This window comes from Brachybacterium sp. (assembly GCF_052095815.1).
Lineage (GTDB): Bacteria > Actinomycetota > Actinomycetes > Actinomycetales > Dermabacteraceae > Brachybacterium.
This window is the reverse complement of sequence record NZ_JBQDLF010000005.1, coordinates 57,672-106,067: the sequence shown is the minus strand read 5'-3', so window position 1 is coordinate 106,067 and position 48,396 is coordinate 57,672. Positions and strand designations below refer to the sequence as shown.

Annotated in this window: 43 protein-coding genes (1 of these 43 cut by a window edge); 38 read left to right on the top strand and 5 right to left on the bottom strand. The window is 69.6% G+C overall.

Going from position 1 to position 48,396, the window contains the following annotated elements:
- Positions 1 to 149: 149 nt before the first annotated feature.
- The 11 genes from pyrH (at position 150) to ACTH43_RS03660 (ending at position 10,503) form a co-directional block, all read left to right on the top strand.
- The gene (gene pyrH, locus ACTH43_RS03710; protein ID WP_441443582.1) at positions 150 to 902 is read left to right on the top strand and encodes a UMP kinase; all 753 of its coding nucleotides are present in this window, start codon (positions 150 to 152) and stop codon (positions 900 to 902) included.
- 133 nt (positions 903 to 1,035) lie between these two features.
- A complete protein-coding gene (gene frr, locus ACTH43_RS03705; RefSeq protein ID WP_441443581.1) occupies positions 1,036 to 1,602 on the top strand; it encodes a ribosome recycling factor in 567 nt (188 codons plus the stop codon).
- A gap of 38 nt (positions 1,603 to 1,640) precedes the next feature.
- Positions 1,641 to 2,540, top strand: coding sequence for a phosphatidate cytidylyltransferase (locus ACTH43_RS03700; protein WP_441443580.1), 900 nt, complete (start codon positions 1,641 to 1,643; stop codon positions 2,538 to 2,540).
- Positions 2,537 to 3,853: a 23S rRNA (adenine(2503)-C(2))-methyltransferase RlmN gene (gene rlmN / locus ACTH43_RS03695; protein WP_441443579.1), complete on the top strand. Its 1,317-nt coding sequence runs from the start codon at positions 2,537 to 2,539 to the stop codon at positions 3,851 to 3,853. Before ACTH43_RS03700 ends, rlmN begins: the two co-directional genes overlap by 4 nt.
- An 18-nt stretch (positions 3,854 to 3,871) precedes the next feature.
- Positions 3,872 to 4,315, top strand: coding sequence for a DivIVA domain-containing protein (locus ACTH43_RS03690; RefSeq protein ID WP_441443578.1), 444 nt, complete (start codon positions 3,872 to 3,874; stop codon positions 4,313 to 4,315).
- Between the two features lie 97 nt (positions 4,316 to 4,412).
- Entirely contained in the window at positions 4,413 to 4,961 is a 549-nt protein-coding gene (locus ACTH43_RS03685; protein WP_441443577.1) for a DivIVA domain-containing protein, read from the top strand.
- Positions 4,958 to 6,163: a 1-deoxy-D-xylulose-5-phosphate reductoisomerase gene (gene dxr / locus ACTH43_RS03680; protein ID WP_441443576.1), complete on the top strand. Its 1,206-nt coding sequence runs from the start codon at positions 4,958 to 4,960 to the stop codon at positions 6,161 to 6,163. Before ACTH43_RS03685 ends, dxr begins: the two co-directional genes overlap by 4 nt.
- 2 nt (positions 6,164 to 6,165) lie before the next feature.
- On the top strand, positions 6,166 to 7,509 hold the full coding sequence (locus ACTH43_RS03675) for a M50 family metallopeptidase (RefSeq protein ID WP_441443575.1): 1,344 nt from the start codon (positions 6,166 to 6,168) through the stop codon (positions 7,507 to 7,509).
- A gap of 116 nt (positions 7,510 to 7,625) precedes the next feature.
- Positions 7,626 to 8,786, top strand: coding sequence for a flavodoxin-dependent (E)-4-hydroxy-3-methylbut-2-enyl-diphosphate synthase (gene ispG / locus ACTH43_RS03670; protein WP_441443574.1), 1,161 nt, complete (start codon positions 7,626 to 7,628; stop codon positions 8,784 to 8,786).
- Between the two features lie 3 nt (positions 8,787 to 8,789).
- Positions 8,790 to 9,641, top strand: coding sequence for a GNAT family N-acetyltransferase (locus tag ACTH43_RS03665; RefSeq protein ID WP_441443573.1), 852 nt, complete (start codon positions 8,790 to 8,792; stop codon positions 9,639 to 9,641).
- 130 nt (positions 9,642 to 9,771) lie between these two features.
- On the top strand, positions 9,772 to 10,503 hold the full coding sequence (locus ACTH43_RS03660) for an AAA family ATPase (RefSeq protein WP_441443572.1): 732 nt from the start codon (positions 9,772 to 9,774) through the stop codon (positions 10,501 to 10,503).
- 87 nt (positions 10,504 to 10,590) lie between these two features.
- Here the strand turns inward: ACTH43_RS03660 and ACTH43_RS03655 are convergent, their stop codons facing one another.
- Positions 10,591 to 12,042, bottom strand: coding sequence for a hypothetical protein (locus ACTH43_RS03655; RefSeq protein WP_441443571.1), 1,452 nt, complete (start codon positions 12,040 to 12,042; stop codon positions 10,591 to 10,593).
- Positions 12,043 to 12,192: 150 nt separating this feature from the next.
- Between ACTH43_RS03655 and ACTH43_RS03650 the strand changes: the two genes are divergently transcribed.
- Positions 12,193 to 13,977, top strand: coding sequence for a proline--tRNA ligase (locus ACTH43_RS03650; protein WP_441443570.1), 1,785 nt, complete (start codon positions 12,193 to 12,195; stop codon positions 13,975 to 13,977).
- A 24-nt stretch (positions 13,978 to 14,001) separates the two neighbouring features.
- Here the strand turns inward: ACTH43_RS03650 and ACTH43_RS03645 are convergent, their stop codons facing one another.
- Positions 14,002 to 15,084, bottom strand: coding sequence for a DUF4439 domain-containing protein (locus ACTH43_RS03645; protein ID WP_441443569.1), 1,083 nt, complete (start codon positions 15,082 to 15,084; stop codon positions 14,002 to 14,004).
- Positions 15,085 to 15,209: 125 nt separating this feature from the next.
- On the opposite strand from ACTH43_RS03645, the gene rimP reads away from it, so the two are divergent.
- From rimP to truB, 7 genes are all read left to right on the top strand, one after another.
- Entirely contained in the window at positions 15,210 to 15,836 is a 627-nt protein-coding gene (gene rimP, locus ACTH43_RS03640) for a ribosome maturation factor RimP (RefSeq protein WP_441443568.1), read from the top strand.
- Position 15,837: 1 nt separating this feature from the next.
- Entirely contained in the window at positions 15,838 to 16,824 is a 987-nt protein-coding gene (gene nusA, locus ACTH43_RS03635; RefSeq protein ID WP_441443567.1) for a transcription termination factor NusA, read from the top strand.
- Positions 16,825 to 16,895: 71 nt separating this feature from the next.
- A complete protein-coding gene (locus ACTH43_RS03630) occupies positions 16,896 to 17,270 on the top strand; it encodes a YlxR family protein (protein ID WP_441443566.1) in 375 nt (124 codons plus the stop codon).
- 95 nt (positions 17,271 to 17,365) lie between these two features.
- On the top strand, positions 17,366 to 20,260 hold the full coding sequence (infB, locus tag ACTH43_RS03625) for a translation initiation factor IF-2 (RefSeq protein WP_441443565.1): 2,895 nt from the start codon (positions 17,366 to 17,368) through the stop codon (positions 20,258 to 20,260).
- 61 nt (positions 20,261 to 20,321) lie between these two features.
- Entirely contained in the window at positions 20,322 to 20,492 is a 171-nt protein-coding gene (locus tag ACTH43_RS03620) for a hypothetical protein (RefSeq protein WP_441443564.1), read from the top strand.
- Positions 20,489 to 21,004, top strand: coding sequence for a 30S ribosome-binding factor RbfA (gene rbfA, locus ACTH43_RS03615; protein WP_441443563.1), 516 nt, complete (start codon positions 20,489 to 20,491; stop codon positions 21,002 to 21,004). The genes ACTH43_RS03620 and rbfA overlap by 4 nt, the downstream gene beginning before the upstream one ends.
- Positions 21,001 to 21,954, top strand: a complete 954-nt coding sequence (gene truB / locus ACTH43_RS03610; protein WP_441443562.1) for a tRNA pseudouridine(55) synthase TruB — start codon at positions 21,001 to 21,003, stop codon at positions 21,952 to 21,954. The genes rbfA and truB overlap by 4 nt, the downstream gene beginning before the upstream one ends.
- Positions 21,955 to 22,067: 113 nt before the next feature.
- On the opposite strand, the gene ACTH43_RS03605 is transcribed toward truB, so the two are convergent.
- Entirely contained in the window at positions 22,068 to 23,603 is a 1,536-nt protein-coding gene (locus tag ACTH43_RS03605) for a L,D-transpeptidase (RefSeq protein ID WP_441443561.1), read from the bottom strand.
- Positions 23,604 to 23,996: 393 nt separating this feature from the next.
- Between ACTH43_RS03605 and ACTH43_RS03600 the strand changes: the two genes are divergently transcribed.
- The 7 genes from ACTH43_RS03600 (at position 23,997) to ACTH43_RS03570 (ending at position 32,969) form a co-directional block, all read left to right on the top strand.
- Positions 23,997 to 25,013, top strand: coding sequence for a bifunctional riboflavin kinase/FAD synthetase (locus ACTH43_RS03600; RefSeq protein WP_441443560.1), 1,017 nt, complete (start codon positions 23,997 to 23,999; stop codon positions 25,011 to 25,013).
- Positions 25,014 to 25,166: 153 nt separating this feature from the next.
- Entirely contained in the window at positions 25,167 to 25,436 is a 270-nt protein-coding gene (gene rpsO, locus ACTH43_RS03595; RefSeq protein ID WP_441443559.1) for a 30S ribosomal protein S15, read from the top strand.
- Positions 25,437 to 25,649: 213 nt separating this feature from the next.
- Positions 25,650 to 27,905 carry a polyribonucleotide nucleotidyltransferase gene (locus ACTH43_RS03590; protein ID WP_441443558.1) on the top strand — a complete coding sequence of 752 codons (2,256 nt, stop codon included), beginning with the start codon at positions 25,650 to 25,652 and terminating at the stop codon, positions 27,903 to 27,905.
- Between the two features lie 356 nt (positions 27,906 to 28,261).
- A complete protein-coding gene (locus tag ACTH43_RS03585) occupies positions 28,262 to 30,211 on the top strand; it encodes a serine/threonine protein kinase (RefSeq protein ID WP_441443557.1) in 1,950 nt (649 codons plus the stop codon).
- A 59-nt stretch (positions 30,212 to 30,270) separates the two neighbouring features.
- Positions 30,271 to 31,605 (top strand): M16 family metallopeptidase, encoded by a 1,335-nt coding sequence (locus ACTH43_RS03580; RefSeq protein WP_441443556.1) that lies wholly within the window; start codon positions 30,271 to 30,273, stop codon positions 31,603 to 31,605.
- Positions 31,606 to 31,741: 136 nt separating this feature from the next.
- Positions 31,742 to 32,527 (top strand): 4-hydroxy-tetrahydrodipicolinate reductase, encoded by a 786-nt coding sequence (gene dapB, locus ACTH43_RS03575; RefSeq protein WP_441443555.1) that lies wholly within the window; start codon positions 31,742 to 31,744, stop codon positions 32,525 to 32,527.
- Positions 32,528 to 32,540: 13 nt separating this feature from the next.
- A complete protein-coding gene (locus ACTH43_RS03570) occupies positions 32,541 to 32,969 on the top strand; it encodes a hypothetical protein (protein WP_441443554.1) in 429 nt (142 codons plus the stop codon).
- Between the two features lie 109 nt (positions 32,970 to 33,078).
- On the opposite strand, the gene ACTH43_RS03565 is transcribed toward ACTH43_RS03570, so the two are convergent.
- Together ACTH43_RS03565 and ACTH43_RS03560 are read right to left on the bottom strand one after the other, a co-directional pair.
- On the bottom strand, positions 33,079 to 33,393 hold the full coding sequence (locus ACTH43_RS03565) for an AzlD domain-containing protein (protein WP_441443553.1): 315 nt from the start codon (positions 33,391 to 33,393) through the stop codon (positions 33,079 to 33,081).
- On the bottom strand, positions 33,390 to 34,241 hold the full coding sequence (locus ACTH43_RS03560; protein WP_441443552.1) for an AzlC family ABC transporter permease: 852 nt from the start codon (positions 34,239 to 34,241) through the stop codon (positions 33,390 to 33,392). Before ACTH43_RS03560 ends, ACTH43_RS03565 begins: the two co-directional genes overlap by 4 nt.
- Positions 34,242 to 34,315: 74 nt before the next feature.
- On the opposite strand from ACTH43_RS03560, the gene ACTH43_RS03555 reads away from it, so the two are divergent.
- The 12 genes from ACTH43_RS03555 to miaB all read left to right on the top strand — a co-directional run.
- Complete coding sequence (locus ACTH43_RS03555; RefSeq protein ID WP_441443551.1) at positions 34,316 to 35,047, top strand: HAD-IA family hydrolase; 732 nt, start codon at positions 34,316 to 34,318, stop codon at positions 35,045 to 35,047.
- Positions 35,048 to 35,219: 172 nt separating this feature from the next.
- Complete coding sequence (asnB, locus tag ACTH43_RS03550) at positions 35,220 to 37,988, top strand: asparagine synthase (glutamine-hydrolyzing) (protein ID WP_441443550.1); 2,769 nt, start codon at positions 35,220 to 35,222, stop codon at positions 37,986 to 37,988.
- Positions 37,989 to 38,043: 55 nt separating this feature from the next.
- The gene (dapA, locus tag ACTH43_RS03545; protein ID WP_441443549.1) at positions 38,044 to 38,952 is read left to right on the top strand and encodes a 4-hydroxy-tetrahydrodipicolinate synthase; all 909 of its coding nucleotides are present in this window, start codon (positions 38,044 to 38,046) and stop codon (positions 38,950 to 38,952) included.
- A 35-nt stretch (positions 38,953 to 38,987) separates the two neighbouring features.
- A complete protein-coding gene (locus ACTH43_RS03540; protein WP_441443548.1) occupies positions 38,988 to 40,682 on the top strand; it encodes a ribonuclease J in 1,695 nt (564 codons plus the stop codon).
- 101 nt (positions 40,683 to 40,783) lie between these two features.
- Positions 40,784 to 43,684, top strand: coding sequence for a DNA translocase FtsK 4TM domain-containing protein (locus tag ACTH43_RS03535; protein WP_441443547.1), 2,901 nt, complete (start codon positions 40,784 to 40,786; stop codon positions 43,682 to 43,684).
- 159 nt (positions 43,685 to 43,843) lie between these two features.
- Positions 43,844 to 44,434: a CDP-diacylglycerol--glycerol-3-phosphate 3-phosphatidyltransferase gene (gene pgsA, locus ACTH43_RS03530; protein ID WP_441443546.1), complete on the top strand. Its 591-nt coding sequence runs from the start codon at positions 43,844 to 43,846 to the stop codon at positions 44,432 to 44,434.
- Positions 44,431 to 45,057, top strand: coding sequence for a CinA family protein (locus ACTH43_RS03525; RefSeq protein ID WP_441443545.1), 627 nt, complete (start codon positions 44,431 to 44,433; stop codon positions 45,055 to 45,057). The genes pgsA and ACTH43_RS03525 overlap by 4 nt, the downstream gene beginning before the upstream one ends.
- 180 nt (positions 45,058 to 45,237) lie before the next feature.
- Positions 45,238 to 45,543, top strand: coding sequence for a helix-turn-helix domain-containing protein (locus tag ACTH43_RS03520; protein ID WP_441443544.1), 306 nt, complete (start codon positions 45,238 to 45,240; stop codon positions 45,541 to 45,543).
- A 1-nt stretch (position 45,544) separates the two neighbouring features.
- The gene (locus ACTH43_RS03515; RefSeq protein ID WP_441443543.1) at positions 45,545 to 45,769 is read left to right on the top strand and encodes a DUF3046 domain-containing protein; all 225 of its coding nucleotides are present in this window, start codon (positions 45,545 to 45,547) and stop codon (positions 45,767 to 45,769) included.
- A gap of 257 nt (positions 45,770 to 46,026) precedes the next feature.
- Positions 46,027 to 47,145, top strand: a complete 1,119-nt coding sequence (gene recA / locus ACTH43_RS03510) for a recombinase RecA (protein WP_441443542.1) — start codon at positions 46,027 to 46,029, stop codon at positions 47,143 to 47,145.
- Between the two features lie 3 nt (positions 47,146 to 47,148).
- A complete protein-coding gene (locus ACTH43_RS03505) occupies positions 47,149 to 47,847 on the top strand; it encodes a regulatory protein RecX (RefSeq protein ID WP_441443541.1) in 699 nt (232 codons plus the stop codon).
- A gap of 189 nt (positions 47,848 to 48,036) precedes the next feature.
- Positions 48,037 to 48,396, top strand: partial view of a tRNA (N6-isopentenyl adenosine(37)-C2)-methylthiotransferase MiaB gene (miaB, locus tag ACTH43_RS03500; RefSeq protein ID WP_441443540.1) — the beginning only. It continues 1,251 nt past the right edge of the window; only the first 360 of its 1,611 coding nucleotides appear in the window; its start codon is at positions 48,037 to 48,039; its stop codon lies off the right edge, out of view.

The window sequence follows — 48,396 nt, the reverse complement described above, 5'->3', positions numbered from 1 at the left end:
TGGGGTCCCCACCCCCCCGCGGGGCCGTTTCCGTGTTGGTACCGCCCGGGGGGGCCTGGGTGTGGGGGCCCCCCCCCCCCGCCCCCCCCCCCGTGGGGGGGGGCCCCGCGCCGGTATCATCACCGAGGACCCAGCGCGGAAGGACCGACATGACCCAGACGTTCACGTCACCGATACCCGTTCTCCCGAAGAGAGAGGATGGGCGTCGCGTCCTCCTGAAGCTCTCCGGAGAAGCATTCGGCGGAGGAGCCGTCGGCGTCGATCCCGACGTCGTCGCCCGAGTCGCGGGCGAGATCGCCGAGGGCGTCGCCCAGGGCATCGAGTGCGCCATCGTCGTCGGAGGCGGCAACTTCTTCCGCGGTGCGGAGCTCTCCCAGCGCGGCATGGACCGGCGTCGTGCCGACTACATGGGCATGCTCGGCACCGTGATGAACTGCCTCGCCCTGCAGGACTTCCTGGAGCAGCGAGGAGTCTCCACCCGGGTGCAGACCGCGATCGAGATGGGCCAGGTCGCCGAGCCGTACATCCCGCTGCGCGCAGTCCGCCACCTCCAGAAGGGCCGCGTCGTCATCTTCGGCGCTGGTGCCGGGATGCCGTACTTCTCCACCGACACGGTCGCCGTCCAGCGGGCGCTGGAGATCGGCTGCGAAGAGGTGCTGATGGCGAAGAACGGCGTCGACGGGGTGTACGACTCCGACCCCCGCACGAACCCCGACGCGAAGAAGCTCGATCACGTCACCTACAACGATGCTCTCCAGCGCGGGTTGAAGGTCGTGGACTCCACCGCGTTCAGCCTGTGCATGGACAACGGTCAGCAGATGATGGTCTTCGGACTGGACACGCCCGGGAACATCACCCGTGCAATGCGCGGCGACCGGATCGGCACGGTCGTCACCAAGTGACATCGGCCCGGCGCGACCCGGTGCTTCGAGGCACCGACACGCCGGGAGCTCCGCACCCCGCGGGCCTCGCCCAGGCCCTTGACGGTGCGGGACAATGGACAAGGCAAACCCACTCAGAACTGAGGAGCACCCCGTGAGCGACGACACCCCGAGCATCCTGAAGGACGCCGAGGCCAAGATGAAGAAGTCCGTGGAGGTCACCAAGGACGAGTTCACCGCGATCCGCACCGGTCGGGCGAACGCCGCGATGTTCCAGGGGATCACCGCCGATTACTACGGCGCGCCGACCCCGTTGAACCAGCTGGCCTCGCTCCAGTTCCCGGAAGCCCGCACCGTCATCGTCACCCCGTTCGACAAGACCGCCACGACCGCCATCGAGTCGGCGCTGCGCGAGTCGGACCTCGGCGTGAACCCCACCAACAACGGCGACAACCTGCGCGTGGTCCTGCCGGCCCTCACCGAGGAGCGTCGCAAGGACTACGTCAAGCTCGCCCGGAACAAGGCCGAGGACGGCAAGGTCTCGGTGCGCGGATCCCGCGGGAACGCCAAGAAGGCGATCGAGAAGCTGGTCAAGGACAAGGAGATCGGCGAGGACGAGGGCAGCCGCGCTGAGAAGGAGCTCGAGTCGCTCACCAAGAAGTACATCGAACTGATCGATGAGGCGCTCAGCCTCAAGGAGACCGAGCTCGAGACCGTCTGAGTCGCGTCTCGCGATCTCAGAACTGGTGAATGCAGCCCGTGAGCACTGAACCTGCGCCAGCCCCGGCGATGACCGCCTCGTCCCCGGACGAGGCGGTCATCGCCGTACCTTCCGAGGAGCACGCGAAACGGCGCGGGCCGGGACGCAACCTCCCCGCAGCGATCGCGGTCGGGGTGGGTCTGGGAGCGATCCTGATCGTGGCGGTGTTCGTGCTGCCCCAGGCTTTCCCGGTGGTCGCCGCAGTGGCGATGGTCCTCGCCGTTCTCGAGCTCACCCGTGCCCTCGCCGAGGGCGGGCTGCGGCTCCCACCGACCCCGCTCCTGGTGGGCGTGATCGGGATGGTGGTCTCCACCGTGGTGTTCGGTGCCGAGGGGCTGCTGGTGGCGACCGCTGCCGCGGTCTGCGTGCTGATCCTGTGGCGGGTCAGCGAGTCGATGGGCCTGAGTGCATTGCGCGACGTGGCCGGCGGCGTCTTCGCCCTGGCCTGGGTTCCCTTCCTGGGCTGCTTCCTGCTGCTGCTCTTCGCCCGTGAGCAGGGTCCGATGCTGGTGCTCCTCGCAGTGCTCGGACCGGTCGGCAACGACGTGGGCGGCTATATCGCCGGGGTGCTGTTCGGAAAGCATCCGATGGCACCGAGGATCAGCCCGAAGAAGAGCTGGGAGGGATTCGTCGGATCCCTTCTGCTGGGCACCGCCGCGGTCACCGCCGTCGGGACCCTCGCCCTGGATCTCCCCGTGGAGGTCGGACTCATCATCGGCGCCGTGCTGGTGGTCGTCTCCACCTGCGGAGATCTTGCCCAGTCGCTTCTGAAGCGCGACCTGGGCATCAAGGACATGGGCCATCTGCTGCCCGGCCACGGGGGAGTGCTGGACCGGGTCGACTCGATCCTGCTCGCCGCCCCCACCACCTACGTCATGCTGGAGGTACTGCTGCCATGAAGAACACCGAGAATTCGCCGGAGAAAACCACCGAGAACGGTGCTGGAGGGAAGCCCGCCCCGGAGCCGGTTGCGCTGTCCCGCAATCCCGACCTCTCCCGTGAGGCGATCCCCGGGCAGAAGATCGCTCTGGCTCCTGGCCAGCTGCAGATGAAGCCCGCCCGCCGGGGCAAGCCGCCGGTGCACCTCGCCGACCTCACGCTCGCCGAGCGCGTCGAGGCAGTCAAGGCGATGGGCCTGCCCGGCTTCCGGGCCAAGCAGCTCTCCGTGCACTACTTCGAGCACTTCACCACCGATCCGGAGGACCTCACGGATCTGCCCAAGGAGGGGCGCCAGGAGCTTGTCGACCACTTCTTCCCCCCGCTGCTGACGCAGGTCTCCCGGCAGTCCGCCGACCACGGCGCGACCCAGAAGTTCCTCTGGCAGCTGTTCGACGGGCCCATGGTCGAATCGGTGCTGATGCGCTACAGCGATCGGAACACGCTGTGCATCTCCTCGGAGGCAGGCTGCGGCATGAACTGCCCCTTCTGCGCCACCGGCCAGATGGGCCTGACGCGCAACCTCTCGACCGCCGAGATCCTCGAGCAGGTGCGCATCGCCAACCGGATGCTGGCCCGCGGCGAGCTGCCCGGCGGGACCGGCCGCGTGAACAACATCGTGTTCATGGGGATGGGGGAGCCGCTGGCGAACTACCGCCCCGTGGCGACCGTCTGCCGGCGTCTGAACTCTCCCGCCCCGGAGGGCTTCGGCATGGGAGCTCGCCACATCACCGTCTCCACGGTGGGTCTGGCTCCCGCGGTCCGCAAGCTCACCGCGGAGAAGCTCCCGGTCACGCTCGCGGTGTCCCTCCACGCGCCGGACGATGCGCTGCGCAATGAGCTGGTGCCGATCAACACCCGTTTCGATATCGACGAGATCCTCGACGCCGCCTGGGAGTACTTCGAGACCACCGGACGCCGGGTCAGCATCGAGTACGCCCTGATTCGCGACATCAACGACCAGGCGCACCGGGCGCAGCTGCTCGCCGATCGGCTGATCGCCAAGGGCGGCGCCCACTGGGTGCACGTCAACCCGATCCCGTTGAACCCGGTCAAGGGCTCGAAGTGGACAGCGTCGGACCCGCTGGTGGAGAAGCGCTTCGTGGAGATCCTGCGGGACAACGGCATCTCCGCCACCATCCGAGACACCCGCGGTTCCGACATCGATGGTGCCTGCGGCCAGCTGGCGGCCGAAGTGATCGAGTCCGACACCCGCCGCGAGGATCGTGAGGCGCGGGTCGCCCGCGTCGAGGCCATCGCGGCCGCCACCGACTGATTCCCAGGAGCACAGCTGATGGACGTCCGCTTCACCCCGACCCGATTCCGTGATGGCTACGACATGGCCGAGGTCGATGACTTCCTCGATCGCTGCGAGCAGGCGCTCAAGACCGGCGACGGCTCGGTCAACGCAGAGAGCGTGCTGGACATGCGCTTCACCCCGACCCGGTTCTGTGAGGCCTACGAGATGGCCGAGGTCGACGCCTTCCTCGACGATGTGCTCGCACCGCGCTTCGTTGCGCTCGCTGCCGACGGCGCCGCAGCGCAGGCCGCGCCTGCACAGGACGCCATGCCCGCGGGGAACCCCGCACTAAGGGACCCTGCACAGTCCGGGCTCGCGCAGTCTGTTCCGGCACAGTCTGCTCCCGCTCAGTCCGGGCCCGCGCGGGGAGCGGGACACCCCGTCCCGCATCCCGCCGAGAAGAGGGGCTTCCTCTCCCGCCTCCTGCGCGGCCGCTGAGCGCGGCGCAGCGGCAACTGCCCCGCACGCCTCCCCGACCCATCCCTCCCACGCCGTTACAGTGGGACCCCGTCAGCACCGAGGAAGGACCTACCTGGTGAGCACATCGTTCGAGCGTGTCTCGCGCTTCAGCGTCGGATACGACATGCGCGAGGTCGACGAGTTCCTCTCCCGCGCGCGCACCGCCTATGAGGGTCGTGACCCCTCGTTCAGCGGGGGCGACATCACCGCGGCCAGCTTCGGCACCGAGCGGGGCGGCTACGACATGCGCGTGGTGGACGAGGCCCTGGACCGGCTCTCGGATGCCTTCGCGCTGCAGGCCCGCGATGACGCGATCACCCAGCATGGCGAGGACTCCTGGGTCGCACAGCTCACCGAGCGGGCCGAGGTGCTCAAGGAGCGCCTCGAACGCCCTGCAGGGGATCGCTTCGCTCCGGCCGCACAGGGGGAGGCCGCCTATGACAAGGCAGATGTCGACGCCCTGTGCGACCAGCTCGTCGCCTATTTCACCGACGGCCATCCGATGAGCGTCGATGACGTGCGGCGCGCCGCCTTCGGTCGTCGTCGGGGTCCCGACGGCTATCGCGAGGCCGTGGTGGACGTCTACCTCGACCATGTCGCGGACGTGATGGCTTCCGTTCCGTGACCAGCACCCCCGTGCGGAGGCTGGTCCTGCTGGGGTCCACCGGATCCATCGGCACCCAGGCGCTCGACGTGCTGCACCGCTTCCCGGACATCGCACATGTCCACGGCCTCGCCGTCGGTGGCACCCGTCCAGAGCTGGTGGCCGAGCAGGTCCTCGCCCACCGGCCAGAGCATCTGGTGGTCTCCGACCCTGCCCACGCCGCTCAGGTCGACAGTGCTGTGCAACGCGCCTGCCGCGACGCTGGCCTCCCCGCGCCGCGGATCGCAGCCGGGCAGGACGCCGTCATCGACCTCGCGGGATCCCTCGGTGACGGGGACGTGGTGCTCAACGCCATCACCGGCTCCGTCGGTCTGCTGCCCACCCTCGCCGTGCTCGCCTCCGGTGCCCGGCTCGCTCTGGCCAACAAGGAATCGCTCGTCGTGGGCGGTCACCTGGTGACCGAGGCCGTGGCGCCCGGACAGATCCTTCCCGTCGATTCCGAACACACCGCGATCGCGCAGGCCCTGGCCGGGGTGCGCCATGACCAGATCGACCATCTGGTGGTCACCGCCTCCGGAGGCCCGTTCCGCGGGTGGACTCGCGAGCAGCTCGCCGGCGTCACCCCGGAGCAGGCACTGAACCACCCCACCTGGTCGATGGGCCGCGTGATCACGACCAACTCCGCCACCCTGGTCAACAAGGCGCTCGAGGTGATCGAGGCCTGCTTCCAGTTCGACCTGCCGGAGGATCGGGTGCAGGTGGTCGTCCACCCGCAGTCGATCGTGCACTCGATGGTCACGCTCATCGACGGAGCGACGATCGCTCAGGCCAGCCCGCCGGACATGCGCCACGCCATCGGCTGGGCGCTCGCGCACCCGGAGAAGCTCCCCGGCCTCGCCACGGCGCTGGACTTCTCCGCAGCCCAGTCCTGGACCTTCGAACCGGTCGACGAGGACACCTTCGACGCGATCGCTCTGGCCCGCGCTGCGCACCGGGAGGGCGGTGGCGCGATGGCCGTCTACAACGCCGTCAACGAAGAGGCGGTGGACGCCTTCTTCGAGGGGCACCTCGATTTCCTCGGCATCACCGCGCTGATCCGCGAGGTGCTCGAGCGCCCGGAGCGTCCGCGTGCCGCGCACGCCGACGGGGTCGCAGGACTGCTGGCCGTCGAGTCCTGGGCACGTGGGACCGCCCAGACGCTGATCTCCTCGCAGGAGCGCTGAGCGTGCTGCTGTTCCTGCTCGGCATCCTGGTGATCGCCGCCGGGCTCGCCCTCTCCATCGCCCTGCACGAGGTCGGGCACCTGGTTCCCGCCAAGCTGTTCGGCGTCCGAGTCACCCAGTACATGATCGGGTTCGGGCCCACCGTGTTCTCCCGCACCCGCGGGGAGACCGAATACGGTCTCAAGGCGATCCCGCTGGGCGGCTACATCCGCATGATCGGGATGTACCCGCCGCACAAGGGGGAGCCCGAGGGCACCATCCGCGAGGACTCCACCGGACTGCTCCAGCAGATCACCGAGCTGTCCGAGGAGGCGAAGCAGTACGAGTCCTCGCAGTACGGCCCGGAGGACGCCCATCGCACCTTCGTCGCCCTCTCGGTGCCGAAGAAGCTGGTGGTGATGCTCGGCGGTCCCACGATGAACCTGCTGATCTCCGTCGCGCTGATGGTCGTGCTGGTCAGTGGGATCGGACTGCCGGCGGTGACCCCGACGGTCCAGTCCGTCTCCGAATGCGTGGTCCCCGCCGACGCTCCGGCCGACGTCTCCTGCGAGGGCCGGGAGCCGGCCCCCGCGCTGGCGGCCGGGATCCGTCCCGGCGACACCCTGCAGGTGATCGACGGGCACGAGATCACGCGTTGGTCCGATGTCACCACCGCAGTGAGGGGCGCGCAGGACCGCACCGTCGACGTCGTCGTCGAGCGCGACGGCGAAGCCCTGCACCTCGAGGCGACGATGATCGTGGACGCCCGCCCGGTGCTGGACGAGGACGGCGCCGTGGTCCTGGATGCCGACGGCGGCCTGGTCACCGAGCAGGTCGGATTCCTCGGTGTCTCCGGCACCCCGGACCTGGTGCCGCAGTCCCCGGCAGCGGTGCCCGAGATGGCCTGGTCCGCCTTCACCCAGACCGGGAAGCTGGTCATCACCCTGCCGGTGCGACTGTGGGAGGTGGGCCAGGCGGCCTTCGGCAGCGCCGAGCGCGACCCCAACGGCCCCCTCGGTGTGGTGGGCGTCTCCCGTCTTGCCGGCGAGGTCGCCTCCGCCGATCAGCCCGGCTTCGAGCTGCGCGAGAAGACCGGCACCATGATCTCGATGCTCGCCTCGCTGAACATGGCTCTGTTCGTGTTCAACCTGATCCCGCTGCTGCCGCTCGACGGCGGTCACGTGGCCGGGGCGCTGATCGAGGGGGCGCGGCGGCTGCTGGCCCGGCTGCGGGGGCTCCCCGATCCGGGGCCGGTGGACATGTCCCGCATGCTCCCGCTGACCAACGCGGTGGCGATCGTCTTCATCCTGATGACGGTGCTGCTGCTGTATGCGGACATCGTCAAGCCCATCACGCTGTTCCCGTAAAGGGGCACTGCGGAGCCGGGGGCGGGGTGTGCGCCGTGCCACGGCGGGAGTGCAGGAGCGGTGGAGGTGTCGCACCTCGCCTCGCGCGGCCGTGCTGACGAGTCCATAATGGAGGGGTGACTTCTGTGAGCCTCGGTATCCCGTCCGTCAAGCAGCCGCCGCCGGTGCTCGCCCCCCGGCGGAAGACCCGCAAGGTCAAGCTCGGCAGCCTCTATGTGGGTGGCGACGCACCGATCACGGTGCAGTCGATGACCACCACCCCGACCCATGACATCAACGCGACCCTCCAGCAGATCGCCGAGCTCACCGCGGCGGGCTGCGACATCGTGCGTGTGGCATGTCCCCGCCAGGAGGACGCCGACGCGCTGGTCGCGATCGCTGCGAAGTCCCCGATCCCAGTGATCGCCGATATCCACTTCCAGCCCAAGTACGTCTTCGCCGCGATCGAGGCCGGCTGCGCCGGGGTGCGCGTGAACCCGGGCAACATCCGCCGGTTCGACGACCAGATCAAGGACATCGCGAAGGCGGCGAACGATCACGGCACCGCGTTGCGCATCGGCGTGAACGCCGGCAGCATCGACCAGCGCATGATGAAGGGCGACCGGGTCACGCCCGAGGCGCTGGTGGCCTCCGCGAAGTGGGAGGCCTCCCTGTTCGAGGAGCACGACTTCCACGACTTCGGGATCTCCGTGAAGCACAACGACCCCGTGATCATGGTCGACGCCTACCGTCAGCTCTCCGAAGAGGGTGACTGGCCGCTGCACCTCGGCGTCACCGAGGCGGGGCCCGCCTTCCAGGGCACCATCAAGTCCTCCGTCGCCTTCGGCATCCTGCTGGGCGAGGGCATCGGCGACACCATCCGCGTCTCGCTCTCCGCACCTCCGGTCGAGGAGGTCAAGGTCGGCATCCAGATCCTGCAGTCGCTGAACCTCAAGGCGCGCAAGCTGGATATCGTCTCCTGCCCCTCCTGTGGCCGCGCCCAGGTGGACGTCTACAAGCTCGCGGACGAGGTCACCGAGGGGCTCAAGCACCTCGAGGTCCCGCTGCGCGTCGCGGTGATGGGCTGCGTCGTGAACGGTCCGGGGGAGGCCCGTGAGGCCGATCTCGGTGTCGCCTCCGGCAACGGCAAGGGCCAGATCTTCGTCAAGGGCAAGGTCATCAAGACCGTCCCCGAGGCGGACATCGTGCCGACCCTGCTCGCCGAGGCCAACCGGATCGCCGCCGAGATGGAAGAGGACGAATCCTCCACCGGCGCCCCGTCCATCTCCGTGGGCTGACCCGTGTTCTGGCGCGGCGGACGGGTCCGCGCGGTCCGTTCCGGCAGCTTCGACGCCGCGCTCGCGCTCGCGCTCACCGAGCCCGTCATCAACGCGCTCGCGGGTGCGCGGCTGCAGGAATCCGCACGTTCCGCTGCACTGTCCCAGGAGTTCTCCCTGGCCGGGGAGGAACAGCAGCCCGAAGGACTGCTGTGGCACGGCGTGAATCTCTCGCCGTTGTCCGCGACCGACCGCGCCTTGGACGACTTCGGACGGCATATGGCCGCGCGGGCGAGACGGGCGAGCTCCGTGGTCGGAGACCGGGCGGCGGTCCAGCGTCTCTGGGAGCCGCTCGCTCCGACCTGGGGGGCCGACGTCCGCGAATACCGCTGGAGCCAGCCGCTGCTGCTCGCCGGCGATCCGGTCGACGCACCGCAGCTCGCGCCGGTCGGCCTGCGTCCCGCAGTCCCCGGCGAGGAGCAGATCGTGTTCCCCGCCGCGGTCGCGATGTTCCGCGAGGAAGTGGGGGTGGATCCGCTCGCCGGTGACGGCGGCCGCTCCTACCGGGCCCGGATCGGGGAGCTGATCCGCAATCGCCGCACCTATGTCGTCATCGAGGACGGCGAGGTGCTGTTCAAAGCGGACGTCGGCTCGCTGTTCGGCCCGACCGCCCAGATCCACGGGGTGTGGGTGCGGCGTGACCAGCGGGGCAGAGGCCTCGGACGGGCTGGGATGGCGGAGCTGGTGCGCCAGGTGCGCCGTGACCACGCCCCGCAGGTCTCGCTCTATGTCAACGACTTCAACGAGCCCGCCCGGCGTGCCTACGCCGCCTCCGGCTTCCACCAGGTCGGCGAGCTCACCACCATCCTGTTCTGACCGCCTGACCGCCTGACCGCCTGACCGCCTGACCGCCTGCGCTGCCGCCCGCGCCCGCGCTCCGCTTGCGCGCGCCCGGGCCGTCGTGCGCTGGTGACAGATGCGGGGTATCGCGGCGTACGATTTTTCGATGAGCACCGCACCCGGCCCCAGCGCAGACTCTGCACCTGCACCTGCACCTGCACCTGCACCTGCACCTGCACCTGCACCTGCACCTGCATCTGCACCTGCGAGCGGCAATGACGACGGTCCGGAGGCCCCGGCGCCACGGCTGTTCCTGCTTGTCGGCCCACCGGCCGTCGGCAAGCTGACCCTCGCCCGTGAGCTCGAGCGCCGCAGCGGGGCGATTGTCGTGGACAACCACCTGGTGAACAACGCGGTCTTCGTCCCGATGGGGATGCACCGCGAGGCTGGGGTGGAGCTCGCCCAGACCGACGCCTTGCGCGAGCGGGTATGGGAGGTCGTCCTCGATGCCACCGAGGCGGCTCCCGCCCAGCTCAGCCACGTGTTCACCGTCTGGCTGCTCGACAATGAGGAGGGCGCGGCGCATGTGGAGCGGTTGCGGAGCCTTGCTGAGCGACGTGGGGCGAGGTTCGTCCCGGTCTGGATGGCCGCGTCCCCCGAGGTGCTTCAGTCACGTGTCGATGCCCCGGGACGCGCCGAGCGGCACAAACTCACCGACTGGCAGATTCTCAGCGGGCTGCTCGAGCTGCCGATGCTGCCCCCGCCTGCGGACGCGCTGTGCCTGGAGCTCTCCACCGCAGCTCCCGCAGACGCAGCGGGGCAGATTCTCGACAGCCTGAGCTCTCACAGCCTGGGCTCGATGGCAGAGCGGCCCGAGAGAGGGGACACCTCCAGCTGAGATCGGCTAGCCGGCACGCGGGGGCCGGTGTCCGTCGATCACATGCCCTCGGCCGGCCCCCGCCGTCCAAGACCTGTTGTCCAGGCCTCAGCGCAGAGCGAGCGCATCCAGCGTGAGCAGCACGTTCGCCGCAGTCCAGGCCAGTGGCGCCACCTCCGCGGGGCGTCCGTCGAAGAGCACCTTCTCCGGCAGCGACCCGGCTGCGGTGCGATGCTCAGCGAGCCAGCGGAGGATCTCGATCGCCGTGTCGGGCTCCCCGGCGCGGGCGAGGGCGAGGGCCAGCAGGCTCGTCGAGGGCGTCCAGCTCACGCCGTCCTCGCGCCACGACGCCCCCGGCGCGATTCCACCACCGGGGCGGGAGAGCTCGCTCCGCAACCCCAGCAGGTGCACCCGGGATGCGACGTCGTGGACGCCGGTCGCATCGAGGAAGGCCAGCGCCGAATCAGCGCCGCCGCCCAGGCGATAGCGCTGATAGCCACTGCGGCCGAAGGTCTCCTCCAGCAGGAGGGTGAAGGTCTCGGCGGCGCGGTGAGCTCCCGGTTCGTCGGTGAGGCGGGCCCCCGCCTGCAGGCCGGTCAAGGTCGCCGTCATGATGCCGAGCGTCACCGACCGCTCGCGCCGCTCCCAGTAGTCGGGGGAGACCGGTGGCAGCCCGGTGCCCTCGCGAGTGGCCGAGCGCAGCGCACTGAGGGACCGGACGATCATCGGGGACAGCCGCTCGAGCAACGCATCGCGACGGGACTCGTCAGCGGCATCAGTGGCGTCAGCGGCGTCTGCGGCGTCGGCGACCTCGGCGGTCGCCCACAGCAGCAGCCCGGTGCCATCGAACTGCCGCCGTCGGCCATCCGGTGCCCGCCCGGTGCCCGGCTCGTACCGGGCCTCGAACCAGCCATCGGTCGCCTGCAGGGACTGCAGGTGAGCCAGTACATCCTCCGCCCGGTCGAGCTGGCCGATCCGTGCCAGCGCCACCGCGCAGAAGGCAGCATCCCGTGGCCAGATGAAGCGCCACGACCGGCTCCATCCCGCGACCGGCGCCGGCAGGGCATCGCTGAGGATCCAGAGATCCTGCAGCGACGTCGTGGCAAGGTCGAGCAGGAGCGGCTGCGCGCCGAGGCGCTCTGCGAGACCGGCACGCCAGCCGGCGGTGCCGACCTCGAACGCCATCGCCCGTTCCCGTATCGGGGAGGAACCTGGCAGGTTCGCGGCGAGCCGTGTGCCCGGGGCCATGTCGAGCCTCAGGCCGCGCCCTCCCACCAGCATCCGCCGGGCATCGCTGTCATAGGCGACGGTCTCGGACCACAGCGGGATCACCGTGCGGGGATCGGCGTCGGCGCGTGCCTGACGCAGCACTGCGAGGGACCCGGCGCCGACAGCACCGACAGCGGCCACCGCGCCGAGCGCGGCCGCTGCGCCTGTCCCGCGCAGGAGCTGCCGACGGGAGGAACGGGGCCCGAGGGCAAGAGTCTCCGCGTCCGCATTCCTGGGCTCTGTGCCCGGGGTCCCGGGGGCGCCCGGGACCCGCTGTCCTCGCCGGTGCATCCCGTCAGGGTACCGAGCGTCCCTGGAGCCGGCGGCACGGACCACCGTGACCAGCACGAGGCGTCGGACGGCCCGTCCCGCCCAGTACGATGGGCGCGCGTGAGCCCTTGGTGGCCCCGCCCCGAACCGCCCTGTGTGAAAGGCCTGCCCATGATCCGTCTGTCCTCGTCCTTCGTCCGCACCCTGCGGGAGGACCCGGCCGACGCCGAGGTCGCGAGCCACAAGCTCCTGGTGCGCGCGGGCTACATCCGTCGTGGCGCGGCGGGGGTGTACACCTGGCTCCCGCTCGGACTGAAGGTGCTGCGCAAGGTCGAGCAGATCGTGCGCGAGGAGCAGGACGCGATCGGCGGGCAGGAGGTGCTGTTCTCGGCACTGCAGGCCCGTGAGCCCTATGAGCGCAGCGGACGGTGGGACGAATACGGCCCCACCCTGTTCCGACTCCAGGATCGCAAGCAGGACGACTACCTCCTCGCACCCACGCACGAGGAGATGTTCACCCTCACGGTGAAGGACCTGTACTCCTCGTACAAGGACCTGCCCACGATGCTCTATCAGATCCAGACGAAGTTCCGTGACGAGGCCCGGCCCCGCGCCGGGCTGCTGCGCACCCGCGAGTTCATCATGAAGGACGCCTACTCCTTCGACATCGACGATGCGGGCCTGGACGCTTCCTACGAGAAGCAGCGCGGTGCCTACCAGCGCACCTTCGAGCGGCTGGGCCTGCCGACGGTGATCTGCAAGGCCGACGCCGGCGCCATGGGCGGCTCCCGCTCCGAGGAGTTCCTCCACCCCACGCCCGTCGGTGAGGACACCTTCGTCGTCTCCGAGGGCGGCTACGCCGCGAACGTCGAGGCGGTCACCACCGTGGCACCACCCGCCCTGGACGACGCCGCGATCGCCGCGCTGCCGGCGATGCACATCGAGGACACCCCTGGAGCGAGCACCATCGCCGCGCTCACCGAGTACTCCAACCAGGCCTTCCCCGGGAAGGGCCCGATTGCGGAGTCGGGGGAGTGGACCCGCTACGAGATGCTCAAGCACCTCGTCTACCTGCTGACTTTCCCCGACGGGACCACCGAGCCGCTCGTGATCGCCCTGCCCGGTGACCGCGAGGTCGACCCCAAGCGGCTCGAGACCGCGGTCGCACCCGCGCTCGCCGCACCCTTCACCGAGGCCGATTTCGAGAAGCACCCCGTCCTGAAGAAGGGCTACATCGGCCCTGAGGGCCTGGGCCTCGAGTCCGAGTCCGGGATCCGCTACCTGGTCGACCCGCGCGTGGTGCCCGGCACCTCGTGGGTCGCCGGCGCCGGCGAGAAGGACAAGCACGTCTACGACCTCGTCTTCGGCCGTGACTTCACCGCCGACGGCACCATCGAGGTCGCCGAGGTGCGCGACGGGGACCCGGCACCCGACGGCTCCGGCCCGCTGCGACTGACCCGTGGCATGGAGATGGGGCACATCTTCCAGCTCGGCCGCAAGTACGCGGAGGCGCTGGACCTGACCGTGCTCAACGAGAACGGCAAGACCGTCGTGGTGACGATGGGCTCCTACGGCATCGGGGTCACCCGCGCCGTCGCTGCTGTGGCCGAGCTGTTCCACGATGAGAAGGGCCTGGTCTGGCCCCGGCAGCTCGCCCCGGCGGATGTGCACATCGTCGCCACCGGCAAGGGCCAGGAGATCTTCGAGGAGGCGGAGCGCATCGCCTCGGAGCTCGAGGCCCGCGGCCTCGAGGTCCTCTACGACGACCGTCCCAAGGTGTCCCCGGGCGTGAAGTTCAAGGATGCCGAGCTGCTGGGCGTGCCCACCTCCGTGGTGGTCGGCAGGAGCCTGGCCAACGGAGTGGTCGAAGTGCGTGATCGCGCGAGCGGCGAGATCCGCGAGGTCTCCCCGCAGGAGGTCGTCGGCGCCGTGGTCGCCGAGGTGCGCGGAGCGTGAGGGAACGTCGGTCGGCGCCTGGGCTCAGTCGCTGACCGGCTGGTCCTCGACCGTCAGGCTCGGCAGCGGTTCCATCCGGTCCACCAGCGCGGCTAATCGCCCTGCCTCGGTGAGGGCGGCCGCGATGGGCAGCGGCCGGCGCTCGAAGGGCGCCGCCCCGACCAGCGCGATGTAATTGAGCAGCAGGCCTTCCGAGAGCAGTGTCGGCAGCTCACCGGTGAGCTCTGCATCGAGCGTCCCTCCGGGGATCGCGTAGACCGCCTGCCGTGCCACCACCGGGGCGCCGTCCTCCTCCGCGATGCGCCCCAGCTCCTCGGCGCGGGTGCGATGGAGCTCGGCCTGGTCGAGGTGCTGCTGCCGGGCCTCGTCCTCGACCCGTGCGGCCAGCACCTCGTGGAGGTAGCCCGCGAACCACTCCTCCTGCTGGGTCTGCTCGATCACGGCGTGGTAGTCGGCTTGTGCACCGACGGACGGCGGGTCCGTGGAGGGCACCTCGCGGCTCGGCGTGAGTTCCTCCGCAGTCGGGGCGGGGGTCGCCTCTCCGGTGCCCGTGGCGGCGCGCAGCCGCAGGGTGATCCAGACCGTGTGCGCCGCGATCGCGACCACCGGGCGGGCCAGCGAGCCCGAGACCTGTCGGGCTGCGGCTGCGGCCAGGTCCCGGAGCTCCTCCAGCGCGGCCAGCAGACCGGCGACGTCGGTGGGAGCGTCCGCGGGCGGGGGAGGAGCTGTCTGCCCCGGCGCAGGATCCTCCTGAGCCTCGCGCTCGCGCTCGAGCTGAGCGCCGGTGAGCAGGGCGGTGCGCTGGATGGGAAGGGCGGCGCTGAGCGTGGTGAGCGCCGCAGACAGCGCCGGCTCCCCGGGCTCGGTCTCGAACGCCTGCACGACGTGATCGGTGCCAGCCATCACCCGGTCCAGGAGCGTCAGCAGATCGATGCGGTAGAGGTCGTCGATCCCCGGCGGGGGCGGGGTGTACTCCTGGGGACCGCCGAGCGTGACCCGGCCGCAGCTCGCCAGGGGCAGCATCGCCAGCGCACCGACCGCGGCCCGCAGCACCGTGCGGCGCGCGGGAGAGGGGGCGGCGGAGCGGGAACGAGCGATGAGCGACACAGGAGGATTCTCGCATCGCAGCGGCTGAGGTGGGCGCGGGCGATGCGCGGCCACTATCCTGGTGCCAACGCTCCGGGCATCGTCCCGGGCACCACAGACACCCATAGCAGGAGGAGGCGAGGGCCATGAGCGCACTCGACGACCAGACCATCCTGCGGAAGACCGCCACCCGGGTGCTGGACACCCACGGGCTCGTGCTCGAGGACGTCGAGATCCGCGGGGGCGGTGCGATGCCGCAGGTGCGGCTGATCGTGGACCTCCCCGAGGACCAGCTCGGCAGCGTCGACCTCGAGACCGTCGCCGAGGCCTCCCGCGAGCTGTCCGAGCTGGTGGATGCCGACGATGCACTGCTGGGCAGCGCCCCCGTCCTGCTCGAGGTCACCACCCCGGGCGTGGAACGCGTCCTCTCCGCGCCACGGCACTTCCGCCGTTCGCGCGGACGCATCGTGTCCCTGTCCACTGCCGACGGGACGACCTACCGTGCGCGGATGCTGGCGCTCGAGGGGGACCTGCTGCTCCTGCGGCAGGAGCCCGGCCGCGACGACCGCGGAAGGCCCCTGAAGCTGCCCGAGGGCACCGTCGAGAGATTGCGCATCCCGCTCTCCGAGGTCACCACCGCGAAGGTGGAGATCGAGTTCGACCCGCCCGCAGACCTCGCGCAGCTGATCGCCGACGCCGAGACCGCTGCCACGGATACCGCTGCCGCAGACACCGCTGCCACGGACCACACTGCCGAAATGAAGGAGAGCTGAGATGGACATCGACATGGGTGCCCTGAGGGCCCTTGAGCGCGAGCGCGAGATCCGCCTGCCGGTGCTGCTGGACGCGATCCGTTCCGCGCTCCACGCGGCATATCTCCACACCGACCACCCGGTGCGGGACTCGGAGGTGCAGATCGATGAGAGCACCGGTGAGGTCGCAGTCATCGCCCGGGAGCGGGACGCCGAGGGGAACGTGGTCGAGCAGTGGGACGACACTCCCGAGAACTTCGGGCGCGTCGCGGCCTCCACGGCCCGCCAGGTGATCTTCCAGCGCATCCGCGATCTCGAGGACGAGGCGGTGCTCGGCGAGTACGCCGACCGCGCCGATGACATCGTCTCCGGCATCATTCAGCAGGGACGTGACCCGCGGATGGTGCTGGTGGACCTCGGTGAGGTCGAGGCCGTGCTGCCTCCGCATGAGCGCGTGCCGGGGGAGGACTACTCCCACGGTCGGCGCCTGCGTGCCTACGTCACCGAGGCCCGTCGCGGTCCCAAGGGCCCTCAGATCACCCTCTCGCGCTCCCATCCGAACCTGGTGCGGCGGCTGTTCGCGCTCGAGGTCCCGGAGGTCGCCGACGGCTCGGTCGAGATCGCCGGCCTGGCCCGCGAGGCCGGGCACCGCACCAAGATGGCGGTCTATGCGACGGCACCGGACATCAACGCCAAGGGCGCCTGCATCGGCCCGATGGGCGCTCGCGTACGCGCGGTGATGAACGAGCTCGGCGGCGAGAAGATCGACATCGTCGACTTCAACGAGGACCCCGCCCGCTATGTCGCCAACGCGCTCTCGCCGGCGCGGGTCACCAGCGTGACCGTGATCGATGAGGTGGGCCGGGCCGCCCGTGCGGTGGTCCCCGAGACGCAGCTCTCCCTCGCGATCGGCAAGGATGGGCAGAACGCCCGCCTGGCCGCGAAGCTCACCGGCTGGAAGATCGACATCCGCCCGGAGAACGCGCCCGAACCGCCGCCTGCGGCCTGAGGTGTGTCCCACGCCTCCCCACTGACGATGAGTCGGACCTGTTCCGCTACACTGGGGAGGCTGTTCGCCGAGTGGTGCCGCAGATCGTCCGACGATCGAGCATCCGCCCGAGCGGACGTGCTCGGAACTCAGGAGGTGGAGTGATCAGTCGCTCTGCCGCTCACGTCCCCGAGCGCACGTGTGTCGGCTGCCGTCAGGTGGCCCCGCGCGAGCAGCTGGTGCGTCTGGTCCGGGAGTCCTCTCCCGACGGCGTCACCCCACGCGTCCGCGTCGATCCTCCCGGATCGGCTTCGGGCCGCGGGTCGTGGCTCCACCCCGATGCAGCATGTCTCGACCTCGCCCTGCGGCGAGGCGGCTTCGCCCGGTCCTTCCGCGGCGCTGTCGACACCGGGCACCTAGCCCGGGACCTCGAGACCTTCGATCCCAACCGCACGTGGAACAGGTAGAAGAACCATGGACATCCGATGAGTACTCGCAAATGAGCACCCTCAGGAATTAATGGTCCGCGCCCTCTTGTCGGCCGGACCGAGACAGGAGAAATGTGGCTAAGGTCCGCGTCCACGAGCTCGCTAAAGAGCTCGGACACCCGAGCAAGGTCGTTCTGCAGAAGCTGCAGGACATGGGCGAATTCGTTCGTTCCGCCTCCTCCACCATCGAAGCGCCGGTAGCACGCCGTCTGCGTGAGGAGCTCCCCGTCCAGAACGGGGCAGACGCCTCCGCGACGAAGAGCGACTCCGGTGCATCCCCCAAGCCCTCCGGCGCTCCCAAGCCCGGTGCTGCACCCAAGCCCGGCGCCAAGCCCGCTCCGCAGAAGCCTGCCGAGCCTGAGCCCGCGCCGGCACCTTCTGCACCTGCCGCGCCGGCAGAGGCAGCTGCGCCGACGCCGGTTGCCGAGGCCCCTGCTGCGCAGCCCGCTCCGGAGACCCCTGCCGCAGAAGAGCAGGCTCCGACGCCGGCTGCGGACGCCCCCAAGCCCGGTGCTGCGAAGCCCGCTGCTGCCGCTCCCAAGCCCGGTGGAGAGCGTCCCGCTCCTCGTCCCGGCAACGGACGTCCCGGCAACAATCCCTTCGCCAGCTCGCAGGGCATGCCGCGTCCGGGTGCTCGCAAGCCGAGCCCCGGCGGCGCTCGTCCGCCCCGTGAGGGAGGCGGCCGTCCCGGCGCGCCCCGTCCCGGGAACAATCCCTTCGCCAGCTCGCAGGGCATGCCCCGCCCGGGCCAGCGCCCGCCGCGCCCCGGCGCGGACCAGGCAGGCCAGGCCGGTGCACGTCCGCCGCGTGAGGGAGGCGCTCCCCGTACCGCTGGCGCACCGCGTCCGGCGAGCCGTCCCGGGATGCCCACCCCGGGGATCATGCGTCAGCACTCCTCCGGCGGTCTCGCCGATGCCAACCAGGGCGGCGCCCCCGGCCGCGGCCGTGGTGGCCGTCCCGGTCCCGGCGGCGCTCCTGCCGGTGGCGGTCCCGCACGTCCCGGCGGCGGTCCTCGCGGTCGCGGAGGTCGCGGCAGCACCCAGGGTGCCTTCGGACGCGGCGGCAAGCCTGCCCGCTCCCGCAAGTCGAAGCGTGCGAAGCGCGCAGAATTCGAGCAGATGTCGGCGCCCGCACCGGGCGGCGTCTCGATCCCGCGCGGTGATGGCAGCACGCCGATCCGCCTGCGTCGCGGTGCCTCGCTCTCCGACTTCGCCGACCTCATCGACGTCAATCCCGCATCGCTGATCACGGTGCTCTTCGCGATGGGCGAGATGGCCACCGCCACCCAGTCCCTCGACGAGGAGACCTTCGACCTGCTCGGCACCGAGCTGGGGTACAAGATCGAGATCGTCTCCCCGGAGGACGAGGAGCGCGAGCTGCTCGGACAGTTCGACATCGACCTCGATGCCGAGCTCGCTGGCGAGGACTCCGAGGATCGCCTCCCGCGTCCGCCGGTGGTCACCGTCATGGGTCACGTCGACCACGGCAAGACCCGCCTGCTCGACACGATCCGCAAGGCGACGGTCGGCGCGGGCGAGGCCGGCGGCATCACCCAGCACATCGGTGCCTACCAGGTGGAGGTCGAGCACGACGGCGCAGAGCGCGCCATCACGTTCATCGACACCCCGGGCCACGAGGCGTTCACCGCCATGCGTGCCCGTGGCGCGGACGTCACCGACATCGCGATCCTGGTGGTCGCTGCGGATGACGGCGTGATGCCCCAGACCATCGAGGCGCTCAACCACGCCCAGGCGGCGAACGTCCCGATCGTGGTCGCGGTCAACAAGGTCGACAAGCCCGAGGCCAACCCGGAGAAGATCCGTCAGCAGCTGACGGAGTTCAACCTGATCGCAGAGGAGTACGGCGGCGACACCATGTTCGTCGACGTCTCCGCCCGCGAGAACCTCAACATCGAGGCGCTGCTGGAGGCGGTCCTGCTCACGGCGGAGGCCGCTCTCGAGCTCACCGCGATCGCCGATAAGGACGCGCGCGGCGTGTCCATCGAGGCGAACCTCGACAAGGGCCGCGGTCCGGTCGCCACGGTGCTGGTCCAGCAGGGCACCCTGCGGGTCGGCGACGCGATCGTCTGCGGTTCCGGCCACGGCCGTGTCCGCGCGATGATCGACGAGAACGGCGAGACCGTCACCGAGGCGGGCCCGTCCCGTCCGGTCCAGGTGCTCGGCCTGACCTCGGTGCCCGGCGCCGGTGACTCCTTCCTGGTCGCCCAGGACGAGCGCACCGCCCGCCAGATCGCCGAGAAGCGCGAGGCCGCCAAGCGTGCCGCATCGCTCTCGAAGGTGCGCAAGCGCATCAGCCTCGAGGACATCAACCAGCACATGGCTGATGGCAAGGTCGAGACCCTCAACCTCATCCTCAAGGGTGACGCGGCGGGTGCCGTCGAGGCCCTCGAGGAGTCGCTGCTGGGCATCGAGATCGGTGACGGCGTGGACTTGCGCATCATCGACCGCGGCGTCGGCGCGATCACGATGAACAACATCAACCTCGCGGTGGCCTCCAACGCGGTCATCATCGGCTACAACGTGCGGGCCGAGGGCCTGAACGCTGACTACGCCGATCGTGAGGGCGTGGAGATCAAGTACTACAGCGTGATCTACAACGCCATCGACGAGGTCGAAGCTGCTCTCAAGGGCATGCTCAAGCCGGAGTACGAGGAGGTCGAGCTCGGCTCGGCGGAGATCCGCGAGATCTTCCGCTCCTCCAAGTTCGGCAACATCGCCGGTTCGATCGTGCGCAGCGGCATCATCAAGCGCGGTGCGAAGGCTCGCATCACCCGCAAGGGTGTGGTCATCTCCGAGAACATCGAAGTGGCCGGCCTGCGTCGGTTCAAGGATGATGTCACCGAGGTCCGCGACGGGTATGAGTGCGGTATCAACCTGGGCTCGTACAACGACCTCCAGCTCGAGGACCTCATCACCACCTATGAGATGCAGGAGAAGCCCCGCATCTGATGCCGGGACGGTCGGGCGCCCAAGCGGTGCCCGACCGTGACCCGCGAGGGAGGAGACCACGATGTCCGAGGTGTCCTTCCTGCTGTGCGCCCCGTCGGCCTCCTGCATCTCTGCGCAGGCCGCGGGGCGTCTCGCCGTCCACGGGGTGGATCTGTGCCCGGCCCCCTACGACAGCCCCCACCTCGAGGACCTCGCAGCCCTCGCCCCAGACCAGGAGAACGACATCCCATGACAGACCACCCCCGCGCCCTCAAGCTCGCTGATCGCATCAAGGTCATCGTGGCCACCATGCTCGACAACCGGGTCAAGGACCCGCGCCTCGGCTTCGTGACGATCACCGACGTGCGCGTGACCGGCGACCTCCAGCACGCCACCCTCTTCTACACCGTCTTCGGCACTGACGAGGAGCGCGAGGGCACCGCCGCCGCACTGGTCAGCGCCACTGGCATGCTGCGCCGCGAGGTCGGTCGCCAGACCGGCGTGCGGCTCACCCCGACCCTCGAGTTCATCGCCGATGCGATCCCCGAGAACGCACGCGTCATCGAGGACCTGCTCAGCGAGGCGCGCGGCCGTGATGCCGAGCTCGAGAAGACCAAGGTCGGAGCGAGCTACGCCGGGGAAGAGGACCCCTACCGCAAGCCTCGCGAGGACGAGGATGCGGACGATCTCGACAGTGCCGACCAGGACGACCTGCCGGGCACCGACGACGAGACTGCCGACGAGACCAGCCGCGAGCAGGCGTGACCCCCGGCCCGCAAGGGATTCTGGTCGTCGACAAGGCGCCGGAGCGGACCAGCCACGACGTGGTCGCCCGAGTGCGCTGGCTGCTGGGCACCAAGAAGGTCGGCCACGCCGGCACCCTGGACCCGATGGCCACCGGACTGCTGGTGCTCGGCGTCGGCCAGGGCACCCGGCTGCTGACCTACCTCGTGGGCCTCGGCAAGACCTATGAGGCGACGCTGAGGCTGGGCCGTGCCACCACGACGGATGACCGGGAGGGCGAGCTGCTCGGCAAGCAGCTCGACGCCTCCGCACTGCCGCAGCCGCTCATCGAGGAGTACCTGGGCCCGCTGCGCGGCGACATCGCGCAGGTGCCCTCCACCGTCAGCGCCATCAAGATCGATGGCAAGCGCGCCTATGCCCGCGCGCGAGCGGGAGAGGATGTGCAGCTCGCGGCCCGGCCGGTGAGGGTCTCCCGCTTCGAGGTGACCGCGCGTCGAGCGGTGGGGGAGCACCTCGACCTGGACGCTGTGATCGACTGCTCCTCGGGCACCTATGTGCGGGCGCTGGCCCGCGATCTCGGCGCTGCGCTCGAGGTCGGCGGGCATCTGACCGCACTCCGCCGCACCGCCGTCGGGCCGTTCAACGTGACGGACGCGGTGAGGGTGCCGGCGCGAGGCGAGGGCGATGACGTCGCGCTCCCGCTGCTCGGGCTCGGAGAGATCGCGTCCCTGGTGCTGGGCACGCTGCCCGTCGACGCGGAGCAGGCCGCCGCACTCGGCACCGGGAAGCGGATCACCACGACGACGGTGCCCACGGCTCCGCTCTGGCGGCAGCCCGGGGCACCGGCAGCTGCGGGGGAGGAGCGGCCGGTCGCAGCGCTCGACGGCTCCGGGCGCCTGGTCGCGATCCTCGAACGCGAGCAGGAGCGCTGGCGACCGATCCTGGTGGTGCCGGACGACGCTCGCTGCTGAGGCTCTGAGGTTGCTGAGCGACACGAAGAGCGACGAAGAAGGGCCCTTCCCGATCTTCTCGGGAAGGGCCCTTCTTCGCTGCGCGCGGCGGCAGGCGGGTCAGTGCAGACGGGTCAGTAGTGGACCACGGTCTTGGTGCCGATGCTCGCCCAGTCGTACAGCCACTTGGCATCCGAGACCGGCATGTTGATGCAGCCGTGGGAGCCGGAGTACCCGAAGGACGAGCGCCACGGCGCACCGTGGAAGCCGAACCCGCGGTGGAAGTACTGCACCCAGGGGACGTCAGGCGTGAGGTAGTACTTCTCGTGCCCCTCGGGGTAGTAGGCGGCGTTGGTCATGTCCTGACGGTCGTAGCGCAGGTAGATCTCGAAGGTGCCGGTGACGGTCTCATTGCCTTCCTTGCCGTCCACCATCGACCGCGGTCCCCACACCGCGGTGTCACCCACGTAGGCGGTGACCGTCTTGTTGCTGAGGTCGACGTCGATCCACTTCTCGCCGGTGGGATTGGCGGGAGTGGCGGCCTCGTCATCGGTGCCGTCCTTCTTCTCCTCGTCCTTCTCCGGCTTCGGGGCATCGACCTGCTCGACCTCGGACTCGATCTTCTTGGTCTCGAAGGCCGCCTCGAGCGGCGTGGTGCCCCGCAGCGCGGTGACCAGCTCCCCGACCACCGCGTCGGTGTTGGTGATCTCGAGACCGTCCTTCTTCTCGGAGATGACCTTGACGACCTCGCCTTCCTCGTCGATCTGCTCGATGCCGTTCTCCGGCTTCACCGCATCCTTGTCGGCGCGGGCGACGACCCACTCACGCACAGCCTCTTCGTCGACCGCGATCGTCAGTGCCTGGCCGGACTCGTCGGGGACCACGGAGATCCAGCCGTTGCGGCGCTCCGCGGAGACCTCATGGACCTTGTCATCGGCACCGGTGATCGACATCGGCTGCTCGAGCAGAGTCGCGATCGTGCCGACGACTTCCTCGGCCTCCTCGGTGGTGATCGCCGGGGCGATCTCCTCGATCGGCTGCTCGACGGTGAAGTCCTTCAGAGCGGGAGCGTTCTGGGTGACCGCGTCCACGAGGGTCTGAGGATCCAGGCCCTGGCCGTTGCGGCCGGGGACAGCGTTCCAGGTCTGCTGGTCCTCATCGAAGCTCACCTGGGCATCGACCGGGGTGGTCATGTCCGCGGGCACCAGGGTGTTCGCGAACTCCTCGACCTTCGCCCCGTCTACGGTGACGACGGGCTCCACGGCGTGCTCGCCCGACCAGGTCGAGGAGATCACGCCGGTGAAGGAATCGTCGCGGGAGACGGCGGCCTTGGCCGTTGCGGCGGCGTCCACGGTCACCCCGAGATCGGCCAGCGGCACGTCGAGCTGCTGCTCGCCTGCGGTCACTGCGACGGAGACGGATTCTCCGCGCTCGGTCACCAGTGCGGCGATCTCCTCCGGAGTCTTCCCCGCGACATCCTGGCCGAGCACCGTGGTGCCGGGCAGAGCGCGGCCGTCGAACTGCTTGGCGTAGGCGAGCGCACCGCCGGTGAGCACCACGGCTAGGGTGGCGATGATGGCCACCAGGATGAGGGTGACCCGCCGACGGCCCTGGCGGCCAGTGGGTCGGGACGGGCCGCCCAGCGCGGCCGTCTCGGTCACGTTCATCATGGATCCAGATCCGATCTCGGCGGCCGTCGTGACTGCTTCCGCGCGCGAGCCCGGAAAAGCACAGGGGTCCGTCCCCGGCGCCGCCTCGTTCCTCAGGGTAACGGAGGGTGCGCCTCTGCGCGCGAGGGGGCGAGGCTGAGGTTCGTCACAGCTCGGCATCTTTGTGTGCCAGTCACAGGCAGTTTCGTGACGCTTTCGGAATGGCTGTCGGAAAATGGGTGTCGGTGGCACTCTGTCGTGCGCTGGCTCGTGCGCTGGGTCGCGCACTCGGCGGCGGGCCGGTGCTCGGGCGCTACAGTGTGCACCGGCGTTCTTCGCCGCAGCGCCGATCCCCGGCGCCCCCTGCCCCAGGGTGCGACAGCGCACCCGGCCCTGGAAGGACATGACCGCGCCGTGACCCGCGTCCCCATCTGGCACTCCGTCGAGGAGGTGCCGGCCGCTCTCGGCGCGACAGCAGTGTCGATCGGCAACTACGACGGCGTCCATCGCGGTCATCGCTTCGTGCTGGACCAGCTCCGCAGGCATGCTGAGGCGCGTTCGCTCGCCCCCGTCGCCGTCACCTTCTGGCCCCATCCCCGGCATGTCATGGGGGACCCTGCGCAGACCCCGCTCCTCACCGGCCACGAGGACCGCGACCGGCTGCTGCTGCTGGCGGGCATGCACGGGGTCCTCGACCTCGAGTTCACGCTCCCGTTCGCGCAGCATTCCCCTGAGGACTTCGTGCGGCGCTTCCTCGTCGAGGGGCTGGGAGCGAAATGCGTCGTCCTGGGAGAGGACGCGCTCTTCGGACGTGCCAACGCAGGCGATATCAGCACCATGCGCGAGCTCGGCGAGCGGTACGGCTTCGAGGTCGTGACCGTCGAAGACCTCGGGCCGCAGGGGGCGGGCAGCGGACGCATCTCCTCCTCGGCGGTCAGGCGCGATCTGCTCGAGGGAGAGGTGCGGGCCGCGAACCTCGCGCTGGGCAGGCTGCACACCGTCACCGACGTGGTCCACCACGGATTCCAGCGCGGTCGGGAGCTGGGATTCCCCACGGCCAATCTCGGGCCGGCGCCCGCGGGCCTGATCCCCGCGGATGGCGTCTACGCCGGGTATCTCACCGTTACCGAGCAGGACCCCTCGCATCTGGGCGTCGAGCCGCTCGCCGGAGCCCCCGCCACGATCTCCATCGGCACCAACCCCACCTTCGAGCCTGACGGTGTTCCGCAGCGGGCGGTCGAGGCGTACGTTCACGGAGCCCATGACTTGGATCTCTACGGGGACACCGTGCGGTTCGAGTTCGTCGACTTCCAGCGCCCGACGCTCAAGTTCGACTCCGCGGAGGCGCTGGTCGAGCAGATGGCGAAGGATGTCGAGGTGACCCGCCACACTCTCGCCGCGGAGCGCCCCCATCCCGCCGTCGACGACTGATATCCTGCTCGGGCCGTGAATTCGGCCGCGGAGAGCGATCCGCCCCCACTGCGCACCACCCGTTCTGCGGGCAGCTGCGACCGGGGGACGCTCGTCCAGAGAGCCTGGGACAGACGGTCCCAAGGCGCCGCGCAGCGACCAGAGGAGAACCATATGGCCTTCGATACCGCCACCAAGCAGGCGATCATCACGGAGTACGCGACCGGCGAGGGCGACACCGGTTCGCCCGAGGTCCAGGCCGCGCTCCTGACGCACCGCATCAAGTACCTGACCGAGCACCTGAAGACCCACAAGCACGATCACCACACGCGTCGTGGTCTGATGCTGATGGTCGGTCAGCGCAAGCGCCTGCTGAAGTACCTGCAGGCCACTGACATCACGCGGTACCGTGCGCTGATCCAGCGCCTCGGCATCCGCCGCTGATCATCTCCGCCGCTCGCCCACAGGGCGGGCGGCGGTTTCATCTGCCCGCACTTGCGGGCACCCTGAGAACCCCGCCCCGACCAGGTTCGGTCCTCGGCAGTGGCCTGCGGACCGCTGGAGCACGGCTCTGAGGAGCCCCACCAGCGCACCGCGCGTGACTGACGAAGGCCGCACCGGCAGGGCAACCCCCTACCAGAGGAGATCCACATGGCCATGGAAGGCCCTGAAATCACCGCAACCACCGCAGTCATCGACAACGGCTCCTACGGGCGCCGCGAGATCCGTTTCGAGACCGGCCGTCTCGCCCAGCAGGCAGCCGGCGCCGTCGCCGTCTACCTCGACGACGACACCATGGTGTTCTCGGCGACCTCCGTGTCGAACAAGCCGAAGGATCACTTCGACTTCTTCCCGCTCACCATCGACGTCGAGGAGCGGATGTACGCCGCGGGTCGCATCCCCGGCTCGTTCTTCCGTCGTGAAGGCCGTCCCGGCACCGACGCGATCCTCGCCTGCCGCCTCACCGACCGCCCGCTGCGTCCGGCTTTCGTCAAGGGCCTGCGCAACGAGGTCCAGGTCGTCCTCACCGTGATGTCCAACGGTCCCGACGACGCCTATGACGTCGTCGGCATCAACGGCGCCTCTGCCTCCACCCAGATCTCCGGTCTGCCCTTCAACGGTCCGATCGGCGCCGCGCGCATCGCGCTCATGCCGAACGCCCAGGGCGGCGGCCAGTGGGTCGCCTTCCCGACCTTCTCGCAGCTGGACGAGGCCGTGTTCTCCATGGTCGTCGCCGGCCGCATGGTCGAGGACGATGTCGCGATCATGATGGTCGAGGCCGAGGCCACCGACAACGCCTGGACGCTCATCAAGGAGCAGGGCGCGATCGCTCCCACCGAGGCCGTCGTGGCCGAGGGCATCGAGGCCTCCAAGGTCTTCATCCGCAGCCTCTGCATCGCCCAGCAGGAGCTGGCCGCCACCGCCGCCAAGCCGGTGCGCGAGTTCCCGCTCTTCCTGGACTTCCAGGACGACGCCTACGACATCGTCGAGGCCGCTGCCACCGGGCGTCTCGCGGAGATCATGTCGATCGCTGCGAAGACCGAGCGCGAGGAGCGCACCGAGCAGCTGCTCGATGAGGTCGTCGCAGAGCTCGCCGGCGAGGGCCAGCAGCTCGAAGGCCGCGAGAAGGAGGTCAGCGGTGCGTACCGTGCGCTGACCAAGCAGGTCGTGCGCAAGAAGGTCCTCACCGACGGCGTCCGCATCGACGGCCGCGGCCTGCGCGACATCCGTGCGCTCTCCGCTGAGGTCGAGGTCCTCCCGCGGGTCCACGGCTCTGCCCTGTTCCAGCGCGGCGAGACCCAGATCATGGGTGTCTCCACGCTGAACATGCTCAAGATGGAGCAGCAGATCGACTCCCTCGGGCCGGTCACGCGCAAGCGCTACGTGCACCACTACAACTTCCCGCCGTACTCCACCGGCGAGACCGGCCGCGTCGGCTCCCCGAAGCGTCGCGAGATCGGTCACGGCATGCTCGCCGAGCGCGCCCTGGTGCCGGTGCTGCCCACACGCGAGGAGTTCCCCTACGCGATCCGTCAGGTGTCCGAGGCTCTCGGCTCCAACGGCTCCACCTCTATGGGCTCGGTCTGCGCCTCGACCCTGTCGCTGCTGAACGCCGGTGTGCCGCTGCGCGCCGCCGTCGCCGGCATCGCCATGGGCCTGATCTCGGACACCGTGGAGGGAGAGACCCGCTACGCGGCGCTCACCGACATCCTCGGTGCAGAGGACGCCTTCGGCGACATGGACTTCAAGGTCGCAGGGACCAGCGAGTTCATCACCGCCATCCAGCTCGACACCAAGCTCGACGGTCTTCCGACCTCCGTGCTGACCGGTGCGCTCTCGCAGGCCCATGAGGCTCGCTTGGCGATCCTCGGTGTCCTGAACGAGGCGATCGATGCTCCCGACGAGATGAGCCCGTACGCCCCGCGCGTCCTCGCGGTCACCATCCCCGTCGACAAGATCGGCGCGGTCATCGGCCCGAAGGGCGCGATGATCAACCAGATCCAGGACGACACCGGCGCGGACATCACCATCGAGGACGACGGCACCGTCTACATCGGCGCCACCGATGGCCCCTCCGCTGAGGCCGCGCGCTCCGCGGTCAACGCGATCGCCAACCCGATGGTTCCCGAGATCGGCGAGCGCTATCTCGGCACCGTCGTGCGCGTCGTCGACTTCGGCGCGTTCGTCTCGCTCACCCCGGGCAAGGACGGACTGCTTCACGTCACCCAGCTGCGCAAGCTGAACGGCGGCAAGCGGGTCGACAACGTCGAGGACGTCGCCAAGGTCGGTCAGAAGATCGAAGTGGAGATCCGCGAGATCGACTCCCGCGGCAAGATCTCCCTCGGTGTGATCGAGGACGAGGCGGAGTCCACCGACTCCGCCCCGGCCGCTGAGGAGAACACCGCGGAGTGATCCGCCCGTCGGCCTCGGCTGACGGCACCGGGAGGGGAGGCATCCAACTGGATGCCTCCCCTCCTTCTTTCTGTGGCGGGGCCGCACCTCTACTCCGGGACGGCGTCGCCCCTCTTCCCTGCGACAGGGTCGCGCGGCCTGGCAGGCTCTCCCTCTCCTTCTCCCTCTCCGGCAGGGCGTCCGGCTCTCGTGGAGTTCACTTCGACACCGGGAGGCGGCGGCCCGTTGCTCGGTATACTGCCGATGTTCGCGGGTGCATGTCTCAGGGGGCGTCGTCCAATGGCGGCGGCGATGCGCAGGCCGGCCCGCGGCGAACTTTCCGAACTGCCGGGCCACCCGTGTGAGGACTCCATTCCATGACCGATATGCCGCTGGGCAGCCGTTACACGCTCGGTGAGCGCCTGGGATCCGGGGGGATGGGCGAGGTCTTCCGGGCCCGGACCCGTGAGGGCGACGAGGTCGCCGTCAAGATCCTCCGGGCGCAGCTGGCGGGTGAGCCGGAGATCCTCAGCCGCTTCATCCAGGAGCGCTCGGTGATGCTCCAGGTGCGCAGCCCGCATGTCGTGGCGGTGCGGGACATGGTGGTCGAGGGGGAGACGCTCGCGATCGTCATGGATCTCGTGCGCGGCCGCGATCTCGCGGTCGTGAAGCGTGAGCTGGGGACCTTCCGACCTGCCGAGGTGGCTCGTCTCGGGGCTGCGATCGCCGAGGGCATGCGAGAGGTGCATGCGAAGGGGATCGTGCATCGGGATCTCAAGCCCGCGAACATCCTGCTCGACGAGATGCAGAGCCCGCCAGCACCGAAGGTCGCCGACTTCGGGGTGGCCCGCATCTGCGAGGACGGGGAGGACAACTCCGTCACCGTGCAGGCGGGGACCGGCGCCTACATGTCGCCGGAGCAGATCCGTGCCCGGGACCTCGAGCCCAGCTCCGACGTCTACTCCCTCGGCGTGCTGCTCTACGAGCTGCTGTGCGGGGTCACCCCGTTCCGCGGCAGCCTGATGGAGGTCTTCCGCCTGCACCAGGAGGCGCTGCCGGGCCGCCCCGAGGGGATCCCGGATGCACTGTGGGACCTGGTGATGCGGATGATGTTGAAGGAGGCTGCGCGACGCCCGGCCATGGCGCAGGTGAGCGAGGAGCTCACCAGCCTCCAGCCCCACCTCGAGCAGCTTCCGGCAGCTCCGCGCGTCAGTGCGCCCCCAGCCCCGATCGCCCTGCCGCCTACCGGGGTCATCGATGACGCCACCCGTGTGAACCCGCAGTCCGGCCCCTCTGCGCAGCAGGCACCGGCGGCCTACGCGGCCTCACCGGGGCCGGGGCCGGGGTCCCCGGGCTACGGGCCCGCGGGCTACGGCTCGCCGAGCTACAGCTCGCCCAGCTACAGCTCGCCGGTCACCGCGCCGACCATCCCGCAGGCCGCGGCCGAACAGCCGCCACGACGCAAGCGACGCTGGGTGCTCCCCGCGCTGGTCGCCGTGGTGCTGGTGGCGCTGGTGCTCGGCATCGGCGGCGTCGGCGTCTATCGGATGCTCGACGGCGGCGCAGAAGCGGAAGCAGGCGCGGCCACCACCGAGGCGGAGCCGTCGGCCGCGTCGGAGAGCACCCCGCAGGAGCTGCCCACCGAGGACGAGGACACCGAGGAGCCGGTGGAATCGGCCTCGCCGACCACCGAAGCGCCCACGATGCCGGATGTGATCGGGGAGACGTCCCAGGCGGCCGAGCGGGGCCTTCCGGAGGATGTCGAGGTCACCATCGAGGAGGTGGAGGTCGAGGATCCCGGTCAGGACGGATACGTCATCGCCACCACCCCCGAGCCCGGGAAGCCTGTCGGAGATTCGGTGACGCTGCAGGTGGGGCGCGCGGCGTCCTCAATCCCGCTCACCCAGATCTCCTTCATCGGGGAGGAGGGGGTCTCCACCGAGTCCGGTCCGGTGCCGATGGATGGACCCGTGCACCCGAACTCGATCACAGCCCAGGTCAACAGCTGGGAGGACGTCCACCGCAGCTCCTACAACCTGGGCCGGAAGTTCGACCGGCTCACGTTCACCCTCGGGCTGTCGGACACCGACAAGTATCCCGACGCCTCGCGCACCGTGGAGATCTACCTCGACCAGGTCAAGGTGTGGTCAGGCTCGGTCACCTTCAAGGAGTACCTTGAGGTCGACCTCCCGGTGAAGGACAAGCTGCGGCTGGACATCGTGTACACCGTGCAGGATGACGACCATCCGGTGTATCTCGCCACCCCCACCCTGTACGGCACCGAGGAGAACATCGATGCCGCTCGCCAGGAGGCTGAGGAGGGCTGAGGCGGCGGCCGGGGGACCGCTGGGTCCACCGACCCCTCCGAGCGTGGAACAATCGATCGATGCCTGTTGACCTCGCTTATGACGATCCCTCCTCCGATGTGCTGCTCGATCCCGCCACCGGCGTGCGGCGCAGCATCCTGCCCGGAGGAGTCCGGCTGCTGACCCAGACGGATCGGAGCGTGCGCAGCGCGACTATCGGTCTGTGGCTGCCGGTGGGCTCCCGTGATGAGACCCCTGCCCACGCCGGGTCGACCCACGTGCTCGAGCATCTGCTGTTCAAGGGCACCCGTCGGCGCAGCGCGATGGACATCGCGGCCGCCTTCGACGAGGTGGGCGGAGACTCCAACGCGGTCACCGCGAAGGAGCACACCCTCTACTACGGACGGGTCCGCTCCTCCGACGTGCCGATGGCCGTGGACGTCCTCACCGACATGATCACCGCGAGCACGCTCGAGGAGGATGCGCTCGTGACCGAGCGCGAGGTCATTCTCGAGGAGCTCGCGATGGCCGAGGACGACCCGAACGACGTCGGGTACGAGACGTTCCTCGCCGACGTGCTGGGACCGGACACAGCCCTCGGCCGCCCCGTCGGCGGGACCGTGGACACCGTCTCCGCGCTCGGCATCGAGGATGTGCGCGCCCACTTCCGTGAGCACTACCGGCCGGACAACCTGGTGGTCACCGCCGTCGGCGACATCGAGCACGAGGAGCTGGCCGGTCTCCTGCAGGCCGGGCTGCGACGCGGCGGCTGGAACCTCGAGGAGGGCGTGGCGCCGACGTGGCGCAGCCGCCCTGAATACTCGGTCGAGAGCGATCCGGGCATTCTCACTGATGTCTCCGCCCTGCAGCCCCACCGCCTGCACCGCCCCACCGAGCAGAACCACATCTACCTCGGGGGACACGGCCTCACCGCCCTCAGCGAGGACCGCCATGCGCTCTCGGTGCTGATGTCGATCCTCGGCGGAGGGATGTCCTCCCGCCTGTTCCAGAACGTTCGCGAGCGTCACGGACTCGCGTACTCGGTGTACTCCTTCAGCGCCGGGTACCGGGACGCCGGACTGTTCGGGTTGTACGCCGCCTGCCGGCCTTCGCGCACCACCCAGGTGGTCGAGCTGCTCGCGGAGGAGCTGGCCCGGATGGGGAGCGCGGGCATCGACGAGCAGGAGCTCGCTCGGGCGAAGGGGCAGATCACCGGGTCCTTCGCCCTCGGCCTCGAGGACACCAGCTCGAGGATGGGACGCCTGGGCACCATTGAGCTGGTCCATGGCCGCTACACCGGCGTCGACGAGACGCTCGAGCGGATCGGCCGGGTCGGGGTGGAGGATGTCCGTGCCCTCGCCGCCCGGTTCTCCGACTCCTTCAGCACCCGCGTCGAGGTCGGTCCCGAGAGCTGAGCGCCGGCACAGCCCCGTACCCCGCAGCCCGGTCCTCGAACGCCCGGACCGTTCCGTCCCTCGCCGCCCGTTCCGTCCTACGTCGCCCGTCGCCACCTTCGCCGCCCGTTCCGCCGCTTACTCAGGAGAGAACCCCATGACTGCCTCCCCGTCCCCTGCTTCGTCCTCGCAGCGTCCCACTCGGGTCGCCGTGCTGGGAGCCTCCGGCCGGATGGGTGCCGCCGCCTGTCAGGCCGTCGAGGACGCCTCCGATCTCGAGCTGGTGGCGCGCATCGGCCGTGGCGATGACCTCGCAGCGATCAGCGAGGCGAAGGCAGAGGTCGCGATCGACCTGACCGTCCCGTCGGTCACCGCGGAGAACGTGCGCTGGCTGGTGGACCACGGCATCCACGCGGTGGTCGGCACCACTGGCTGGACCGAGCAGTCGCTCGCTGCGCTGCGGGACCAGCTCGCCGAGCACTCCGAGGTCGGGGTGCTGATCGCCCCGAACTTCGCGATCGGTGCCGTGCTCGCCATGCGCTTCGCGGAGGTCGCCGCGCGCTACTACGACAGCGCCGAGATCATCGAGATGCATCACGAGAACAAGCTCGACGCCCCATCGGGCACCGCCCGTCACACTGCGGCCGCGATCGCCCGGGGCCGCGCCGCCGCCGGCCTGGGCGCGGTGCCGGATGCCACCGAGAAGGATCCGGACGGCGCACGCGGCGCGGTGATCGATGGGATCCACGTGCACGCCGTGCGCCAGCGCGGCCTGGTCGCCCACGAGGTAGTGCAGTTCGGTGGGGTGGGAGAGCAGTTCGTGCTGCGTCACGATTCCTTCGACCGCGTCAGCTTCATGCCCGGGGTGCTGCTGGGCGTGCGCGAGGTCGCCGCACATCCGGGGCTCACCGTGGGCCTGGACGGCTACATGGATCTCGGCTGAGCAGGCCCCGCCGATGAGAGAGAAGATCTTCGTCGCCGTGCTGGTGCTGATCACCGCGGCCTATGCCTGGGGTCTGGGCTGGATCGCCTGGGGCTTCGTGCGCGCCGGGAGCGCCGTGGGCTACGGCCTGGCCCTCGGCATCGGCATCCTGCTGCTGCTCACCATCTGGGTGACCTGGCGGGAGATGCTGTTCGGGATGGGCGCCGGGCGCCTGGCCCGGAGCTACGAGCCGCCGGCGGAGGCCGACGGCGACGACCCGCGTGCCGAGTTCGAGGCCGCCCGCACCGCGCTCCAGGACGGTGACGAGCAGGACTGGCGCGCCTGGTTCCGCCTCGCGCTGGCCTATGACGCGATGCGGGACCGCAAGGGTGCCCGGATGGCCACCCGTCGCGCCATCGACGAGCACCGACGCCGACCGCAGAGCACTATCGCTGATCGCTGATCGCTGATCGCTGATCGCTGATCGCTGATCGCTGACCGCTGACCGCTGAGCAACGACGCTGTCTGGGGTCGTGAGCACCGCGGCTGGCCGGGGCTCGAGCGATCGAGGTCTAGCCCCAGCCGAGCGCCCGCAGACCGGCCGCGACCGCCGCAGCCCCGACCACGACCACCAGGAACGGTGCTCGCAGGCACAGCAGCACCACCGCCGCGCCGAGGCCCGCCAGTCGCGCATCGAGCACGATGTCGCTGCCGCTGGTCGCGGTCTGCGTGGCGACCAGAGCCCCCAGCAGCGCGATCGGCAGCAGCGTCGTGATCCGGGAGACCTGCGGGCGCTCGAGCACGTCCGGGGGAGCCTGATAGCCCACCCATTTCTGTGCGAACGAGAGCACCGAGGCGGCGATCACCGCGATCCACAGCATGCTCATCGTGATCCACCTTCCGATCGTTCCTCGTCGCTCGCAGGCTCCTCAGCGGGCTCAGCGGGCTCAGCGGGCTCAGCGGGCTCAGTGTGTTCTGCGGGCTCAGCATCCGGCGCGGTGTCGACCTCGATCTCGTGGTGCACCAGGCGCCGACGCGAGGGCAGCAGCCCCGCGACCACCGCCACCAGCGCCGCGGCCAGCACAGGCAGCCCGGAGGGGAGCGCGGGGGTGGTCACCAGCGCCACGAAGGCCGCGGCCACGGCGACTGCGACCGCCTCGCCACTGCGCAGGCGCGGCCACAGCAGCGCGATGAACGCTCCCGCTGCGGCTGCATCCAGCCCCCACGCCCCCGGATCCGCGACATGCTGTCCGGCCAGTGCACCCACCAGCGAGAACAGATTCCAGAAGACGTACACCCACACACCTGCGGCCCAGAACCCGGCCCGCTTCTCCGTGGTCGTGGTGCCGCCTGCCGCCAGTGCGGCGGACTCGTCGATCGTCAGGTGCGCCCGGGCGAGGCCTCGGAAGCCGCCCTGGGGCAGGGACGGAGCCAGGATCAGTCCGTACAGGGTGTTGCGGATCCCGAGCAGCACGGCGGCCAGCGCCGCCCCGATCGCCGAGCCCCCACCGCCCACCACCCCGATGAAGGCGAACTGGCTGCCGCCGGTGAACATCACCGCCGAGAGCACCATCGCCTGCCAGACATCCAATCCGGATGCGGTGGCCAGGGCTCCGAAGGAGATGCCGTACAGGCCGGTGGCCACCCCGATCGACAGCCCGGTCCGGCGGATGGTGCGCAGACGCTCGGCGATGGCGGGGCCGGGGCTCATCGAGGTCGGTGAAGCGGTGGTCATGATGCTCGACACTCTACGGTCACCTGCGCGGATGCTGCCGTCCTGTCCCGTGATCGGTATGAGATTCTGGAGGCATGACGTCTTCTTCTGTCCCCTCCCATGCTGTCCCTTCGGAAGGGCAGGCACTGCCGATGCGCACCTCTGCGCTGCTGCTGGACATGGATGGGACCCTCATCGATTCGGGCCCGTCGGTCGAACGCTCCTGGAACCAGCTGCTGCGCGAGCTCGGCACAGATCTCACCTTCGGCGCGGAGCAGCATGGCAAGCCAGCCCGTCAGGTCCTCGGCGAGCTGCTGCCGGAGCTCGATGAGGCGGCGCTGGACGCCGCTCACCGCCGGATCGAAGAGCTCGAGATCGCCGATGTCGCGGAGATCGTCGTGCTGCCGGGCACCGAAAGGCTGCTGCGCGAGCTCGATGAGGCCGCGGCACAGATCGGTCGCGCCACCTGGACCATCGTCACCTCCTGCACCAGGCCGCTGTTCGAGGCGCGCTGGGCCCGCACCGGCCTGCCGGTCCCCGCGGGTCTCGTCACCGCCGACCAGGTCAGCAAGGGCAAGCCGGATCCCGAGCCTTACCTGCTGGGTGCTGAGCGGCTCGGCATCGATCCCGCCGACACCACCGTGATCGAGGACTCGATCGGAGGCCTGCACTCCGGTGCTGCGGCCGGATCCCGCACCATCGCGGTGACCAGCACCACGCCGGCCAGCGACCTCGCTCCGCTGGCAGATGCGCTGGTCACGTCGTTGGACGACCTCGAGCTCCGGGTCGATGGGGCCGAGCTGGTCCTCTCACGCCGCGGCAGCTGAATTTCACGTCGCGCCTGCCTCGGCGGGTCTTGACCCGTTGATAAGCTCGGGCGGCCGAACCCGGTCCGTCCGCGCGCCTGGAGTCCTCGGGTGCGTCCCTGATGCCCCTCCCTCTCTGTGCCGAGCGCCCTGACTGCGGGCGGCAGCCGTCCCCCTCGAAAGGACTCGTCCCATGTGCGGAATCGCCGGTACCTACGGATTCGGTGCTGACACCGAGGACATCGCCCGCCGGATGAGCGGCGCGCTGGCCCATCGCGGTCCCGACGGCGAAGGACTCTTCGTCGACGACCAGACCGGGCTGGCCCATCGCCGACTGGCCATCATCGACCGTGAGCACGGCGCTCAGCCGATGACCACGGCGGATGGCCGCTACACGATCATCTACAACGGTGAGACCTACAACTACCTCGACCTGCGCTCCGAGCTCGAGGGCCTCGGCCACGTCTTCCGGACCGACTCCGACACCGAGGTGCTGCTCGAGGCACACGCGGAGTGGGGCACTTCCGCCTACGACCGCTTCAACGGCATGTTCGCCTTCGCGATCCATGACGCGCACACCGGCACCGTCACGGTCGCTCGCGACCACTTCGGCATCAAGCCCCTCTACTACTGGGTCGACCCCGCCACCGGCACGGGCACAGATGCTGGCACCCCCAGAGTCGTCTTCGGCTCCGAGATCCGCTCGCTCCTGGCAGCCCGCGTGTTCGAGGCCGCGCCGGATGACCGCGCGGTCTACCGCTACCTGAAGTTCCGCGTCCAGGACGACGACTCCCAGACCTTCTTCGCGGGCGTGAACCGGCTGATGGCCGGTGAGGTGCTGGAGATCAGCGCCGACGGCACCGCGACCTCCTCCTTCACCCGGCTCAAGGACGAGCTGCGCGAGATCGCCGCGCGTCCCAGCCGCCCGTACGACCAGCAGGTAGTGGACGAGTACCGCGAGCGCTTCCAGGAGTCGGTGCGCCTGCGCCTGCAGTCCGAGGTGCCCGTGGGCACCTCGCTCTCCGGTGGCCTGGACTCCTCCGCGGTCGCCGCCGTGATCGCCCGCCAGCTGCGCGAGCAGCCCGAGGACGAGCGCTACAGCGCCGTCGGCACCCGGCAGAACACCTTCTCGGCGGTCTTCCCGAACTCCTCGAACGATGAGGAGCGCTATGTCGACGCGCTGCTGGAGGAGAACCGCGGGCAGATCACCGCCCACAAGATCCTGCCCCAGCCTGCGGCCTTCCTCGAGGACCTGCACGACTTCGTGCGCACCCAGGAGGAGCCGATCATCTCCACCGGCCCGTACGCGCAGTACGCGGTGATGCGCGAGGCCAGCAAGCACGTCACCGTGCTGCTGGACGGCCAGGGCGCCGACGAGATGATGGCCGGGTACAACCCGTACTTCTATGTCTACCTGCGCCAGCTGCGCCGCCAGAAGCGCTTCAAGGAGCTTGCGAGCGAGGTCGTCGGCTCCCGCGACATCCTCCGCAAGCTCGCCCGCACCAAGTTCTCCGGCCGCACCTCGGTGCCGATCGAGGCGCTGCTGAACTCCGGCTTCGTCGCCGAGCACAGCCACGAGAAGGTCACCTCGATCCAGGACGACCTCAAGGAGCGACTGCTCGAGGACACCTTCAAGGCCTCCCTGCCGTCGCTGCTGCGCTACGAGGACAAGAACACGATGCGCTTCAGCATCGAGGGTCGCGTCCCCTTCGTGGACAAGGAGCTGCTGAAGTTCCTGTTCTCCCTCGACGAGTCCGCGATCATCCACGACGGCTGGAACAAGCGGATCCTGCGCGAGTCGATGGACGGGATCCTCCCCGACATGATCTCCAAGCGCCGCAACAAGATCGGCTTCACCACCCCCGAGGGGGAGTGGTTCCGCACGATCGCGCCGGAGCTTCGAGACGTGTTCGCCTCGGCATCCTTCGCCTCGCGTCCCTACTTCGACGCCCCCAGCGTGCTGGCGCTGTTCGACGACTACATCGCCCACCCCGAGAACCACGGCACGCTGATGTTCTGGCGCCTGCTGAACGTCGAGCTGTGGATGCGCACCTTCTTCGACGATGCCGAGGGCGCCACCCTCGCGCTCGGCGGCTCCGCGCAGACCGGTGCCCAGGCCGCTCCGGCCGCGCCCGTCCCGGTGGTCGACCTCGACGAGGTCGAGGAGACCGAGACTCCGAAGAGCGACTACGTCGCCAATCCTGACAAGCAGCTCGACCTCGTCTCCGCGACAGACCGTCACAGCTGGCGTCGACTGCCGCTGCAGACCGAGCTGGTGGCTCGCGGCGACGACATCGAGGGACTCGCACGTGAGCGTGTCGAGAGCTTCGCCGCCGGGCTCCCCGCTGACGTCGTGCCCGCCGGGGCACCCTGGTACTTCGTGGTCAGCGAGAAGATCATCGCGATCGCGCAGGGCCGCTCCTGGTTCACCTGGGAGGTCAAGCCCCGCCGCTCGGCGAAGGTGCTCAGCCGTTTCGTGACGCGCACGCCGGCCGGGATCGGCCTGGGCGACCCCACCACGATGGAGCTCGCGATCCGCGAGGTCGGACTGCCCCGGGTGCTCGCGGCGTCCGCCGCAGGTGCCGCGGGCAAGGTGATCGGCCGGAAGGGTCTGTTCTACGAGGTCGTCGGCGCGAACGTGCGGGCGATCGACGGACCGACCCCCTACTCGGCCTTCCCCTCGAACGTCTCCGCCAAGCTGCCGCCGAAGGATCCGGATGCGGTCTCCGCACGGATCTCCGCAGCGATCCGCAGCGCGGACATCCCCGCCGAGCTGCGCGAGAGCTTCGTGGGAACCGTGGTGATGGATGCCAACGACATCGGACGCAACGTCCTGGGCTCCGACGTGTCGACGCCGCACGAGCACCTCGAGGCGACCTTCGCGGACAACCCGCTCGGCCAGGGCCGTCAGCGCACCCCGCTGGCGATCCTCGTCGACCTCGGCATCGCGTCACAGCACTGAGCAGCCGCGGGCCTGGTCTAGGCTCCGGGCAGCAGAACATTCTCGGGAGGAGACCATGACCAGCACCGAAACGCGCTCTGCGCGACCGTTCGGCGCGGTGGGGACCGCGATGGTCACCCCGCTCACCGAGGACGGCCACGGCGTGGACCTGGAGTCCGCGCAGAAGCTGGCCGACCATGTGGCCCGGCACGGCAACGACATGATCGTGGTCTCCGGCACCACCGGGGAGGCGCCCACCCTCACTGACGTCGAGAAGCTCGAGCTGGCTCGCGCGGTGAGGGATGCCGTCGGCCCCGAGGTCACCGTGGTCGCAGGGGTCGGCACCTACGACACCGCCCACTCGATCGACCTCGCGCGGGAGCACGCCAAGCTCGGGATCGACGGGCTGCTGGTCGTCACCCCGTACTACTCCAAGCCCAGCCAGGCCGGGATCATCGCGCACACCACCGCGATCGCGGATTCCACGGACCTGCCGGTGATGCTCTATGACATCCCGGGCCGCACCGGCACCCCGCTGAGCTTCGAAACCCTGCTGCGCCTCGGCGAGAACCCGCGGATCCTCGCAGTGAAGGACGCCAAGGCTGATCTGCAGCAGGCGAGCCGGGTCATGGCGCAGACGGACCTCGTCTACTACTCCGGCGAGGACGGGCTGAACCTGCCCTGGATGTCCATCGGCGCTGCCGGGATGGTGTCCGTGGTCGGCCAGGTCGCCGGCGATCTCGAGCGGGAGATGGTCGAGGCCGTGGATCGGGACGATCTGCCCGCCGCGCTCGCCGCGCACCGCGCGCTGGTCCCGGTGGTCGAAGCGATCATGAACCACATGCCCGGTGCCGTGGCCGCGAAGGCCGCACTCCACCTGCAGGGCGTGCTGCCGCATGCTGCGATGCGCGGCCCGCACGTCCCGGCCGACACCGACCAGCTGCGCATGCTCTCGGACGCACTGGACGCCGCTGGCCTGCTCTGAGCAGAATCACCCCTCTGACCAGCGCGGAGCTGCCGATGTCCACTGCCTTCTCCCAGCGTCCCGACCTGCCGCCGGAGCTCGAGCCCGGCACTCTGCGGATCACGCCGCTCGGCGGGCTCGGAGACGTCGGCCGCAATATGACCGTCCTCGAGTTCGACGGGCGTCTGCTGATCGTCGACTGCGGAGTGCTCTTCCCCGAGGACTCCCAGCCCGGCGTCGACCTGATCCTCCCCGACTTCGATCTCATCGCCGATCGCCTGGCCGACGTCGAGGCGATCATCCTGACCCACGGCCATGAGGACCACATCGGGGCGGTGCCCTACCTGCTGCGGCGGCGGCCCGACATCCCCCTGGTGGGCAGCAGGCTCACGCTCGCCTTCCTCGAGGCGAAGCTGAAGGAGCACAGGATCCGTCCCGTCACCACCGTGGTGGCGGAAGGACAGCAGCTGGACTTCGGGCCCTTCGACTGCGAGTTCGTAGCGGTCAACCACTCGATCCCCGACGCCCTCGCGGTGCACGTGGCCACCCCGGCCGGCACGGTGCTCCACACAGGCGACTTCAAGATGGACCAGCTGCCGCTCGATGGCAGGATCACCGATCTGCGCGCCTTCGCCCGGCTCGGCGAGGCCGGCGTGGACCTTTTCATGACGGACTCCACCAATGCGGAGGTCCCGGGGTTCACCGTCGGGGAGCAGGAGATCGGCCCCACCCTCGAGGCGATCTTCGCCCGCGCCCGGCAGAAGATCGTGGTCGCGTCCTTCTCCAGCCACGTCCACCGTGTTCAGCAGGTGCTGGACGCCGCCGCGCGCCATGGCCGCAGAGTCGCCTTCGTCGGCCGTTCGATGGTGCGGAACATGGGCATCGCCGCCGAGCTCGGCTACCTCCACGTCCCGCCGGACACGATCATCGACGCGAAACAGATCGGCAGCCTCCCCGAGGAACAGGTCGTGCTGATGTGCACCGGCAGCCAGGGCGAGCCGATGGCGGCGCTGGGACGCATCGCGAAGGGCGACCACCAGGTGAGCGTGGGCCCGGGTGACGTCGTCATCCTCGCCTCGTCCCTCATCCCGGGCAACGAGAACTCCGTGTTCCGGGTGATCAACGGGCTGATGGCGCTCGGCGCCGAGGTGATCCACAAGGGCTCCGCCACGGTCCACACCTCAGGGCACGCCAGCGCCGGGGAGCTGCTGTACTGCTACAACATCGTGCGGCCCCGCAACGTGATGCCGATCCATGGCGAGGTGCGCCATCTCATCGCGAACGGGAAGCTCGCCGAGTTCACCGGGGTCCCGCGCGAGCGGATCGTGCTGGCCCAGGACGGACATGTCATCGATCTGAAGAACGGCATCGCCGCCACGGTCGGCGCGGTGCCGAACAGCTATGTGTATGTGGACGGCTCGAGCGTCGGCGAGATCTCCGAGGCCGACCTCCAAGACCGTCGCACGCTCGGGGGTGAGGGCTTCATCTCTCTGTTCGCCGTGGTCAGTGCCGAGACTGGAGCGCTGATCGTCGGGCCGGAGATCCACATCCGTGGGATGGCCGAGGACCACGGCGTCTTCGAGGAGATCCGGCCGGAGATCGTCGCGGCGCTGGAGAACGCGATCGCAGAGCAGTCCGAGCGCAGGGACACCTATCGGCTGCAGCAGGTGATGCGTCGGGTGGTGGGACGCTATGTCTCCCGGCGATTGCGGCGACGACCGATGATCGTCCCCGTCGTCATCGAGTCCTGACCCTCCCGTCCGGGGCGAGCCGGCTCTGAGACCGCCCGTGTGACGAGGCCGGGGGCCCCGCCTCCCGAGTGCGGGGTGGCGCGGAATGTAGCATCGGGCTCATGGCGACACGTACGTCTTCCCCCGCACGTGCGTCGAAAGGCTCCTCTCGGACCGCTGCTGCCGGCACCTCGCGCACCACCGGCTCCGGGGCGAACGACCCCTCGACGCTCCCTCTGCCGGTGCGCGCTGTGCGCTCCGGCTATCTGGCGATCGCTCGCATGGTCGGCGGAATGATCCGCTCGATCGGCGTGCAGCGATGGGAGGTCGCCCCTGAGCAGCGACGTGACGGCTATGCGCTGTTCCTCCTGCTCATCGCGATCCTGGTCGCCGTCGTCGAATGGTGGCAGTCCACGGGACCGGTGCTCGGTGCCGTGCACACCGCGGTGGCCGGCACCTTCGGGATCTCCTCGATGGTGATCCCGCTGCTGGCCGCCGGCTGGTCCCTGCGCATGTTCCGACGCCCGGATCAGGTGCGCGCCAACTCCCGCATCGCGATCGGCATCGCGATCCTGCTCACCGCGATCTCGGCGATCGCCTCGGTCTCGGCACGGCTGCCCGCTCCGGCGGACGGAATCGACGCGCTTGCCCGCGGGGGAGGGGTGCTGGGCTTCCTGGCCGCCGCCCCGCTCGAGGCGCTCCTCCCGCCGGTCGCGGTGGTCGTCATCCACTCACTCCTGATCGCCTTCGGGATCCTCGTGCTCACCGCCACCCCGGTCGAGTCGATCCCCTCGCGCCTGCGCGACGTCTACGACGTCGCCGTGGGCCGCAGCGAGGAGGAGGACGCGGAGCGGGTCGCCTTCGGGCTGCGCCCCCGCCGGGTGGACCCCGCGATGCACGAGCAGGCGACCGAGGCCCAGACCACCGGCAGGCCCCGCCGTCGCAGCCGTCGGGAGAAGGCCGAAGCGGCCGAGCGCGATCACGAGAACTTCGGCTACGTCGGCGACGAGGCCTTCGAACAGGGCGTGGACGAGGACGCCGCGACGGCGGCGACGGCGAAGAAGAAGAGCCGCCGCACCGCCCAGCGCCGCAGCGCCCCCGCCGACGCCGCGGATGTCTACGACGTGGTCGAGGACGAGAACCACCGCGCCAAGACCTTCCCGGGCAAGGGCGCGGCGGGCCCCGATGCCACGACGCCGCTGCCTTCGGCCGCGAAGTCCGCCGCCGCCAGGACCACCCCGACCAAGGCTGTGCCGACCAAGCCGGCACAGGAGGAGAAGGCGGAGCTGGTCCCGCCACCGATGGGCGACCTTCCCCGCGCCGGCGAACAGCTGGAGCTCGCCGGAGACATCGTCTACACGCTGCCGGACTCCTCCTTCCTGCTGGAGGGTCCGCCCCACAAGACCCGCTCCGAGGCCAACGACCATGTGGTCGCCGCACTCGGCGAGGTCTTCGAGCAGTTCAACGTCAATGCCGAGGTGGTCGGCTTCTCCCGTGGTCCCACGGTGACCCGCTACGAGGTCGAGCTCGCTCCGGGCACCAAGGTCGAGAAGGTCACGGCCCTGGACAAGAACATCTCCTACGCCGTGGCCAGCGCCGACGTGCGGATCCTCTCGCCGATCCCCGGCAAGAAGGCCATCGGCATCGAGATCCCCAACACCGACCGCGAGACGGTCGCGCTGGGCGACGTGCTGCGCAGCTCCGTGGCGCGCCGCAACGAGCACCCGCTGGTGATGGGCGTGGGCAAGGACGTCGAGGGCGGCTACGTCGTCGCGAACCTCGCCAAGATGCCCCACCTGCTCGTCGCCGGTGCCACCGGAGCCGGCAAGTCCAGCTTCGTGAACTCCATGATCACCTCCATCCTGATGCGTTCCACGCCGGAGGAGGTGCGGATGGTGCTGGTGGACCCCAAGCGCGTCGAACTCACCATCTACGAGGGCATCCCGCACCTGATCACTCCGATCATCACCAACCCGAAGAAGGCCGCCGAAGCCCTCGAGTGGGTCGTCAAGGAGATGGACGCCCGCTACGACGACCTCGCCGCCTTCGGGTTCAAGCACCTCGACGACTTCAACAAGGCCGTCCGGGCCGGAGAGGTGAAGCTGCCCGCCGGCAGCGAGCGCCGCCTCGCCCCGTACCCCTACCTGCTGGTCGTGGTCGACGAGCTCGCGGACCTGATGATGGTCGCCCCGCGCGACGTCGAGGCGTCGATCCAGCGCATCACGCAGCTCGCACGAGCTGCCGGGATCCACCTGATCCTGGCCACCCAGCGCCCCTCGGTCGACGTCGTCACCGGCATCATCAAAGCCAATGTGCCCAGCCGTCTCGCCTTCGCGACCTCGTCGCTGCAGGACTCCCGGGTCATCCTCGACTCCGTCGGCGCCGAGAAGCTGATCGGTCAGGGCGACGCCCTGTTCCACCCGATGGGCAAGGCCAAGCCGATGCGTGTTCAGGGCGCCTGGGTCAACGAGTCCGAGATCCACAAGGTCGTCGACCACGTCAAGACCCAGATGAAGCCCAACTATCGCGAGGACGTCCAGGTCGTCGCGGCCAAGAAGCAGATCGACGACGACATCGGCGACGATCTCGACGTCCTGCTGCAGGCAGCGGAGCTCGTGGTCACCACCCAGTTCGGCTCCACCTCGATGCTGCAGCGCAAGCTCCGGGTGGGCTTCGCGAAGGCTGGTCGCCTGATGGATCTGCTCGAGTCCCGCGAGATCGTGGGCCCCTCCGAGGGATCCAAGGCCCGCGACGTGCTGGTCCATCCCGACGAGCTCGGCACCGCCATCGCCCGCATCCGCGGCGAGGACGTCCCGGCGGATGGCGAGGATGAGCCCTATGCCGCCGATCAGGCCGTCGACCTCGAACAGGAGGATCCGGAGCCGGTCGCCGAGGGTCACGGCGGGGATGATCGCTACGCGAACGATCCGCTGGCCGATGACGGCTCCGAGCCCGCGATCGACTATCACGATGACGGGGACGAGGAGCAGAGCGAGGACGTCTGGAGCCTCACCGGCCGCTGAGCCGGCGAGCGACCCCGCAAGCCACTCCGTTCACTCGCCCCGCCGTCCACCCACCCCGCCGTCCGCCCACCTCACCAGCGATCGTTCAGCCTCGACCGCCCACCTCCACCTTCAGCCCGCATCACCGATGCGGACCCCGCCCCACAGCCAGGAGCCCCGATGACCACCCCGCGCACCGAAGAGGTCCCGCTCTGGAACATCGCCAACATCCTCACCATGGTGAGGTGTGCGATGGTCCCGCTGCTGGTGGTGCTCGCGATCCTGTACGCAGACTCGGTGCCCGGCAGATTGCTGGTCGCCGGAGTGTTCGTGCTCGCGATGATCACGGACTTCGCGGACGGCTATCTCGCGCGCAGCCGGAACCTGATCACCGACTTCGGCAAGATCATGGACCCGATCGCAGACAAGGCGATGACCGGGGCAGCGCTGATCATGCTCTCGGTGTGGGAGTACGTGCCGTGGTGGATGACAATCCTGATCCTGGTGCGCGAGTTCGGCATCACGATCATGCGCTTCACGATCCTCAAGTACGGGGCGCTGCCGGCGAACATGGCCGGCAAGGCCAAGACGATGGTCCAGACCATCGCCATCACCTTCTGCCTGATCCCCTTCGAATTGTGGTGGACCCCGGCCCGCTGGATCGGCCTCGCGCTGGTGCTCCTGGCCGTGGTGCTGACCGTCTGGTCCGGAGTCGTCAACCTCAAGGACGGCCTGCGGCTGCGTCGTGAGGCCCTGGCCGGGAACGCATGAGCACGTCGCCGGGCTCGTCGTCGCACGACGCAGCCGTCCAAGGGGGAGACACCGGGAGCGGCGCTGGAACCGCTGGCCGGAACGGGAACGGGACCGGGTCCGGCAGCAAGGGTGAACGACCCGTCGATCCTGCCTCCCTCATCGCCCGCGCCTCCGCACGGGGATGGTGGATCGCGACCGCCGAGTCGCTGACGGCCGGCGGACTGGTGGCCCGCCTGGTGGACGCGCCCGGGGCCAGTGCGGCGATCGCCGGGGGAGCGGCCTGCTATTCCTACGAGGCCAAGACCCGTGTGCTCGGGATCGACCCTGACCTGCTCTCCGCCACCGGTGCGGTGACTGCAGAGGTCGCGACCGCGATGGCGGAAGGAGCGCTCAGCCTGTACGGCGCCGATATCGCCGTGTCCACCACCGGGGTGGCGGGCCCCGGCCCTGACGAGAGGGGGGTCGCCCAGGGCACGGTGTTCCTGGGCCTCGCCCAGCGCGGCGCGAGAACCGTGACCCGTGAACTCCGTCTCAGCGGGGGGAGAGCCCAGATCCGGTCCCGGACCGTCGATGCCGCACTCGTGCTGCTGGACGAGGCGCTCGCGGAGCAGCAGCCGCCCAGCTCAGCCAGTCAGCGCTGATCGCTCCTCCCCATCGTCCCGCCATGCACACCCTCCAGGGAATGATCGGGCGTGGCCCACTACACTCTGGGGAACAGTTTCTCGGGTGCGGGCGTTGTGCCTTCTGTGATGACATCGACGTACCGCATTCCCGAGGTGCACCATCAGTTCACCCACAGTCAGAGGAAAGGAGGCAGGTCCATGATTCTGTTCCGCCAGGAGCTGGGAGACGTGCTGCGCGACGCGCGCCGTACCCAGGGCCGCACGCTTCGGCAGGTATCCTCCGACGCCCGTGTGTCACTGGGCTATCTCAGTGAGATCGAGCGCGGCCAGAAGGAGGCCTCCAGCGAGCTGCTGGTCTCCGTGACCGATGCGCTCGGTCTCCCGTTGTCCTTCGTGCTGCGCGAGGTGTCCGAGAGGATCGCGATCGCTGAGCAGGTGACGATCCCCGATACCGTCCCCGAGGGTCTGGTCGACGGCACGAAGCCGCTGGTCGGCGCTCGCTGAGGTGCGACGCAGCGAGTTCACCGAGCTGGCCGACCATGTCTTCGGGCCGGCACTCGCACGCATATACACCCAGGACCTCGTGCTCGAGGAGATCGGCGGACTGACCGCCGAGCAGGCTCTCGAGCACGGGGTCCCCGTGCGTTCGGTGTGGGCAGCCCTGTGCGATGCCATGGACGTCCCCGACTCCGCGCGGTGGGAGATCCCGCTCGCGCAGCGGCGGCGCTGAGCAGGCCCGAGCTCTCGAGCAGATCCGTTCACGACACACCGCACGACACGCCGCGATCTGGTTCGCGTTCGAACGTCTGTTCGGTAGTCTGTTCCTCGACGGTCCTCCCAGCACCCGCTCCACACACCGACCTCTCCTCCCCAGCGCCCCTCCATCCACAGGGGTCACGGACAGCGGTCGAATGTCGGGGTCGGCGCCTAGTGTGGCCGCACTGGTCACCGCGTCGGTACTCCCGGCCCTCAGGAAGGAACAAGCACATGGCTGCACCGAAGTCATCCAAGCCCCCGGTCACGAAGTCGTCCGCAAAGGACCGCAGCTCCTCGCTCGACAGCGCACTCGCGCAGATCGATCGGCAGTTCGGCAAGGGCTCGATCATGCGCCTGGGCGACGACACCCGCCCGCCGGTCGAGGTCATCCCCACCGGCTCGGTGGCGCTGGACGCAGCATTGGGTATCGGCGGTCTGCCCCGCGGGCGCATCGTGGAGATCTACGGCCCGGAGTCCTCCGGCAAGACCACGCTCGCCCTCCACGCCGTGGCCAACGCGCAGCGCAACGGCGGCATCGCGGCTTTCATCGATGCCGAGCATGCGATGGATCCGGAGTACGCGAAGAAGCTCGGCGTCGACACCGACGCACTGCTGGTCTCCCAGCCGGACACCGGTGAGCAGGCCCTGGAGATCACCGACATGCTGATCCGCTCCGGCGCACTGGACATCGTCGTCATCGACTCGGTCGCCGCACTGGTGCCCAAGGCAGAGATCGAAGGCGAGATGGGCGACTCGCACGTCGGCCTGCAGGCTCGCCTGATGTCGCAGGCGCTGCGCAAGCTCACCGGTGCGCTCTCCGCCTCGGGCACCACCGCGATCTTCATCAACCAGCTGCGCGAGAAGATCGGCGTGTTCTTCGGCAGCCCGGAGACCACCACCGGTGGCAAGGCGCTGAAGTTCTATGCCTCGGTGCGTATGGACATCCGCCGCATCGAGACTCTCAAGACCGGCACCGACGCCGTGGGCAACCGCACCCGGGTCAAGGTCGTGAAGAACAAGATGGCTCCGCCCTTCAAGCAGGCCGAGTTCGACATCCTCTACGGCGAGGGGATCTCCCGCGAAGGCGGCCTGATCGACCTCGGCGTCGAGCACGGCCTGGTCCGCAAGTCCGGTGCCTGGTTCACCTATGAGGGGGATCAGCTGGGGCAGGGCAAGGAGAACTCCCGACAGTTCCTCAAGGACAATCCGGACCTGGCCGCGGAGATCGAGGAGAAGATCCTCCGCACCCTCGGAGTGGGCAAGTACGCCGCCGAGCCCGAGGCGCCGGCGACCGAGGCTCCCCTCGGCGAGGACGAGTTCCTCGACGAGGATGTCCCCGCCACGATCTGATCGATGGCACCTCAGCACGCACGCGGCGGGGGCGCCCGCCCCCCCCGCGCCCGCGGCGCCCCGGGTGGCCCCAAGACCACAACCCCCCCCCCCGCCCCGGGGGGGCGGCCCCCCAACCGGCGGCGCCAACGCACCCAGGAGATTCTGGACCGTCCCCGCCCCGTCGTGGACCCCGAGCACGCCGAGCGTGAACGGGCCGTGGTCCACGAATGCCGGTACCTGATGCGACTGCTGTCCACACGCCGCCGGTCAGCTGGCGAAATGCGGGAGCGCCTCACCCAGCGGGAAGTCCCGGGGGCGATCGCCCATGAGGCGATGGCCCGCATCGACCGGGCCGGCCTGATCGACGATGCCGTTTTCGCCCACGAGTGGGTCCAGCAGAGGCGGGTATTGCGGGCCCTGGGGGATGAGGCGCTGCGCCGCGAGCTCGAGAAGAAGCGCGTCGCGACCGAGCTTATCGAGGAGGCACTGTCCTCCGTCCAGGACTCCGGTGATGAGGAGCAGCGCTGCCGGGACCTGGTGCAGTCCAGGATCGGCCATCGGGACCGTGAGCAGCTGCGCACCGAACGCGACGGCGCCCACCGCCGACGGCTCTCACGGCGGCTGGATGCCCTGCTCACCCGCAAGGGGTACCCGGGCAGCCTCGCGATCCACGTGATCTCCGCAGAGCTCCGTGCTGCCGCGCAGGAGCCGGCGGACTGAGCCTGGCGACCCGAGGGGGGACCGCGTCGCCCGCCGACCTCCTCGCCTCCCGAGGAGCCGACAGCGGTGTCGGGGTCTGTCATGGCATTGTGACCTTCCTCCAGCAGCGACGAACCTCCAGGTCGCTGCCCGCATCGAGGTGCCGCGGGGATGCCGACTGAGGAGTGGGAGACGTACTCTGGCACCACTATGTCCCTCAGCTCCCACACCCCGACACTCGACCTGCACTCCTCCGCGCTCGACGGTCCTGCGACCGCGCGAGGCACCTATCAGGTGCGCACCTTCGGCTGCCAGATGAACGTCCACGACTCCGAGCGCCTCACCGGCATGCTCGAGGAGTCCGGCTACGTCGCCGCACCGGAGAGCGCCGACGCCCGCCGCGGCGAAGTCGATGTGATCGTGTTCAACACCTGTGCCGTCCGCGAGAACGCGGACAAGAAGCTCTACGGCACCCTCGGTGCGCTGCGCCCCGGCAAGGACGCCAACCCGGGCATGCAGATCGCCGTCGGCGGCTGCCTCGCCCAGAAGGACCGCCAGACGATCGTCGAG

What these genes read in the sequence shown, in the direction of transcription:
- pyrH (WP_441443582.1), top strand. Translation starts at nt 150, where the DNA reads ATGACCCAGACGTTCACGTCACCGATACCCGTTCTCCCGAAGAGAGAG.
- rlmN (WP_441443579.1), top strand. Translation starts at nt 2,537, where the DNA reads ATGAAGAACACCGAGAATTCGCCGGAGAAAACCACCGAGAACGGTGCT.
- ACTH43_RS03690 (WP_441443578.1), top strand. Translation starts at nt 3,872, where the DNA reads ATGGACGTCCGCTTCACCCCGACCCGATTCCGTGATGGCTACGACATG.
- ACTH43_RS03660 (WP_441443572.1), top strand. Translation starts at nt 9,772, where the DNA reads ATGAGCACCGCACCCGGCCCCAGCGCAGACTCTGCACCTGCACCTGCA.
- ACTH43_RS03655 (WP_441443571.1), bottom strand. Translation starts at nt 12,042, where the DNA reads ATGCACCGGCGAGGACAGCGGGTCCCGGGCGCCCCCGGGACCCCGGGC.
- ACTH43_RS03650 (WP_441443570.1), top strand. Translation starts at nt 12,193, where the DNA reads ATGATCCGTCTGTCCTCGTCCTTCGTCCGCACCCTGCGGGAGGACCCG.
- rimP (WP_441443568.1), top strand. Translation starts at nt 15,210, where the DNA reads ATGAGCGCACTCGACGACCAGACCATCCTGCGGAAGACCGCCACCCGG.
- nusA (WP_441443567.1), top strand. Translation starts at nt 15,838, where the DNA reads ATGGACATCGACATGGGTGCCCTGAGGGCCCTTGAGCGCGAGCGCGAG.
- ACTH43_RS03620 (WP_441443564.1), top strand. Translation starts at nt 20,322, where the DNA reads ATGTCCGAGGTGTCCTTCCTGCTGTGCGCCCCGTCGGCCTCCTGCATC.
- rbfA (WP_441443563.1), top strand. Translation starts at nt 20,489, where the DNA reads ATGACAGACCACCCCCGCGCCCTCAAGCTCGCTGATCGCATCAAGGTC.
- ACTH43_RS03605 (WP_441443561.1), bottom strand. Translation starts at nt 23,603, where the DNA reads ATGATGAACGTGACCGAGACGGCCGCGCTGGGCGGCCCGTCCCGACCC.
- rpsO (WP_441443559.1), top strand. Translation starts at nt 25,167, where the DNA reads ATGGCCTTCGATACCGCCACCAAGCAGGCGATCATCACGGAGTACGCG.
- ACTH43_RS03590 (WP_441443558.1), top strand. Translation starts at nt 25,650, where the DNA reads ATGGAAGGCCCTGAAATCACCGCAACCACCGCAGTCATCGACAACGGC.
- ACTH43_RS03585 (WP_441443557.1), top strand. Translation starts at nt 28,262, where the DNA reads ATGACCGATATGCCGCTGGGCAGCCGTTACACGCTCGGTGAGCGCCTG.
- ACTH43_RS03580 (WP_441443556.1), top strand. Translation starts at nt 30,271, where the DNA reads ATGCCTGTTGACCTCGCTTATGACGATCCCTCCTCCGATGTGCTGCTC.
- dapB (WP_441443555.1), top strand. Translation starts at nt 31,742, where the DNA reads ATGACTGCCTCCCCGTCCCCTGCTTCGTCCTCGCAGCGTCCCACTCGG.
- ACTH43_RS03570 (WP_441443554.1), top strand. Translation starts at nt 32,541, where the DNA reads ATGAGAGAGAAGATCTTCGTCGCCGTGCTGGTGCTGATCACCGCGGCC.
- ACTH43_RS03565 (WP_441443553.1), bottom strand. Translation starts at nt 33,393, where the DNA reads ATGAGCATGCTGTGGATCGCGGTGATCGCCGCCTCGGTGCTCTCGTTC.
- ACTH43_RS03560 (WP_441443552.1), bottom strand. Translation starts at nt 34,241, where the DNA reads ATGACCACCGCTTCACCGACCTCGATGAGCCCCGGCCCCGCCATCGCC.
- ACTH43_RS03555 (WP_441443551.1), top strand. Translation starts at nt 34,316, where the DNA reads ATGACGTCTTCTTCTGTCCCCTCCCATGCTGTCCCTTCGGAAGGGCAG.
- asnB (WP_441443550.1), top strand. Translation starts at nt 35,220, where the DNA reads ATGTGCGGAATCGCCGGTACCTACGGATTCGGTGCTGACACCGAGGAC.
- dapA (WP_441443549.1), top strand. Translation starts at nt 38,044, where the DNA reads ATGACCAGCACCGAAACGCGCTCTGCGCGACCGTTCGGCGCGGTGGGG.
- ACTH43_RS03540 (WP_441443548.1), top strand. Translation starts at nt 38,988, where the DNA reads ATGTCCACTGCCTTCTCCCAGCGTCCCGACCTGCCGCCGGAGCTCGAG.
- ACTH43_RS03535 (WP_441443547.1), top strand. Translation starts at nt 40,784, where the DNA reads ATGGCGACACGTACGTCTTCCCCCGCACGTGCGTCGAAAGGCTCCTCT.
- pgsA (WP_441443546.1), top strand. Translation starts at nt 43,844, where the DNA reads ATGACCACCCCGCGCACCGAAGAGGTCCCGCTCTGGAACATCGCCAAC.
- ACTH43_RS03525 (WP_441443545.1), top strand. Translation starts at nt 44,431, where the DNA reads ATGAGCACGTCGCCGGGCTCGTCGTCGCACGACGCAGCCGTCCAAGGG.
- ACTH43_RS03520 (WP_441443544.1), top strand. Translation starts at nt 45,238, where the DNA reads ATGATTCTGTTCCGCCAGGAGCTGGGAGACGTGCTGCGCGACGCGCGC.
- recA (WP_441443542.1), top strand. Translation starts at nt 46,027, where the DNA reads ATGGCTGCACCGAAGTCATCCAAGCCCCCGGTCACGAAGTCGTCCGCA.
- ACTH43_RS03505 (WP_441443541.1), top strand. Translation starts at nt 47,149, where the DNA reads ATGGCACCTCAGCACGCACGCGGCGGGGGCGCCCGCCCCCCCCGCGCC.